Source organism: Bacteroides muris (ex Fokt et al. 2023) (assembly GCF_024704895.1).
Lineage (GTDB): Bacteria > Bacteroidota > Bacteroidia > Bacteroidales > Bacteroidaceae > Bacteroides > Bacteroides muris.
In genome coordinates, this window is the sequence record NZ_JAMZEE010000006.1 from 57,672 (window position 1) to 115,342 (window position 57,671).

52 protein-coding genes, 1 tRNA gene and 4 pseudogenes (2 of these 57 cut by a window edge) are annotated in these 57,671 nt (G+C 45.1%); 31 read left to right on the forward strand and 26 right to left on the reverse strand.

Going from position 1 to position 57,671, the window contains the following annotated elements; genetic code table 11:
• From M1B78_RS03900 to M1B78_RS03950, 11 genes and pseudogenes are all read right to left on the reverse strand, one after another.
• Positions 1–1,000: the 5' end (the start) of a transketolase family protein gene (locus M1B78_RS03900; protein WP_176468156.1), read on the reverse strand. It extends 1,010 nt beyond the left edge of the window; the window shows 1,000 of its 2,010 coding nt (coding positions 1–1,000); it begins with the start codon at positions 998–1,000; its stop codon lies off the left edge, out of view.
• 190 nt (positions 1,001–1,190) lie between these two features.
• A complete protein-coding gene (locus M1B78_RS03905) occupies positions 1,191–2,735 on the reverse strand; it encodes an alpha-N-arabinofuranosidase (RefSeq protein WP_257939948.1) in 1,545 nt (514 codons plus the stop codon).
• A gap of 24 nt (positions 2,736–2,759) precedes the next feature.
• On the reverse strand, positions 2,760–4,358 hold the full coding sequence (locus M1B78_RS03910; RefSeq protein WP_257930809.1) for a xylulokinase: 1,599 nt from the start codon (positions 4,356–4,358) through the stop codon (positions 2,760–2,762).
• Between the two features lie 124 nt (positions 4,359–4,482).
• Entirely contained in the window at positions 4,483–5,991 is a 1,509-nt protein-coding gene (gene araA, locus M1B78_RS03915; RefSeq protein WP_176468153.1) for an L-arabinose isomerase, read from the reverse strand.
• A 38-nt stretch (positions 5,992–6,029) separates the two neighbouring features.
• Positions 6,030–6,716, reverse strand: coding sequence for an L-ribulose-5-phosphate 4-epimerase (locus M1B78_RS03920; protein WP_136009264.1), 687 nt, complete (start codon positions 6,714–6,716; stop codon positions 6,030–6,032).
• Between the two features lie 41 nt (positions 6,717–6,757).
• Positions 6,758–7,435 (reverse strand): NUDIX hydrolase, encoded by a 678-nt coding sequence (locus tag M1B78_RS03925; protein WP_136009263.1) that lies wholly within the window; start codon positions 7,433–7,435, stop codon positions 6,758–6,760.
• 58 nt (positions 7,436–7,493) lie between these two features.
• A pseudogene (locus M1B78_RS03930) lies at positions 7,494–9,187 on the reverse strand (sodium:solute symporter).
• A 27-nt stretch (positions 9,188–9,214) separates the two neighbouring features.
• On the reverse strand, positions 9,215–10,354 hold the full coding sequence (locus M1B78_RS03935; protein ID WP_257939949.1) for an aldose epimerase family protein: 1,140 nt from the start codon (positions 10,352–10,354) through the stop codon (positions 9,215–9,217).
• A 266-nt stretch (positions 10,355–10,620) separates the two neighbouring features.
• Positions 10,621–11,775 carry a galactokinase gene (gene galK, locus M1B78_RS03940; protein WP_176468149.1) on the reverse strand — a complete coding sequence of 385 codons (1,155 nt, stop codon included), beginning with the start codon at positions 11,773–11,775 and terminating at the stop codon, positions 10,621–10,623.
• A 60-nt stretch (positions 11,776–11,835) separates the two neighbouring features.
• Positions 11,836–13,119, reverse strand: coding sequence for an MFS transporter (locus M1B78_RS03945; protein WP_136009260.1), 1,284 nt, complete (start codon positions 13,117–13,119; stop codon positions 11,836–11,838).
• 35 nt (positions 13,120–13,154) lie between these two features.
• Complete coding sequence (locus tag M1B78_RS03950) at positions 13,155–14,252, reverse strand: aldose epimerase family protein (protein ID WP_257939974.1); 1,098 nt, start codon at positions 14,250–14,252, stop codon at positions 13,155–13,157.
• 199 nt (positions 14,253–14,451) lie between these two features.
• On the opposite strand from M1B78_RS03950, the gene M1B78_RS03955 reads away from it, so the two are divergent.
• On the forward strand, positions 14,452–15,423 hold the full coding sequence (locus tag M1B78_RS03955; RefSeq protein WP_016273413.1) for a type I phosphomannose isomerase catalytic subunit: 972 nt from the start codon (positions 14,452–14,454) through the stop codon (positions 15,421–15,423).
• 80 nt (positions 15,424–15,503) lie between these two features.
• On the opposite strand, the gene M1B78_RS03960 is transcribed toward M1B78_RS03955, so the two are convergent.
• The 4 genes from M1B78_RS03960 to M1B78_RS03975 form a co-directional block, all read right to left on the reverse strand.
• Positions 15,504–15,764, reverse strand: a complete 261-nt coding sequence (locus M1B78_RS03960; RefSeq protein ID WP_016273414.1) for a hypothetical protein — start codon at positions 15,762–15,764, stop codon at positions 15,504–15,506.
• Positions 15,765–15,776: 12 nt separating this feature from the next.
• Positions 15,777–16,130, reverse strand: coding sequence for a phage holin family protein (locus M1B78_RS03965; protein WP_257939950.1), 354 nt, complete (start codon positions 16,128–16,130; stop codon positions 15,777–15,779).
• Positions 16,131–16,149: 19 nt separating this feature from the next.
• A complete protein-coding gene (locus M1B78_RS03970) occupies positions 16,150–16,359 on the reverse strand; it encodes a YtxH domain-containing protein (RefSeq protein WP_176468148.1) in 210 nt (69 codons plus the stop codon).
• A gap of 173 nt (positions 16,360–16,532) precedes the next feature.
• Positions 16,533–17,807: a DEAD/DEAH box helicase gene (locus tag M1B78_RS03975; RefSeq protein ID WP_257930812.1), complete on the reverse strand. Its 1,275-nt coding sequence runs from the start codon at positions 17,805–17,807 to the stop codon at positions 16,533–16,535.
• Positions 17,808–17,980: 173 nt separating this feature from the next.
• Between M1B78_RS03975 and M1B78_RS03980 the strand changes: the two genes are divergently transcribed.
• From M1B78_RS03980 to M1B78_RS04020, 9 genes are all read left to right on the forward strand, one after another.
• A complete protein-coding gene (locus M1B78_RS03980) occupies positions 17,981–18,385 on the forward strand; it encodes a lipocalin-like domain-containing protein (protein ID WP_016273418.1) in 405 nt (134 codons plus the stop codon).
• Positions 18,386–18,435: 50 nt separating this feature from the next.
• Positions 18,436–18,936 carry an SPOR domain-containing protein gene (locus tag M1B78_RS03985; RefSeq protein ID WP_016273419.1) on the forward strand — a complete coding sequence of 167 codons (501 nt, stop codon included), beginning with the start codon at positions 18,436–18,438 and terminating at the stop codon, positions 18,934–18,936.
• 299 nt (positions 18,937–19,235) lie between these two features.
• Complete coding sequence (gene cysQ, locus M1B78_RS03990) at positions 19,236–20,060, forward strand: 3'(2'),5'-bisphosphate nucleotidase CysQ (RefSeq protein WP_257939951.1); 825 nt, start codon at positions 19,236–19,238, stop codon at positions 20,058–20,060.
• 7 nt (positions 20,061–20,067) lie between these two features.
• Positions 20,068–21,621 carry an SLC13 family permease gene (locus M1B78_RS03995; RefSeq protein ID WP_016273421.1) on the forward strand — a complete coding sequence of 518 codons (1,554 nt, stop codon included), beginning with the start codon at positions 20,068–20,070 and terminating at the stop codon, positions 21,619–21,621.
• A 22-nt stretch (positions 21,622–21,643) separates the two neighbouring features.
• A complete protein-coding gene (gene cysC / locus M1B78_RS04000; RefSeq protein WP_136009257.1) occupies positions 21,644–22,249 on the forward strand; it encodes an adenylyl-sulfate kinase in 606 nt (201 codons plus the stop codon).
• A gap of 6 nt (positions 22,250–22,255) precedes the next feature.
• Positions 22,256–23,167, forward strand: coding sequence for a sulfate adenylyltransferase subunit CysD (cysD, locus tag M1B78_RS04005; RefSeq protein ID WP_257939952.1), 912 nt, complete (start codon positions 22,256–22,258; stop codon positions 23,165–23,167).
• A gap of 39 nt (positions 23,168–23,206) precedes the next feature.
• Positions 23,207–24,670: a sulfate adenylyltransferase subunit CysN gene (gene cysN / locus M1B78_RS04010; protein ID WP_176468144.1), complete on the forward strand. Its 1,464-nt coding sequence runs from the start codon at positions 23,207–23,209 to the stop codon at positions 24,668–24,670.
• Positions 24,671–24,771: 101 nt separating this feature from the next.
• A complete protein-coding gene (locus M1B78_RS04015) occupies positions 24,772–25,878 on the forward strand; it encodes a sulfotransferase family protein (RefSeq protein ID WP_257939953.1) in 1,107 nt (368 codons plus the stop codon).
• 25 nt (positions 25,879–25,903) lie between these two features.
• Positions 25,904–26,869: a PCMD domain-containing protein gene (locus tag M1B78_RS04020; protein ID WP_016273426.1), complete on the forward strand. Its 966-nt coding sequence runs from the start codon at positions 25,904–25,906 to the stop codon at positions 26,867–26,869.
• A gap of 42 nt (positions 26,870–26,911) precedes the next feature.
• Here the strand turns inward: M1B78_RS04020 and M1B78_RS04025 are convergent, their stop codons facing one another.
• A complete protein-coding gene (locus tag M1B78_RS04025; protein ID WP_257939954.1) occupies positions 26,912–27,250 on the reverse strand; it encodes a hypothetical protein in 339 nt (112 codons plus the stop codon).
• 121 nt (positions 27,251–27,371) lie between these two features.
• Between M1B78_RS04025 and M1B78_RS04030 the strand changes: the two genes are divergently transcribed.
• The 11 genes from M1B78_RS04030 to rplT all read left to right on the forward strand — a co-directional run bounded on the left by M1B78_RS04030 (position 27,372) and on the right by rplT (position 38,379).
• The gene (locus M1B78_RS04030; RefSeq protein WP_257939975.1) at positions 27,372–28,619 is read left to right on the forward strand and encodes a hypothetical protein; all 1,248 of its coding nucleotides are present in this window, start codon (positions 27,372–27,374) and stop codon (positions 28,617–28,619) included.
• Positions 28,620–28,632: 13 nt separating this feature from the next.
• Positions 28,633–29,559: a DUF3869 domain-containing protein gene (locus M1B78_RS04035; RefSeq protein WP_257939955.1), complete on the forward strand. Its 927-nt coding sequence runs from the start codon at positions 28,633–28,635 to the stop codon at positions 29,557–29,559.
• Between the two features lie 41 nt (positions 29,560–29,600).
• Complete coding sequence (locus M1B78_RS04040) at positions 29,601–30,725, forward strand: OmpA family protein (RefSeq protein WP_257939956.1); 1,125 nt, start codon at positions 29,601–29,603, stop codon at positions 30,723–30,725.
• Positions 30,726–30,851: 126 nt separating this feature from the next.
• Positions 30,852–31,604: a YjbH domain-containing protein gene (locus M1B78_RS04045; RefSeq protein ID WP_230469218.1), complete on the forward strand. Its 753-nt coding sequence runs from the start codon at positions 30,852–30,854 to the stop codon at positions 31,602–31,604.
• Between the two features lie 117 nt (positions 31,605–31,721).
• Positions 31,722–32,147, forward strand: a complete 426-nt coding sequence (ruvX, locus tag M1B78_RS04050; protein ID WP_016273432.1) for a Holliday junction resolvase RuvX — start codon at positions 31,722–31,724, stop codon at positions 32,145–32,147.
• A gap of 46 nt (positions 32,148–32,193) precedes the next feature.
• On the forward strand, positions 32,194–32,751 hold the full coding sequence (gene def, locus M1B78_RS04055) for a peptide deformylase (protein WP_257930821.1): 558 nt from the start codon (positions 32,194–32,196) through the stop codon (positions 32,749–32,751).
• Between the two features lie 116 nt (positions 32,752–32,867).
• Positions 32,868–34,922, forward strand: a complete 2,055-nt coding sequence (locus tag M1B78_RS04060) for a tetratricopeptide repeat protein (protein WP_257939957.1) — start codon at positions 32,868–32,870, stop codon at positions 34,920–34,922.
• A 79-nt stretch (positions 34,923–35,001) separates the two neighbouring features.
• Entirely contained in the window at positions 35,002–36,942 is a 1,941-nt protein-coding gene (gene thrS, locus M1B78_RS04065; RefSeq protein ID WP_257939958.1) for a threonine--tRNA ligase, read from the forward strand.
• Between the two features lie 121 nt (positions 36,943–37,063).
• Positions 37,064–37,663, forward strand: a complete 600-nt coding sequence (gene infC, locus M1B78_RS04070) for a translation initiation factor IF-3 (RefSeq protein ID WP_257939959.1) — start codon at positions 37,064–37,066, stop codon at positions 37,661–37,663.
• A gap of 67 nt (positions 37,664–37,730) precedes the next feature.
• Positions 37,731–37,928, forward strand: a complete 198-nt coding sequence (rpmI, locus tag M1B78_RS04075) for a 50S ribosomal protein L35 (RefSeq protein WP_016273436.1) — start codon at positions 37,731–37,733, stop codon at positions 37,926–37,928.
• Positions 37,929–38,028: 100 nt separating this feature from the next.
• Positions 38,029–38,379, forward strand: coding sequence for a 50S ribosomal protein L20 (gene rplT / locus M1B78_RS04080; RefSeq protein ID WP_007214085.1), 351 nt, complete (start codon positions 38,029–38,031; stop codon positions 38,377–38,379).
• 452 nt (positions 38,380–38,831) lie between these two features.
• Here rplT and M1B78_RS04085 read toward each other — a convergent pair whose 3' ends face one another.
• From M1B78_RS04085 to mltG, 4 genes are all read right to left on the reverse strand, one after another.
• Positions 38,832–40,139, reverse strand: a complete 1,308-nt coding sequence (locus tag M1B78_RS04085; RefSeq protein WP_257939960.1) for a phenylacetate--CoA ligase — start codon at positions 40,137–40,139, stop codon at positions 38,832–38,834.
• A gap of 30 nt (positions 40,140–40,169) precedes the next feature.
• Positions 40,170–40,751, reverse strand: coding sequence for an indolepyruvate oxidoreductase subunit beta (locus tag M1B78_RS04090; RefSeq protein ID WP_176468135.1), 582 nt, complete (start codon positions 40,749–40,751; stop codon positions 40,170–40,172).
• A 4-nt stretch (positions 40,752–40,755) separates the two neighbouring features.
• Complete coding sequence (locus M1B78_RS04095; RefSeq protein ID WP_176468134.1) at positions 40,756–42,348, reverse strand: thiamine pyrophosphate-dependent enzyme; 1,593 nt, start codon at positions 42,346–42,348, stop codon at positions 40,756–40,758.
• 75 nt (positions 42,349–42,423) lie between these two features.
• Positions 42,424–43,455: an endolytic transglycosylase MltG gene (mltG, locus tag M1B78_RS04100; RefSeq protein WP_257930826.1), complete on the reverse strand. Its 1,032-nt coding sequence runs from the start codon at positions 43,453–43,455 to the stop codon at positions 42,424–42,426.
• A gap of 566 nt (positions 43,456–44,021) precedes the next feature.
• Here mltG and M1B78_RS04105 point away from each other — a divergent pair.
• The 6 genes and pseudogenes from M1B78_RS04105 to M1B78_RS04125 all read left to right on the forward strand — a co-directional run bounded on the left by M1B78_RS04105 (position 44,022) and on the right by M1B78_RS04125 (position 49,046).
• A tRNA-Thr gene (locus tag M1B78_RS04105) sits at positions 44,022–44,094 on the forward strand.
• Positions 44,095–44,681: 587 nt separating this feature from the next.
• Positions 44,682–44,882, forward strand: a pseudogene (locus tag M1B78_RS18850) (hypothetical protein); the annotation flags it as partial.
• A 204-nt stretch (positions 44,883–45,086) separates the two neighbouring features.
• A pseudogene (locus M1B78_RS04110) lies at positions 45,087–47,150 on the forward strand (SLBB domain-containing protein); the annotation flags it as partial.
• Between the two features lie 8 nt (positions 47,151–47,158).
• On the forward strand, positions 47,159–48,265 hold the full coding sequence (locus tag M1B78_RS04115) for a Wzz/FepE/Etk N-terminal domain-containing protein (protein WP_257930827.1): 1,107 nt from the start codon (positions 47,159–47,161) through the stop codon (positions 48,263–48,265).
• The gene (locus M1B78_RS04120) at positions 48,244–48,591 is read left to right on the forward strand and encodes a UpxY family transcription antiterminator (RefSeq protein ID WP_257930828.1); all 348 of its coding nucleotides are present in this window, start codon (positions 48,244–48,246) and stop codon (positions 48,589–48,591) included. The genes M1B78_RS04115 and M1B78_RS04120 overlap by 22 nt, the downstream gene beginning before the upstream one ends.
• Positions 48,591–49,046: a WbuC family cupin fold metalloprotein gene (locus tag M1B78_RS04125; protein ID WP_255260461.1), complete on the forward strand. Its 456-nt coding sequence runs from the start codon at positions 48,591–48,593 to the stop codon at positions 49,044–49,046. The genes M1B78_RS04120 and M1B78_RS04125 overlap by 1 nt, the downstream gene beginning before the upstream one ends.
• 149 nt (positions 49,047–49,195) lie before the next feature.
• On the opposite strand, the gene dnaJ is transcribed toward M1B78_RS04125, so the two are convergent.
• The gene (gene dnaJ / locus M1B78_RS04130) at positions 49,196–50,368 is read right to left on the reverse strand and encodes a molecular chaperone DnaJ (RefSeq protein ID WP_257939961.1); all 1,173 of its coding nucleotides are present in this window, start codon (positions 50,366–50,368) and stop codon (positions 49,196–49,198) included.
• 11 nt (positions 50,369–50,379) lie between these two features.
• On the reverse strand, positions 50,380–51,012 hold the full coding sequence (locus M1B78_RS04135; RefSeq protein ID WP_257932524.1) for a nucleotide exchange factor GrpE: 633 nt from the start codon (positions 51,010–51,012) through the stop codon (positions 50,380–50,382).
• A gap of 295 nt (positions 51,013–51,307) precedes the next feature.
• Here M1B78_RS04135 and M1B78_RS04140 point away from each other — a divergent pair, with 295 nt between their 5' ends.
• Positions 51,308–52,927 carry an ABC-F family ATP-binding cassette domain-containing protein gene (locus tag M1B78_RS04140; protein ID WP_257932525.1) on the forward strand — a complete coding sequence of 540 codons (1,620 nt, stop codon included), beginning with the start codon at positions 51,308–51,310 and terminating at the stop codon, positions 52,925–52,927.
• A gap of 42 nt (positions 52,928–52,969) precedes the next feature.
• Positions 52,970–53,215 (forward strand): hypothetical protein, encoded by a 246-nt coding sequence (locus tag M1B78_RS04145; protein ID WP_257939962.1) that lies wholly within the window; start codon positions 52,970–52,972, stop codon positions 53,213–53,215.
• Positions 53,216–53,354: 139 nt separating this feature from the next.
• On the opposite strand, the pseudogene M1B78_RS18690 reads toward M1B78_RS04145, so the two are convergent.
• Positions 53,355–53,507, reverse strand: a pseudogene (locus tag M1B78_RS18690) (ATP-binding protein); the annotation flags it as partial.
• A 70-nt stretch (positions 53,508–53,577) separates the two neighbouring features.
• Positions 53,578–54,279: a NigD-like protein gene (locus M1B78_RS04155; RefSeq protein ID WP_257939963.1), complete on the reverse strand. Its 702-nt coding sequence runs from the start codon at positions 54,277–54,279 to the stop codon at positions 53,578–53,580.
• A 181-nt stretch (positions 54,280–54,460) separates the two neighbouring features.
• Between M1B78_RS04155 and M1B78_RS04160 the strand changes: the two genes are divergently transcribed.
• Together M1B78_RS04160 and M1B78_RS04165 are read left to right on the forward strand one after the other, a co-directional pair.
• On the forward strand, positions 54,461–55,009 hold the full coding sequence (locus tag M1B78_RS04160; protein ID WP_136009232.1) for an RNA polymerase sigma factor: 549 nt from the start codon (positions 54,461–54,463) through the stop codon (positions 55,007–55,009).
• Positions 55,010–56,338, forward strand: coding sequence for a porin family protein (locus tag M1B78_RS04165; protein ID WP_257939964.1), 1,329 nt, complete (start codon positions 55,010–55,012; stop codon positions 56,336–56,338).
• 451 nt (positions 56,339–56,789) lie between these two features.
• Here M1B78_RS04165 and pflA read toward each other — a convergent pair whose 3' ends face one another.
• Together pflA and pflB are read right to left on the reverse strand one after the other, a co-directional pair.
• Entirely contained in the window at positions 56,790–57,515 is a 726-nt protein-coding gene (pflA, locus tag M1B78_RS04170; RefSeq protein WP_257939965.1) for a pyruvate formate-lyase-activating protein, read from the reverse strand.
• A gap of 1 nt (position 57,516) precedes the next feature.
• Positions 57,517–57,671 carry the end of a formate C-acetyltransferase gene (gene pflB / locus M1B78_RS04175; RefSeq protein WP_257939966.1) on the reverse strand. 2,074 nt of this gene lie beyond the right edge of the window, so the window shows 155 of its 2,229 coding nt (coding positions 2,075–2,229); its start codon lies off the right edge, out of view; the stop codon is at positions 57,517–57,519.

The window sequence follows — 57,671 nt, forward strand, 5'->3', positions numbered from 1 at the left end:
AGAAAAACATTTCCAGTTTGGCTGCCTTTTCCGGGTTAGCCTTTGTCCATGCGGCTTTGGCTGCATACTTTTCAGCCATGATTTTCTTCAGCTCAGCTGCACGCTTGGCATATAGCTCGGCCACTTCGGGGAAGATGACAAACGGATTTGTCGGGTCACCACCCAAATTCTTGATAGTGTTTACATAAGCGTCGCCGCCCAGAGGAGCACCGTGAGTGGCACAATTGGCCTCGTAGCTGCTGCCGTCTTCCTTGCGGGCACCCTTGCCCATTATGGTATGGCCGATAATCAGCGTCGGACGCTCTTTCTCTGCTTTGGCTTCGTTCAGTGCACCGCGGATGGCATCGGAATCGTTACCATTGATTTTGATGACTTTCCAGCCCCAAGCTTCGTATTTCTTGCCGGTATCTTCGATGGTTACGTCCTTTGTTTCGGTAGAAAGTTGAATGTCGTTGGCATCATAGAACATGATAAGATTGTCCAGCCCCAATGCCCCGGCGATGCGGCCCGAGCCTTGGGAAATCTCTTCCTGAATGCCACCGTCAGAAATATAAGCGTAGATGGTCTGTGGCATTACTTCTTCGAAACGTGCCTTCATGAACTTGGCTGCAATGGCTGCACCGACTGCAAATGTGTGACCTTGCCCCAACGGACCGGAAGTGTTTTCAATACCGCGCATGATGTCACGTTCGGGATGTCCCGGAGTGGGGCTTCCCCATTGGCGGAACTCTTTCAGTTCGTCCAGGGTGAACTTGCCGGCCAGAGCCAATGTAGAGTAAAGCATCGGTGACATGTGTCCCGGATCGAGGAAAAAACGGTCACGACCTTCCCATGCCGGATTTTCAGGATCATATACTAGGAACTCTGAGAAGAGTACATTTACAAAGTCAGCACCACCCATGGCACCGCCTGGGTGTCCGGAGTTGGCCTTCTCAACCATGGATGCAGCAAGGATACGGATATTGTCTGCCGCACGGTTCATAAGTTTGTTGTCGTTCATATTGAATCTAATTAATTTTGAATATTATCAACGGGTTATTTTGTCCTTGTAGGTTTTCCAAGGGCAAAGATAACTCTTTATGCGTAATTCACAACACTCGCAGAGTGCCTTTTTTATCAGTATTACTGCCTTTTTGCAGTTAAAATGATACTAAACGTATTTAGCTGATTTTGTGAAGCGCACGGTAGTTTTACTGTAACTCAATAGTAACGATTGATTTGGCCGGAAGTTTAATCTTGAGAATATCTTTATTGATTTTTACCTCTTTGAACGGAACAGGTTTCACATTGTCGGGATTTTCAAATGAATTGTAGTCCGTCAGGTTGTCGGAAGTCAATATTTCACCAACTGCTTTCTTGGCTTTCGTTCCGGACAAATTGATGGTCACTTCTTGTGCATTGTCCGCATCTACGTTGGATATGGAAATGTGTATCTTGCCGTTTTGGTCTTTGGAGGCGGTAGCGCTGATCATAGGTATTCTGCGGTTGCCGCGTACATCCATCATGTCGCAGTTCAGCTCAAGAGGAATGTAGGTGGCATCTTGGTGTACATTGTACATTTTGAATACATAATAAGTGGGAGTGAGCACCATGTCTTTTCCGCTGGTCAGAATCATGGATTGCAATACATTGACGATTTGGGCTATGTTTGCCATTTTCAGACGGTCGGTATATTTATGGAAAATGTCGAAGCTGAGGGAGGCGACAAAAGCATCACGCAATGTATTCTGCTGGTACAGATGTCCGGGATTGGTACCCGGTTCAGTGTCCCACCAGGTTCCCCATTCGTCAAGCATAAGAGCCACGTTCTTTTGAGGGTCGTATTCATCCATAATGGTGCAATGCTTCTTGATGACATCTTCTATTTCGCGGCATTTACCCAATGTCCAGTAATAGTCGTCTTTGCTGAATTGGGTGGCGGCACCTTTGCTGCCGTTCCATCCGCTGACGGTATAGTAGTGCAAGGAAAGACCGTGCATACGGCCGCCTACGCAGTCCATCAGTACTTTAGTCCAGTTATAGTCGTAGTCGCTGGCACCGCTGGCTATCTTGAAGAGGCTATTGCCGTCATAGTTGCGGCAGTAGGTGGAATAGCGGCGGTAGAGGTCGGCATAATATTCGGGACGCATGCTTCCACCGCAACCCCAGCTTTCGTTTCCTACACCGAGGTATTTCACTTTCCAGGCCTTATCGCGACCGTTTTGGCGGCGCAGGCGTGCCATGGGGGAGTCTCCTTCGGAGGTCATGTATTCTACCCATTTGGCAAGTTCTTCTACGGTACCACTACCTACGTTTCCGCTGATATAGGGCTCACAACCCAGCATTTCGCAGAGATTGAGGAACTCATGGGTTCCGAAACTGTTGTCTTCGATAGTGCCTCCCCAGTTGTTGTTCACCATTTTGGGACGGTTTTCTTTAGGGCCGATACCGTCCATCCAATGGTATTCGTCGGCAAAGCAGCCGCCCGGCCAGCGAAGGACAGGTACGCGGAGCTCTTTCAGTGCATTGAACACGTCGGTGCGATAACCGTTGATATTGGGAATATCGGAATTTTCGCCTACCCAAAGTCCGCCATAGATGCAAGTTCCCAAATGTTCTGCAAACTGGCCGTAGATTTCTTTGGGAATGATTTGCTCGCTCTGGTCTGTGTGTAAAGTGATAGTGGTACTTTTCTGTGCGAAGAGTGACAACGAAGCAGAGAGAAATATGCTACTGATAAATAACTTTGTGTTCATAGGATCTTTAGTGTTATTAAATACTTAGTTCTTGAATCTTACTGATGCTTCTTCGATGGGTAATCCTGCTTTATATCTTTCGATGTAGGTGTTGAATCCGCTTACATCTTCGGCTGTCGGTGAGATTTCTATACCGGCATCTCCAGTGAATACATCCTTATCCAGAAAGTCGGCAAGGGATTGGCATTTTCCATTGTTTACAAGGTAGGAAGCGAGGAGGGCGATTCCCCAGGCACCACCTTCGCCGGCTGTTTCCATAACGGAAATGGGGGAGTTGATGGCAGCTGCCAGTATTCTCTGGCCTACTCCTTTGGTTTTGAATAGTCCTCCATGAGCGGTGATTCTGTCTACTTTAATCTTTTCTTCATTGAAAAGGATGTCGTTGCCGATTTTGAGGACTCCCACTGAAGCATACAGATGGGTGCGTATGAAGTTGGCAAGGTTGAACTTGTCGTTTGCCGAACGTACAAACAGTGGGCGTCCGTCTGCCAGTCCCGTTATAGGTTCGCCTGATATGTAGTTGTAAGAGATGAGCCCTCCGCAGTCTGCATTGCCTGTCAAGGCGTGGTTATAAAGTTTTCCGTAAATCTCGTCCATATCTACGGGAATACCCATCAGTTCCTGATATTCTTTGAAAATATTAATCCAGACATTGAGGTCGGAAGTACAGTTGTTGCAATGTACCATAGCTACGAGGCTTCCATCGGGGGTGGTTACCATGTCAATCATTTCGTAGGGTTTGGACAATTCTTTCTCCAATACAATCATTGAGAAAGAGGAAGTGCCTGCCGATACGTTTCCGGTACGCTGCTTTACAGCGTTGGTGGCAACCATGCCGGTGCCAGCGTCACCTTCGGGCGGACAAATGGGAATTCCTGCTTTCAGATGTCCTGATACGTCAAGACGGCTGGCTCCTTCAGGAGTAAGGAAACCTGCGCTTTCACCGGCCGACAATACCTTCGGAAGAATATCTCGAAGCTTCCAGTCGTATCCTTTCGGAGCAATAAGTTTGTCGAACTTATCCACCATTTCAGAAGAATAGTCTTTGGTGATAGAATCGATGGGAAGCATACCGGAGGCATCGCCTATACCCAGTACCTTTTGGCCGGTTATTTGCCAGTGGACAAACCCTGCAAGGGTGGTCAGGTAATTGATGGATGGAACGTGCTCTTCATTATCCAGAATGGCTTGGTAGAGGTGGGAAATGCTCCAACGCAGAGGGATGTTATAGATGAATAGTTCGGATAGGGCTGCGGCAGCCTGGCCGGTATTAGTATTTCTCCAGGTACGGAAGGGCACAAGGATTTCTTCTTTTTCGTTGAATGCCATATAGCCGTGCATCATGGCACTGACACCGATGGCTGCCAGGGTTTCTATCTCTGTATCGTAAAGGCTCTTTACATTAGTACGGAGGTTTGCGTAGCAATCCTGCAATCCATACCAGACTGCTTCGACGCTATATGTCCACAGTCCGTCGACTAACTGATTCTCCCAAGTGTGGCTTCCTTGGGCGATGGGTTTGTTTTCCTGGTCTATCAAAACCGCCTTGATTCGTGTGGAACCGAGTTCTATGCCAAGGATGGCCTTACCTGTTTCAATGGTTGATTTTGCATCTAATTTCATGGTATTAATGATGAATTATGGATTTATAGTACGATTATAAACTACGAATTACTGATTGCAAATTGCTAGTTACGTTTGTGGTGCGTGTAATTAGGAATTCGCAATCGGTAATCCGTAATGATTATCAGCAAAGTGCCTTGTTCAGCATATAGTAGACTTCATTCATGCGCAGTTCTTTTTTGAATTCGCTGATGGTGGTATTTTCATCAATGACCACCATTTCGATGCCGGCCATTTCGGCAAAGTCTTCCCAATACTCCACCGTCAGGTCGTAGGAGAAGCTGGTATGATGTGTACCTCCGGCCAGAATCCAGGCTGCGGCGCCAACTTCGAGGTTGGGCATCGGAATCCACAGTGCGCTGGCAACGGGCAACTTGGGCAGAGGCTTGCTCTTGACGCATTCTACTTTGTTCACAATGAGGCGGAAACGGTTTCCCAAATCTACAATGGTGGCGGCTACACCTTCACCTTGTTTGCTGGTAAATACCAGGCGGGCTGTTTCGCTGTCGATACCGATGCTCAGACGGTGTACTTCCAGTTTCGGCTTCTGTTCGGCAATCAGTGGGCAGACTTCCAGCATGTGTGCCTGCAGGATGGCGCTCTTTTCTCCGTCAAAGTTCAGCGTATAGTCTTCGAGGAAGGAGCACCCCTTCGGCATGCCTTGACTCATCACCCAAGTGGTACGGTACAGTGCTGCGGTTTTCCAGTCGCCTTCGGCACCGAAGCCGTAACCTTCCGCCATCAGTCGCTGTGAGGCCAGTCCGGGGATTTGGTCAAAGTCACCCAAATCGTTGAAGTTGGTGGTGAAGCCTTTGGCGTCCGTATCTTTCAGCACGCGGCGAATGGCTATTTCAGCCTTGGCTGAGTTCCATACCTTGGCATAGGCTTCCGTACGTGTGTCTTCCAGTTCGGGAGCGTGGTCGTAGAGCTTAAAGTATTCTGTTACGAGCGCCTCCACGTCTTCGTCGCTGACCGCGTTGTAGTATGTCATTACATCATTGATGGGATAGTAGTCCACATGATAGCCCAATACTTGTTCGGCGCTGACCTTATCACCGTCCGTCACAGCCACGTTATTCATCTGGTCGCCGAAGCGGATGATGAGCATATCTTGTGCATCAGCCCATGCGGCAGCTACACGCATCCATGCAGCAATCTGGTTTTGTGCTTTTTCGTCCTGCCAGTGGCCTACTACCACTTTGCGGTTCTTTCGCATACGTGTCACGATGTGTCCGAATTCGCGGTCACCGTGAGCCGATTGGTTCAGGTTCATGAAATCCATGTCCATCGTCTCCCAAGGAATCTCCTTGTTGAACTGTGTATGGAAGTGTAGTAACGGCTTCTTCAGTTCCTGCAAACCGTGAATCCACATTTTTGCAGGAGAGAAAGTGTGCATCCAGGTGATGACTCCGATACACTTTTCGTCGTTGTTGGCAGCCTTGAAGGCAGCGGTTACTTCTTTGGATGAATTGACCGTACCTTTATATACTACCTTTACGGGCAGTTTTCCGGAATCATTCAGGCCTTTCACCATTTCATTACTATGTGCGTCTACTGCGATAACTGCGTCACCTCCGTATAAAAGCTGTGCTCCGGTTACGAACCATACTTCATATTGTTCAAATGCGTTCATATAATTTATTTTTATAGTTTATATTTAAAGAATGATAGTTATTTCTGTCCATAATAAGCGTTAGGACCGTGCTTGCGGCTGAAATGCTTCTCTATCAACACCGAATTCATAGTCAGGCGGGGGTTCACGGCATAGGCTATACTGGCCATTTTTGCCACCTGCTCCATCACTACGGCATTATGTACCGCTTCGTGTGCATCTTTTCCCCACGAGAAGGGACCGTGGTTCTTTACCAATACTCCGGGAGTATGTACCGGGTTTAGCCCCTCAAAGCGTTTTACGATAACATTTCCCGTTTCCAGTTCATACGCTCCTTCCACTTCCTCCTTCGTCATGTCTGCTGTGCAGGGTATGGCGTCGTGGAAGTAATCGGCATGTGTTGTCCCGATATTCGGTATGTCACATCCTGCTTGTGCCCAGGCTGTGGCATAGGTGGAATGTGTATGCACCACTCCACCAATTTTGGGGAATGCTTTGTATAGGACAATATGAGTAGGGGTGTCCGAGGAAGGGTTTAACTTACCCTCTATGACTTTACCGTCGAGGTCTATCACCACCATATCTTCTGCTTTCATTTTATCGTAACTCACTCCACTGGGCTTGATGACTACCAGACCGGACTCGCGGTCAATGCCCGATACGTTGCCCCATGTGAAGATAACCAATCCGTGCTTCACCAGTTCAAGGTTGGCATGGAATACTTTGTCTTTCAGTGCTTCCAGCATGTTGTTTAAATTATTAATTACAATTGTAGAATATTAGGCTCTCAGAGTTTGAATTTCGGAGCTTTGCGGTATGCCTTCTCATTAAACTGATATAAGGCAGCCCCACGTTTAGACCCTGTTTTGTCTATCTTGTCAGTTTTCTCTATATAGTCCATTTCTGCTATGCGTTTTCGGAAGTTCCGTTTGTCAATATTTTCACCGTATATAGCTTCGTATAAGCTTTGCAGTTGTGACAGCGTGAACAGTTTGGGTAGCAGATTAAAGCCGATTGGTTCGGTGGACGCTTTTTGTTGCATCAACTTCCGAGCTTGTTCCACCATTTGCGGATGATCAAAGATTAGCGCTGGAAGTTCATTGATATTTACCCAGAAAGCATTATGTAGTTGTACGGATTCTTTGTCGTATTCGTTGATGTTGATGAGCGCATAGTAAGCAATGGAGACTACGCGTTCTCCCGGGTCACGATCTATAGCTCCGAAAGCTTTGACTTGTTCCATATATACATCTTCCAGTCCGGTAAGTTCATTTAGGACTCGTTTGGCTGCATCATCCACGCTTTCGCCTTCCTGTACGAATCCTCCCATCAGCGACCATTCACCCATTGCCGGTTCGAAATTGCGCTTCAGCAACAGCAGGTTCAGCTCTCCTTCATTGAAACCGAAAATAATGCAGTCGATACCTACATAAAGTTTCGGATTTGAATTATAGTAATTACTCATATCTTGATTTTTATTAAGTGGGATGCTGTATGGATTTATGTCATAGCAACATACCGATTTACCAGAAATACCAATAAAAAGCTGCTGTAATACCGAGGATGATAAGGGTATGAATTATATCCCATTTATTCCAACTCGCATGTGTAGCTGCTTTTTGTTCGGGAGTTGAAGTTCCGAATACCAGTCCTTGAATCTTTTCTTCGCTTGGGGCAGTTGTAAACACGCTGACTGCGATAACCACTATGATGCAGAACAAGAACATCCATCCGCAGAAAAACAGCCAGTTCATATCATAGAACAAATACTTGAAGGTACTACTTGACACATCTCCTGCATTGCTGTAATATACTTTTGCCCCCAAACGGGTTAAACCGATAATCATTCCGGCAATCAGTCCCCACATACCGCCTTGTGCAGAGGTTCGTTTCCAGCAGATTCCCAAAAGGAAGGCTGCGGCAATTCCTGGCGCCAATACAGATTGTACATCTTGTAAGTAGGTGTAAAGAACATCGCCTACACTGCGCATAATAGGAATCCAGAGTATGCCCGATATCACAATCACAACAGTTGCCATCTGTCCAATTCCCACCAGCTTTTTTTCAGAAGTGTTCGGCTTGAAACGTTTGTAGAAGTCAATGGTGAAAAGCATGGCAGATGAGTTGAACAAAGATGCGAGAGAGCTCATCAGTGCTGCAAGAATACCGCATACAACCAAACCTTTAACTCCAGCAGGAAGCAATTTTGCTACTAGAGTCGGGAAAGCAGCATCCGCATTGGCATTTCCGTTTGCCAACATAGGCAGAAAACCTTCTCCTCCTGTACCGAGATATTTTTGGTGTAATGCGAAAGCAATCATGCCCGGGATAAGGAATAAGAATACGGGCAATAATTCAGGTAAGCTCCGAAAATGGTGCCGCGTCGTACTTCCTTTTCATTCTTTCCGGAAAGTACGCGTTGCACGATGAACTGGTCTGTACACCAATACCAGAATCCGATAATGGCTGAACCAATCAGTGCACCCAACCACGGGAAATTAGGGTCGTTGTTATTGCGTATAAGTTCTGTCATTGTGTTACCATAATCGTTCACTGTGATTGCACCGCAGATTCTCATCATCTCATCCCAGCCTCCCAATTCTTTGAAGCCGAGTACAAGGATTATCAGTGAACCTAACAGCAAGATAGGGGTTTGCAAGACGGAGGTGTAAAGCACCGACTTCATTCCTCCGAAGATTGTGTAGAGCGCAGTCAGTATAACCAGGCCGATGGCGGCAATCCAGAAGAAGTCGATTCCCCAAAGTTCTTTTATACCAAATACTTGTTGGAATACCAATCCTCCAGCATAAACCGTCACGGCAACCTTTGTCAGTACATAGCTGATTAAAGATATTACAAACAATATTGTACGTGACTGTGGATTATAACGGCGTTCTAGGAACTCAGGCATTGTGAATACCATGCTTCGCGAATAGAATGGTACAAATACCCAACCTAAGATAAGAATCATCCAGCCTTGTATTTCCCAATGTGCCATAGCCATACCGCTGGAAGCACCGGCGCCGGCTAATCCGATTAAGTGTTCCGAACCGATGTTGGATGCAAAGATAGATGCACCGATAGCGAGCCATGTGGCATCACGGTCACCTAAAAAATAGTCTGCTGAGTCATTCTGTTTCTGTTTGACAACCCAGACAATAATTCCAATCAAAGCCAGGAAAAAGATTCCAATGACTAACCAATCTAATGTCTCCACGATAATAAATGATTTATAAGGTTATCGTTATTTTTCTACGGAAAATTTGAAAATACATTCACTATTGTAAATTTGTCCGGGCTCCAGTACGACAGAAGGCCATTGGGATTTGTTGGGGCTATCCGGATAATGTTGTGTCTCGAGGCATACGGAAGCGCGCTGGTTGTAAGTAATGCCTTTTTTACCTTTTACGGTACCATCCAGGAAATTCCCAGTATATACTTGTATGCCTGGCTCATTGGTATAAACTTCCAGGGTGATGCCGCTTATAGGCGATGTCAGTTTGGCTGCCACTTGGGATAGGTCACCTTTAGTATTCAGTACCCAATTGTGGTCGTAACCGTTTCCGTTCTTCAATTGTATAAAGTCGTAATTGGTAATATCTTGTCCGACAGTTTTCGGAGTTGTGAAGTCCATAGGAGTATCTTTTACAGTAACAATCTCTCCGGTTGTCATGAAAGTACTGTCTACCGGAGTATAGTTGTCCGCATTGATATATAAGATGTGGTCTGTTGCTGCCTTTGAAGGATCACCTGACAAATTGAAATAAGAATGGTTAGTCATATTGATAATCGTCTTTTGGTCTGTTGCAGCACTGTATTTTATATCAATTGCATTGTCATCTGTTAATTTAAAAAGTACTTTTGCCGTAACGTTACCCGGAAAATTCTCGTCTCCATCCGGTGAAATGCGGGTGAGCTCCAGAGTAGTGCTGTCAATGGGATTGGCGCTGTATACTTGGTACTGCCATCCTTTGGGGCCACCGTGCAGGCAATGTCCGAAATTGTTCTGTGGTAACTGTATGGTATCTCCGTCAAGAACTATTTTTCCTTGATTAATCCGGTTGGCGTAGCGTCCGATAGAAGCGCCAAAGTCACTTGGAATGTTGATGTAATCGGCAATGCTGTCAAAGCCCAATACCACATCCTGCATAACTCCGTTTTTGTCGGGTACCATAATGGATACAATACGTCCTCCAAAGTTTGTGATGCATACTTCCATACCCGCTTTATTCTTCAGTGTATAAAGCTGTGTTTGGGCGTTATTGACCGTTGTTCGGAATTTTACTGGATTAAGACCGGACAGCGTAAGCGTTGTTTCTGTCTTTTGATTGCACGCGGTTAGCATCATTGCGGCAATTCCTGCAAGTAGAACATGTCTTTTCATGGTTTTGTATTTAATGTAAATGAGATGATTATCTTTCTTTTGGTGTAAAAGTAACACTTTTCTTTAGTGTAGGCTGTACACTTTTATATGTTATGCAACATAAGTGTCAAGAAACATATCTGTGCCAACTGGCTGTACAGATAGATGTGTTCGGAATAAACTTCTCGGATAATTTTGTTTTTAGAGTGGAAAACGGTGGAATAGGGGGGAAGAAAAAGGCGCTTCCCATTGCCGGGAAACGCCTTTTATTTGAATGCTGATGTCTATTATTCTAATCTGCGGGCACCGTCGCTGATGACTACATCATATACTTTCGGGCTTCTGCCGAACTTCTTCTTGAATTCATCTTTTGCTTTTTCGATGAATGTGCTGTACAATTCATCCTTTACCAGATTGATTGTACATCCACCGAATCCACCGCCCATGACACGTGAACCGGTAACTCCACAATCGAATGCAAGGTCATTCAGAAAATCGAGTTCTTCGCAGCTTACTTCATACAACTTACTCATGCCATGATGTGTTTCATACATCTTTTGACCTACAGTTTCATAGTCGCCTTTTTCCAGGGCATCGCAAACGTCAAGTACGCGTTGAATCTCTTCGATGACATACTCTGCACGCATGTAGTCTTCTGCGCTTATGTCGGCTTTGGCTTCTTCCAGCATTTCCATGGTAACGTCACGCAGGAACTCTACGTGTGGATGTTTCTTCTGGACAGCGGCAACGGCAGCTTCGCAGCTTTGACGACGTTTGTTGTATGCTGAAGATGCAAGCTCGTGTTTCACTACAGAATCTACAAGAACCAGACGATAGCCTTGCGGATTGAATGGGAAATACTGATATTCCAGTGAACGGCAATCCAAGCGGATGAGGCTTCCTTTCTTTCCGAATACGGAAGCAAATTGGTCCATGATACCACAGTTTACACCACAATAGTTGTGTTCTGTAGATTGTCCCACTTTTGCCAGTTCAAATTTGTCTATTTTGTTGTCACCGAACAAGTCGTTCAAAGCATAGGCATAGGTACTTTCCAAAGCTGCTGAAGAGGACATTCCTGCACCCAGAGGCACATCGCCTGCAAAAGCAGTATTGAATCCTTTTACATCTACACCGCGTTTCATCATTTCCCGGCACACGCCGAAAATATATCTTGCCCAGCTTGCGCGGGGTGCGTCTTCTTCATTCAAGCCGAATTCCACATAATCTTTCAGGTCGATGGAATAAGCTTTTACTGTGTTTGTACCGTTGGGCTTTATTTCTGCAATCATTCCTTTGTCGATTGCTCCGGGGAATACAAAACCACCGTTATAGTCTGTATGCTCACCGATAAGGTTGATGCGTCCCGGAGAAGCATAAACTGCTCCCGTTGTTCCGTCAAAGTGCTTGATAAAACGGCTTCTTACGTATTCTATATCCATGATATTTATTTTTTAAGGTGAATAATAGATTTTTATTTTATTCTTTCGCTTTTTCTGAGGTTATTTCTTTCCGTCAGATACTTTGGAACCGACCAAAGCATAGAACAATACATAAGCAGAGCAGAATACCACTACCCAGTAGCTTGACATGTAGTTGCCGGTAATGTCGGCAATCCAGCCTTGCAGAGGCACCATAACAGCGCATCCGAACACCATTGTCATGAAGATACCGCTGGCGATGGCTGTGTATTTGCCCAATCCTTCGACTGCCATATTAAAGATACCACCCCACATTACGCTGGTGCAGAGGCCAACGAGCAGGAAAGCGAAGATGCCCATGGGGACTTCTGCCCAAATCACTGAAATGTTAGCCCAGTCGATACCCGGTACGTTTACTGTGACGTCTGCTGGCGCGAACATGCCGAAGATGACAAGCAGGATGCTGACTGAGGATACGGTGGTAATCATTGTACGGCTGCTTACCTTGCCACCGATACTACCGCCTACAAAACGTCCGACAAGCATCATCAGCCAATAGACAGCCACGATAAGTCCTACGATGTTGGCATCCATTCCACGTCCCGGAGTAGCGGCATCGGGTGCGGAGGTCAGGTATTGAAGGATGTAGGTAGGTGTGCCTACTTCGATACCCATGTAGAGGAAGATGGCTAATGTACCTAGCATGAAATGGCGGTACTTCATAGCGCCTTTTATCAGTGTGATGTCGATAGGAGCCTGTTCCGGTTCTTCTATTTTAGTGAAAAATATAACGATGGCTGCTATTACAAAGATAGCAAGTGCAATCATCAAAGCAGGAGTTGCATCGGCAATATGTGCTTTGGTAGCATCACCAATCAAGGCACCCATGATGATATAAACGGCAACTGCAGCACTGCTGTTGAATACGCCACCAATCTGGATAAGCTGGTTGCCTTTGTTGCCGCCGCCGCCCAGAATATTTAACATCGGGTTGACCACACAGTTCAAAATACACATGGTGAATCCGCTGATGAATGCACCAATCAGATAAACAAGGAATGCACTTTCTTTGCCCACATGTCCGCTAAGCCATTGTATCAAGATGCCGACGATACCGATGGCAAGACCTATGAGGGCGGTTTTCTTATAGCCGAATTTGGAAATAAGCATACCGGCAGGGATACCCATGACCAGATAAGCGATGAAATTCCCGATGTTTCCGATTTGTGCCAATACATTGCTGGCACCGAAATCGTTCTTAACGATAATTGCCATCGGCGAGCATAGATTTGTTACGAAAGCAATCATTGCGAAGAGCGCAATCATAATGATGATGGCTCCCCATTGTTTTTTTGGGTTACTCATGATGAAATTTGTGTTGAATTATTATTAATAATATTTTATTTTTGTATGCCAAACTTATAAATAGTCACTTGCTGGTATTCGTCACCCGGCAGCAATACTGCCGACGGAAAATGAGACTTGTTGGGCGTGTCGGGAAAACACTGGGCTTCAAAGCAGACTGCGCTTCTTGCCGGGAAAGTAGCTCCATGGGCACCTTCAAAGCCTCCAAGCCAGTTTCCGGTGTAGAGCTGTACGCCATTCTCAGTTGTATATACTTCCATGGTTCGTCCGCTGTCGGGCTCTGTGCAGGTAGCTGCAAGGCTCAGTTCTCCACTTTCTGTCTTGTTCAGTACATAGCAATGGTCATATCCTGCACCATTCACAATTTGCGTATGTTTTTCATCAATCCGTTCACCAAGAGTATGGGGAGTACGGAAATCCATTGGAGTACCTTCTACCTTTAATATTTCTCCGGTAGGGATGGATACTTCATCAATGGGTACATAAAAATCTGCGTTGATGGTAACGATATTGTTTAAGACTGTAGGAGAGGGATTGGCTATACCGGCAAGATTGAAGAAACCGTGATTGGTCAGATTGACGATGGTGGCTTTATCGGTAGTAGCCCGGTATTCGATGACCAGAGCATTGGTTTCATCCTCCAAGCGATAAGTCATTTCTACTTCGAGATTTCCGGGGAAGCCTTCTTCACCGTCAGCGGATGTATAGTTGAAGATAACCGTTGATTGCTCTGGCTGGACAGCATCCCATACGCGAGCATGAAAACCGGTCGGACCGCCATGCAGTGAGTTGGGACCATTGTTGATTGCCAATTGGTGCTCTTCGCCGTATAAAGTGAACTTTCCTTTGGCTATCCGGTTGCCGTAGCGTCCGATGGTAGTGTTCAGAAAAGGTTCCGGACTGTTGATTACATGCTCAATACTGTCGTGTCCTAATACAACATTGGCATATTTGCCATTTTTGTCGGGTACCATGATGGAAAGTATTGCACAGCCATAATTAGTAACTGCAACTTCCATTCCCTGGGCATTCTTCAGGATAAACAAATCTGTCTTTTTGTTATTTATATCCTTTTGAAAGTCTCGGGGGTTCAAACCGGACAAATTACTTTCTGTTGGAGTAGTGTTTATCATATCCATGGTATTAATTAAATTTCTTGCAAATAAAAAGAAATTCTTTTGTTCCCCCAAGTAATTGGAAGGAAATGTGAAGAACATTTTAGGAAAGTTTAGCGTTTAGCAAATGGAATACAAATTGATATTTTTTGTATGTTTGTCCCCGGAATCTAGAAAAAATTACATCATTAACAGAAAGTTCTAATAAAAACAACGAATGTATCCTCTAAAATTTGAGCCTATTCTGAAGCAAACGCTTTGGGGAGGCGATAAGATTATTCCATTCAAACATTTGAATGATACCCTTGCCAATGTAGGTGAGAGCTGGGAAGTATCGGCAGTAGAAGGTAGTGAGTCCATTGTGGCCAATGGTGCTGACAAAGGATTAACGTTGCCGGATATGGTCAGGAAATATAAGGAAGACCTGGTAGGAGAAGCTAACTATGCACGTTTCGGAAATAAGTTCCCTTTGTTGATAAAGTTTATTGATGCCAAGTTGGACTTGTCGATTCAGGTACACCCGGGTGATGAGTTGGCTAAGAAACGTCATAGCAGTTTTGGTAAAAATGAAATGTGGTATGTTGTTGCCGCTGACCAAGGTGCCAAGCTGATTTCCGGTTTTGCAGAGCAGATTACTCCGAAAGAATATAAGGAACGGGTGTATAATGGTACGTTTGCGGATGTCCTGCAGACTTGTGCCATCAAACCGGGCGATGTGTTTTATGTGCCTGCAGGCCGCGTACACGGAATTGGTGCGGGAGCTTTTGTAGCAGAAATACAGCAGACGTCGGATATCACTTACCGTATTTTTGATTATAACCGTAAGGATAAGGACGGTAAATCAAGAGAACTGCATACAAGCCAGGCTATTGATGCCATTAATTTTGCAGATGTGCAGGACGATTTTCGTACGGAATACGAACAGGTGCAGAATGAACCGGTAGAAATGGTGGCAAGTCCGTATTTCACGACTTCAATCTATGACATGACGGAAGAAATCACTTGTGACTATTCTGAACTGGATTCCTTTGTTATCTTTATTTGTGTGGAAGGCGCATGTCGCATGATAGACAATGAAAAGAATGAAGTTACTGTACAGGCAGGGGAGACGGTATTGCTTCCGGCTGCAACTCAAGAGGTCACAATTGTGCCTGAGGGCTCGGTAAAACTGCTTGAAACATACGTGTAAGAGTTTTGGAGCATTTAGATAAAAAGATAAGGGTGGCATTTCGTAAAAAATGCCACCCTTATCTTTTTTTATTCGGAGTATTACTTCTTTCTTCCAAAGAATCTTTTGAACTTCTTCATCATTTTTACTCCCAATACTATACCGTCAAAGATTGCCATACCCGTGTTGAATGTCCTCATCATGGCGTTGCCCTTGTTAGTGGCAGGTCGCAGCGGAGCGAAAATCTCGTGTGTAAGTCCGGTCATGATTTCTTTTTGCAACCGTATTTTTTGCTGAAGCTCGGCTTTCTGCCGGGCGATACTTTCTAAAGTGACTGGAATGGTATTGGTGGTATTATTCATAAATATTTCAAATTAATTGTTTAAGAATAATTTAGCGATAAACTTTGTTATCGGATTGATAATAAGTCTTCTGCGGAAAGAGACAAGCAGAACGATGAGTAGTATGTGAAAACATGTGATAAGTGCAAAACTCATCATGAGCCCGCCTACCAATGGAGCTAAAACATAGACCAGCGTAAACGACAGATGAAACAGAACCACTACACCGAGAGTAATAAGCAGTAGCACTAATAAAAGAGTGGAGAGTAGTTGGGATATTTTTTCAATAATCTCCAATTTGGTGTATTCCTTTTGCAGCTCCAGGTATTTCTTGAATTCCGTGAACAACTGCTGCATATTTTCTATACTTTTGTCATCTGCGAACATAGTGGCTCTATTTTTAGTCTTATTCCGTTACTTCACCTTTAATCTCTGCTGCGATTTCATTCACCAAATCCTCCATTTCGTTTCGGGTCAGGCGAATGCCTTTTTTGCGGAGAATCTCTGCGATTTTGTTACGTGTGTCTTCTCCTTTTTCAGGAGCGAACAAGATACCAAGGGCTGCGCCTACAGCGGCACCACCCAGAAAAGCTGCTAGAACATTTAATCCTTTCATAATGATATTCCTTTCTTTTTTTGAAGTTAATACAACAAAGCTAACAAATTCTCTGGAAGTTTGTTCGGAATATCTGCTTTTTTTGAATTTTCTTTGTTTTTCATTTTCGTATCTGCTCCAGGCATATAGATGAGGAGCAGATACGGACTTGATATGGAGTAGAGTAGGCTGAACTATCTGTTTCCCTTTATAGGACTGTTCGGGGTGGCTCGCTTCTTTCTTCTCCGATGGTTTTCGTTTGCGCGGCTTCCGCGATAAGCCTTGCTATCCTTGGTTTTGGTTTTGATTTCTTCGGTTTTGGCTTCTTGGGCCTTCATGCCATCGGCAGTGACAAAAGGGTGTTCCTTTATCACCGGTATGTTTTTTCCTATCAGCTTTTGGATGTCTTTCAGGTAAGGCAGCTCTTCCGATTCGCAAAAAGAAAGTGCAATGCCATCGTGGCCGGCACGTCCGGTGCGTCCGATGCGGTGTACGTATGTTTCCGGGATATTGGGCAGCTCGTAGTTGATGACGTGTGACAGCTGCTCTACGTCAATTCCCCGCGCTGCAATGTCGGTTGCAATCAGTACGCGCAAATCGTGGCTTTTGAAACCGGTCAGTGCGCGCTGTCGGGCGTTCTGTGACTTGTTCCCGTGTATGGCTTCAGCCCTTATTTCTGATTTGTTTAGAATACGCGCAAGTTTGTCTGCTCCATATTTAGTTCTGGTGAAGATTAGTACGGATTCGATAGCCGGATTCTTCAGCAGATGAATCAGTAAGTCTTTTTTCTCCTTTTTCTCAACGAAATAGACTGATTGGGAGATTGTGTCAACTGTAGACGATGCGGGGGTGACTTCCACTTTCTCGGGGGACGTCAGCATGGTGTTTGCCAAGGTTTCTATTTCGGGAGGCATTGTGGCCGAAAAGAAGAGAGTCTGTCGTTTTGCGGGCAATAGCTTTAATATGCGTCGGATATCATGTATGAATCCCATGTCCAACATACGGTCCGCTTCGTCCAAAACGAAGAATTCGAGTGCTTTTAGGTTGATGAAACCTTGGTTGACCAGGTCTTGCAGTCGTCCGGGAGTTGCAACCAGTATTTGTACTCCACGTCTCAGTTCGTCTGTCTGTGGCTTTTGTCCTACGCCGCCGAAGATGACGGCGTGCCTCAATCCGGTATACTTGCCGTACGCACTGAAGCATTCTCCTATCTGTATGGCTAGCTCGCGGGTCGGTGTCAGAATGAGTGCTTTGATACTTTTGCGGTTATCTGTTTTATACAGTTTTTGCAAGATAGGGATGGAAAATGCGGCGGTTTTGCCTGTTCCGGTCTGGGCACATCCTAATAAGTCTTTTCCTTGAAGTAATATAGGGATTGATTTTTCTTGGATTGGGGTAGGGGCGGAATACCCCTCTTCTTGAAGAGCCTTCAATATAGGTTCTATCAAATTCAAATTTTCAAATGTCATGCAATCAATTAAGTGAGCCTCATGCTCTGTTTATATTTGGCAAATATACGTCAAGTATTTCGGGAAATCTCTTTTTATGGTAGGGTTTAATTATATTTAACTAAGGAAGCTGAGGTATAATCGCATGTTATGGTGTACTTTTGTTCCATATTTAGAAATGGGATGGAAAAAAGATGGAATCGCATTTAAAATATCTTTGGATCGTATCACTGGCTTGTACTCTGACTGCTTGCATGAATGGTGGAGGAGACTTGGCCGGTAAGTGGCAGTTGCGTCAGTACCAATATGCCGACGGTACATCGGAAAAGGTGGACAGTGTATTCTATAATTTTCAAAAAGGAAGTTTTTCTGCCATATGTTTGTTGAAAGATGGCGGATTGACTACGTTTTTTGGAAATTATTCTTTGAAAGGTGCTGAAATTTCCATTATTTTGTTGCCCGAAAGTGTTAACGATGAAAATTATGATACTTATTTCGGATGGCCGGAAGGAAAACGCACCTTTAAAGTAGAAGAATTGTCCTACTCTTCATTGCGTTTGGAATATGGGAGCACGAAATCAGTTTTTCGGAAATTTTGAGATAAAGATAAGAATAGACATAGATTTTACTAATAAAAACAATAGAAAAGATGAAAAGATTAGCCGTATTGGGAATGGGAGTGTGCATAGCTCTGGCATTCTCTTCTTGTAAATCAAGTGAAAGTGCTTATAAGAAAGCATACGAAAAGGCAAAACAGCAGGAATTGGCCGAGCCGCAAACAACTGCCCCTGCTGAAGAGGTGGCTCCGGTGGTTACCGCTCCGGTAGAAGTGAAAGTGGTGGAAAGCGCACCTGTCGGCATGCGTCAGGAAAAGGTGACTGTGGTATCAGGTGGTACCAGCTTGAAAACCTTCAGTGTGGTTTGCGGAGCTTATAGCGTGAAAGCTAATGCAGAAGGTGTGAAGCAGACATTGGTGAATGAAGGTTATGCTGCAATGGTGGTTTACAATGCAGAAAGAAATCTGTATCGTGTAGTTATCGGTACATTCGATGACAGAGCATCCGCCGAGAATCTGCGCGACTCTTTCAAGGCCAAGCATCCTTCGAATGATGACTTCCAGAAAGCATGGCTGCTGTATAGCGTCAATTAATAGAATTCTTTTTGGTAATTCATAACATAACAGAACAGAAAGGAATATATGTTTCCTTTCATGATGAGGCAGTAACTGCGAAGTTACTGCCTTTTTGATGATATGCCGAAAGAATTTTATTCCCTCTTCCTTCGTGAATACTTCCCTCTGTTTCTTTGCTCCGGCTTTATTTTCCTGATTGTGAAAAGTGCTTATAATATTCTCTCTTTCGTTTAAAAGAAGTTATAAAACAAGGGGTGGAAACTTTCGGGCCTGAAAAAGTTTTTAATTTTGCGCTTTATCTTTGAGAAGAATATAGTATGGAACATCGATATATACTGAATGCGATTGATGCCGCCTTGCAGGCTGGCGAGAAAATTCTTTCCATTTACGATGATCCGGCATCGGATTTTCAGGTAGAAAAAAAAGCGGATAATTCTCCTCTTACTATTGCCGACCGTAAGGCTCATGAAACTATCTGCCGTTTTTTGGCTGATACACCTTTCCCTCTGCTGAGCGAGGAAGGTAAGCATTTGCCTTTTCCGGAGCGACGGAGTTGGGAGACTTTATGGATTGTAGACCCTTTGGACGGTACGAAGGAGTTCATAAAGAGGAACGGTGAGTTTACAGTGAATATAGCTTTGGTACATCAGTCGGTACCGGTGATGGGAGTCATTTATTTGCCGGTAAAAAAAGAACTTTATTTTGGCGTGCATGGTTCGGGTGCCTATAAGCTGTCCGGTATTGTTGCACGTGATGGAATGCCTTGGGATGAACTGATTGCGAAAGCTGTCCGGTTGCCGGAGACAAGCGCGCATGAGCGGTTTGTAATTGTGGCTTCCCGCTCACATCTGACGCCCGAGACGGAAGATTATATAGAACAGATGAAACGCAGCCATGCGGAAGTCGACCTGATATCAAGCGGGAGTTCCCTCAAGATTTGTCTGGTGGCTGAAGGCAAGGCTGATGTATATCCTCGTTTTGCTCCTACGATGGAATGGGATACGGCGGCAGGGCATGCTATTGCACGTGCTGCCGGAATGGAGATTTATCAGGCGGGGAAGGAGGAACCTTTGCAATATAATAAGGAGAATTTGTTGAATCCGTGGTTCATCGTAGAGCCTGAACGTACCGAAATAAAATAACGATTTTATGACATTTGAGATTTTGTTTGTGCTGTTGGGATTGTTGGGCATGGTGATTGCCTTGGTTCTGGATAAAATGCGTCCGGGCATGGTACTCTTTTCCGTCGTAGTATTGTTCCTGTGTGCAGGTATCCTCACTCCTAAGGAGATGTTGGAAGGGTTCAGTAATAAGGGGATGATGACCGTCGCCATGCTGTTTCTGGTCAGTGAAGGTATCAGGCAGTCGGGTGCCTTGGGGCAAATAATCAAGAAGCTGCTTCCCCAAGGTAAGACTACGGTCTTTAAAGCACAATTCCGTATGTTACCCACCATCGCCTTTATTTCAGCTTTTCTAAACAATACTCCGGTGGTTGTTATCTTTGCTCCCATTATCAAGCGTTGGGCGGAATCGGTGAAGTTGCCTGCTACCAAGTTCCTTATACCTCTTTCATACGTTACGATACTTGGTGGTATCTGTACGTTGATAGGTACATCGACCAATCTGGTGGTGCATGGTATGATATTGGAAGCCGGATATGAGGGTTTCGCAATGTTCGAGTTGGGCAAAGTGGGGATTTTCATTGCGATTGTGGGAGTTATTTATCTGTTTGCTTTTTCCTCAAGGCTTTTGCCGGATGTTCGTACGGATGCGGTGAAGCTTGATGAGGAGCCGGAGGAGCATGGAGATTTGCATCGGGTGGAGGCTGTACTCGGTGCCCGTTTTCCCGGTATCAACAAGAAACTGGGTGATTTTAATTTCAAACGGCATTATGGGGCCGAAGTGAAAGAGATTAAGCGTAGCGGTCAGAGCATTGCCGGAAATTTGGAAAATGAATATCTCCGCGAAGGGGATACGCTGGTGGTGATGGCCGATGACTCTTTTGTAAAGACCTGGGGGGAATCTTCGGTATTCGTGTTGCTGGCCAATGGCAAGGATACGGAACCGGTGCCCGGAAAGGGAAAGCGCTGGTTTGCCTTGGCTTTGCTGATATTGATGATAGTGGGTGCGACGGTCGGTGAACTTCCGGCTGTCAAGGAAGCTTTCCCGAAAATCAAGCTGGACATGTTTTTCTTCGTTTCCATTACTACCATCATTATGGCCTGGACAAAGATATTCCCGGCCCGCAAGTATACCAAGTATATATCTTGGGATATTCTGATTACGATTGCTTGTGCTTTTGCCATCAGCAAGGCGATGGTGAATTCCGGTGTGGCGGATGTTGTGGCGCGTTTCATTATAGGCATGAGCCATCATTATGGCCCCCACGTGTTACTGGCTGCTATGTTTATCATAACGAACTTGTTTACGGAACTGATTACGAACAATGCGGCTGCGGCACTTGCTTTCCCGTTGGCACTTTCCATTTCTTCACAGATGGGAGTCAGCCCAATGCCTTTCTTTGTGGTGATTTGTATGGCGGCTTCTGCCAGTTTCTCCACTCCTATAGGATATCAGACTAATTTGATTGTACAAGGTATCGGTAACTATAAGTTTACGGATTTTGTACGTATCGGATTGCCTTTGAATATCATCACTTTCTTGATATCCGTTTTCTTGATTCCTTTAATTTGGCCATTTTAAAAAAAAGAAGAAATAATAACATATGGAAGAAAACAATCACATATATCCGATATTTGACAGAATGCTGATGCGGAAGGACAAAGAAGATTTGTTGAAGCAGCGCAGCGTGATGATTTGGTTTACCGGTTTGAGCGGATCCGGCAAAAGCACGATAGCCATTGCCTTGGAGCGTGAGCTTCATAAGAGGGGATTGCTTTGCCGTATTTTGGATGGTGACAATATTCGTAGTGGCATCAACAATAACCTCGGTTTTACGGAGGCCGACCGTGTGGAGAATATCCGGCGTATAGCCGAAGTATCAAAACTCTTTCTTGATACGGGTATCATAACAATTGCGGCTTTTATCAGTCCCAATAACGATATTCGTGAGATGGCGGCTGATATTATCGGACAAGACGATTTTCTGGAAGTTTATGTCAGTACCCCGCTTGAAGAGTGTGAACGCCGTGACGTGAAGGGGCTTTATGCCAAGGCACGCAAGGGAGAAATCAAGAATTTTACGGGTATTTCCGCGCCTTTTGAGGAACCTGTCCATCCGGCTCTGACGTTGGACACCTCTGTTCTCAGCCTGGAAGAATCAGTCAACAAGCTGCTGGAACTTATTTTACCAAGAACTCAGAAGAAATAAAATATAATGAAAGAAGAATATAAATTGAGCCATTTGAAGGAACTCGAAGCAGAGTCCATTCATATTATCCGTGAAGTGGCGGCGGAGTTTGAGAATCCGGTGATGCTGTATAGCATCGGCAAGGATTCTTCGGTTATGGTGCGCTTGGCCGAGAAAGCGTTTGCTCCCGGCAAAGTGCCGTTCCCGTTGATGCACATCGATTCCAAGTGGAAGTTTAAGGAGATGATAGAGTTTCGTGACGAGTATGCCGGGAAGTACGGTTGGAACCTGATAGTGGAAAGCAATATGGAAGCTTTCAATGCGGGGGTCGGACCCTTTACGCATGGCAGCAAGGTACATACGGACCTGATGAAAACGCAAGCTTTGCTCCACGCATTGGATAAGCATAAGTTTGATGCTGCATTCGGTGGCGCTCGCCGCGACGAGGAGAAGTCACGCGCTAAAGAGCGTATTTTCTCCTTCCGCGACAAGTTCCATCAATGGGACCCCAAAAATCAGCGTCCCGAGTTGTGGGATATTTATAATGCCCGCGTACATAAGGGAGAGAGCATCCGCGTATTTCCGTTAAGTAATTGGACGGAGCTGGACATCTGGCAATATATACGTCTGGAAAGCATTCCTATTGTGCCGTTGTATTTTGCCAAGGAACGTCCTTGTGTGGAGATTGACGGAAATCTGATAATGGCAGATGACGACCGTTTGCCGGAACAGTACCGCGACCAGATAAAGATGCGTATGGTGCGTTTCCGTACGTTGGGCTGTTGGCCCTTGACCGGTGCTGTGGAAAGCGATGCCGATACCATCGAGAAGATTGTCGAAGAAATGATGACCACTACCAAGAGTGAACGGACGACCCGGGTCATTGACTTCGACCAGGACGCAAGCATGGAGCAGAAGAAGCGTGAGGGATACTTCTAAAGGAATTAGAAATTAAGAATTAAAAACAGAAAGATTAGGATGAACGATTCTACACTTGATATAAAGGCTTTCCTTGACAAAGATGAGCAAAAGGATTTGCTGAGGCTGTTGACTGCCGGTTCTGTGGATGACGGAAAATCCACATTGATAGGCCGTTTGTTGTTCGACAGCAAGAAATTGTACGAAGACCAGCTGGACGCACTGGAGCGTGACAGCAAACGCATGGGAAATGCCGGTGACCATATAGACTATGCCCTTTTGCTGGACGGCTTGAAGGCAGAGCGCGAACAAGGCATCACCATCGACGTGGCATACCGCTACTTCTCGACCAATAACCGTAAGTTTATCATTGCCGACACTCCGGGACACGAGCAATACACGCGCAACATGATTACCGGAGGCTCTACGGCCAACCTGGCAATTATTCTGGTGGATGCACGTATGGGTGTCATTACGCAGACGCGCCGGCATACTTTCCTGGTGTCGTTGCTGGGCATCAAGCATGTGGTGCTTGCTGTCAATAAGATGGACCTGGTGGATTTCTCCGAAAAACGTTTTAATGAGATAGTCGATGAGTATCGGAAGTTTATAGCTCCGTTGGGCATTCCTGATGTGAACTGCATTCCGCTGTCAGCCTTGGACGGAGACAATGTGGTGGAGAAGTCGGAACGTACTCCTTGGTATGAGGGCATTTCACTTCTTGACTTCCTGGAGACGGTACATATTGACAATGACCATAATCTGAAGGATTTTCGTTTCCCGGTTCAATACGTCTTGCGCCCCAATCTCGATTTCCGTGGTTTTTGCGGCAAGGTGGCTTCGGGCATTGTCCGTAAGGGAGATGAAGTGATGGCATTGCCTTCCGGCAAGAAGTCGCATGTCAAGAGTATAGTTACATACGACGGCGAATTGGATTACGCCTTTCCGCCCCAGTCCGTCACTTTGACGCTGGAAGACGAGATAGATGTGTCGAGAGGGGAAATGCTGGTACATCCGGATAACCTGCCTGTCATGGACCGCAATTTTGAGACGATGCTGGTTTGGATGGATGAAGAGCCGATGGATATAAACAAATCATTCTTCATCAAGCAGACCACCAATATAAGCCGCACCCGTATCGACAGCATTAAGTATAAGGTGGATGTCAATACGATGGAGCATCTTTCCCTTGACAACGGAAAACTGAGCAAGGAAACATTGCCGATGCAGCTCAATCAAATTGCGCGCGTGGTGCTGACTACTGCCAAAGAGCTTTTCTTTGACCCTTATCAGCAGAATAAGGCTACCGGTTCGTTTATCCTGATAGACCCGATAACCAACAATACCAGTGCTGTAGGTATGATTATCGATAGGGTGGAGGATAAGGATATGCACTTGTCCGAGGACATGCCTGTGCTGAACCTGCCTAAGTTGGGTATTGCTCCCGAACATTATGAGGCTATCGAAAAGGCTGTGAAGGAACTTAAACGCCAGGGCATTGCAGTGATTATAGAGAAGGAATAGACGTTACTTGTGCGGAGTATGACCGTTTCCTGCAGAGGAAACGGCTTTTGCCGTGAGAGGTATATGTGTGCTAAATGTAATATATTAATATATAGACTATAATGGGATTATTAGAATTCAACAAGCTTCCTATAAACACATTGGTAGGTGCGGATTGGAAGACATTCAAGGATATAACAGGCGGTCGTGATATCGGTGCCGCCTACAAAGGTAAGTACCGGCTGACAAAAGCCGTCTGCCGTCTGCTGTCCACTTTGGCTCCTCTGCAGGACAGGCGCTATGAAAAGCTTCTGGCTGCTAAGCCTCTGGAGCACGACCCGGTATTCATTTTGGGACACTGGCGTAGCGGGACTACGTTTGTGCATAATGTCTTCTCCTGCGACAGGCATTTCGGCTACAACACGACATACCAGACTGTATTTCCGCATCTTATGATGTGGGGGCAGCCTTTCTTTAAGAAGAACATGAGTTGGCTGATGCCGGACAAACGTCCCACGGACAATATGGAGCTTGCTGTTGACCTTCCACAGGAAGAGGAGTTTGCTTTGGCAAATATGATGCCCTACACCTATTATAATTTCTGGTTTCTGCCCAAGTATCAGCAAGAGTATGCCGATAAATACCTGCTGTTTGATGATATCACGGAGCAAGAACTGAAAGTGTTTGAGGAGACTTTCGTCAAACTGATAAAGATTTCTCTTTGGAATACGGACGGAACCCAGTTCCTTAGTAAGAATCCGCCTCATACGGGACGTGTGAAAGAGCTTGTCAAGATGTTCCCCAATGCTAAGTTCATCTATCTGATGCGCAATCCTTATACTGTTTTCGAAAGCACACGTAGTTTCTTTACTAACACCATTCAGCCGTTGAAACTGCAGGACATCAGTAATGAGGAACTTGAAAAGAACATATTGTCCATTTATGCCAGACTGTATCATAAGTACGAAGCGGACAAGGCATGTATTCCTGAAGGAAATCTGATAGAGGTGAAGTTTGAGGACTTCGAAGCGGATGCGATGGGAATGACTGAGCATATCTACAAGGCCTTGTCCATACCGGGTTTTGCAGAAGCGCGTGCCGATATTGAGAAGTATGTAGGCGGAAAGAAAGGGTATAAGAAGAATAGATACAAGTATGATGAGCGTACGGTGCAGTTGGTTCAGGATAACTGGAATTTTGCGCTGCAACAGTGGAATTACGATTTATAATGACTGCCGATTATCAATGAAAAAAATGATTCAAAAGAAAGTTCGTATATGGGGAGTGCTGTCCGCCATGCTCTGTTGCGGATTTGTTTCTGCGCAGCAGCACGAGGTAGAGTTGATTCCTTTCGGAAATATGGATCAGTGGATTGACCGTCAAATCAAGGAGTCCGGTATTATTGGCGGTGCTACGAAGAATGTGTATGCCATCGGGCCCGCTGCCACTGTCACCGAAACCAAGGCATATAAGAATATGGGAGGTTCGCCATGGGCGACATCCAATGTGATGGCACGGGTAGCCGGTATTACGAAAACCAATACTTCTGTTTTTCCGGAAAAAAGGGGAGATGGTTTCTGCGCCCGCATGGACACCCGTATGGAGAGTGTAAAGGTTTTTGGACTCGTGGATATCACAGTGCTGGCTGCCGGATCCATGTTTCTGGGTGAGGTGCACGAACCTATCAAGGGAACCAAGAATCCGCAGAAAATGCTGAATTCCGGCATACCTTTTACAAAGAAACCTATCGCCATACAGTTTGATTATAAAGTAAAGATGTCCGACCGCGAGAAGCGTATCCGTGCAACGGGCTTTAGCCGTATCACAGATGTGGAAGGAAAGGACTTTCCGGAAGTGAATCTGTTCTTGCAAAAGCGCTGGGAGGATGAGAAGGGGAATATCTATGCCAAGCGCGTAGGAACGATGGTCGTAAGATATTATACTACTACCGGTTGGCATAATAATGCCACTTATTCCATCATGTACGGTGATATTACCGGTGATCCTGCATACAAGGCCCACATGATGCGCCTTCAGGTTGAAGAACGCTATGCAGTTAATAGTAAAGGAGAAAGTGTACCGGTTAAGGAGGTTGCCTGGGGCACGGAGGACGATGTGCCCACTCATTTGCTGTTGCAATTCACCTCTAGTCATGGTGGGGCTTATATAGGGTCTCCCGGCAACTCGCTATGGATTGACAATGTAAAATTGGTTTATTAGACATTGGTACACTTGGTACAGAGGTTCATCCGTCCTCTTGCCTCACACACACGTACGCGCGGGAAAGAGAGGGGGGAATCCGAAAAGGGCAGAAAAATCAGGACCGGCATTCTGTAACACCTGACGGAATTCTACGGCATCGGTCGCAAATACCGGAAGGTTAAGAGGGCCTGTCTTTCCGTACTTCGCTTGGCCTATCGCGCATACGCGCGTGTGTGAGGCAAGAAGACGGATGAACCTCTGTACCAAGTGTACCAATGTCAGCTTTGCATCGCCTGAGTTGACCTCTGCACCACTCAAGTTGACCTTTACGTCGCCAGACCTCAGGTTTATGGTTTTTCCGGTGCAGCCGCTATTTTTGCAAATAATTTTTCTATTCATTCTTTTTGAAGAAAAAACGATATTATTTCATCTTTTCAGATAAAAATCTTTGGTATTATTAAAAATGTATCTATTTTTGCACCGCATTTTGTGTTATACGGACACAAAAAAGGTTGAAAAAATGAGGTATAAAAACTCTAACATAAAAAAGTGCCTAGATACTAAAACAATAGCACGGTGTGCGGCGTTCTTTTTATTCTGTTTGCTTCCTTTAAAAGGAATTTGTCAAACGGGAGAAAGTACTGTAGATGCTTTAGTGGAAATGGGATTTGAAAATGTTGGATGGACGGAAAATGACGATGAACGTGTTTATGTTCTGCAGAATTCTGCATATCGTTTGCAAGGCGTAGGCATAGGCAAAGCGGTGGATGTTATCCAGAAGACGGGTTTGTCGGAAGAAAAACCGTGCCGGATAATAGTTCTGGATAATAATGTGCCTCAGATTTCTCTTTATTATCATCCTCTAAAGGGTGATTCGGTGCCTCAGGCAGAGCGTAAAGACTGGCATGTAAGCTATGAGCTGGGTGACGCTTGGGAGAGTGCACGGAAAATAAAGTTGAAGAATAGTTCTTTGTTTAAGGTTGATGTACTGGTGTATCCGGAGTTGGCTTTCAAGAATCTGATTATTACACAGATTTACCAGGTTTTATTTGATTTGAGCCCGGCCGTGGAAGTTTCGCTGTGGAAAGGCATGAAGCTTACGGCGCAAATGAAAATACCGGTATATAATGATGGTTATGGAAAGCGGGAAGGAAAAGTTCATCCGGGTTTTTTAACGGTTTCGCAGCGCTTTCGTTTGCCATATAATGTTTTCGGCAAAACAACGATTGGCATTTTTAACGGTAGTCGTTATGGTTTTGATGCGGAATTTTCCCGGCCTTTCAAGGATGAACGTTTTTCAGTGTTTGCCCGAATGGGGTATACGGGAGCCGGAAGGTGGGATGGGTTTAAATTCCAGTATGATCCTTCGCAATGGTTGCTTTCATGGTCTTTGGGAGGTAGCTTCTATTGGCCGCGTTACAATATGCAGTTTACGCTGCAAACAGAACGGTATATGCTGAAAGAAAAAGGAGTGCGGTTTGATATGATACGCCATTTCCGATATTGTTCGATTGGATTTTATGCGGTAAAGGCAAAAAATATAAAGGCAAACGGAGGATTCCGTTTCCAAGTGGCATTGCCCGCTTATAAATATAGAAGAAAAGGATATGTGCCGCGTGTTAATGCTTCAAACAATATGGGTATTACTTATAATGCCGGTAATGAAAGGTATTATTATAAGCAATATCGGTCGGAAGCAAGCGATAATATAATGGAGAAGAATAGTTTTAACCCATATTTTATTAAGTCGGAATTGTTAAATTTTTAATTAATTAATTGAAATGAGAAAAAGAAGTTTTTTAAGCGGCGTAAGTGCTAAATTGGCATTGGCTGCAGTAGCTTTGACAAGCATGATGTTCACAAGCTGCGAAAAAGAGGAATTTAATTTTGCACCCGTAGAAGTAGAACCTGCAAGTGCTACCATCCTTGTTACTGTATACGATTTGAAAGATGGCTCTGTTATCACAGATGCTACGATTACAGAAAATGGTGCTGCTGTTTCTGGTTCAATCAAAGTAGAAGCAGGTGAAGATGGTACAATTGCTGCAGCAACAAGAACTTTTGCTGCTACAAAAACTGGTTATGTAGCCGGAGAAGGACAAGCTACTATTCCTGCTCTTGCAAAAGGTAAGTCTGCTGTTGTTCCGGTAAGCATTTTCTTGCAGCGAGTAGATGCAGCTTTTGATAATCCTACTGAGAAAGATGAAGAGGATGCTAAATATTCTGGTGATAAAACTGTTATAACTGATCTTGGCGATAATACTGAAGCAGGTGAGGAACCTATTGTAAAGTCAATCTCATATATTGCTGAGTATGGTCAGAAAGTTCAAAATCTGAGTGATGTAGAAAAGTGGATTGACGCTATGCCTACTACGAAAGCAATGTCTGCTGCTGATGTAAAGAATGTATTGAAAGCTTTGGTTGCGTCATACAATCCGGGTATAGAGAAAAAAGAAATGGTTAAGGATATTACCATTATGCCTTTCACTAAGTTGATTCGTGTAGATGTTATCAACAATTACGAAACAACAAAGAAGAGCATTACTGCCACTATTGACGGTGTTCCTTATACTGTTCCTGGTGTAGAAATCAAGAAAGTTATAAATACAGTAGTTAGTCCTGAATTTATTTCTGTAGCACACGGTCACGATCATGGTCACGGCCACGGCAATGGTAACAATGCCGGTGGTGGTATTGGTGAAAACTAATTGATTTTTTAGTTGTTGTTTATCTTTAAACCAAAGAAAAGATGAAAAGTAAATTAATGATAGCCTCCTTATTGTTGGCAGGCGCTTGTGCAGCAAACCTGAATGCACAAGAAAAAAAGAGCTACTACACTCCGAAATGGAGCGACAATATTTTTGTCAGTGTAGGTGGCGGTATTCATTCCATCAACAATGATGGTTTCAACAAGATTGCTCCGCATTTCAGCGTATCATTGGGTAAGCTGATTACTCCGACTTGGGGTGTACGTGCTCAGGTGAACGGTGTTACACAACACTTGTGCCTGGATGACGCATATTGGGAACATAACAAGACTTACATTGGCGGTAACATTGATGCAATGGTCAACTTGTCTACATTGTTTGCCGGTGTAAATCCTAACCGTTTCTTCGAGGTTTACGGTTTTGCCGGTCCTCAGTTGTCAGTAGCAAAATCTACCAACGTAATGGTTCAAAACGACGGAACAATGATTCCTGATGGCGAGGCTAAGGCTAGAGCCCGTGTAGGTGCTTCTGCCGGTTTGGGCTTGAAGTTCAATATCAACACCAAGTGGGCTATTGACGTAGAAGCCCGTGGTGCTATCGCTCCGTCCGTTTTCGGTAACATCAGTAGCCATCGCAAGGCTGAAGGTACAGGTATGCTGACCGCAGGTGTAAGCTACATCTTCGGTGGCAAGAAGTTCCTGCCTGCTTCCAATGTAGACGAAGATGCTGTCAATGCAGAAATCAACAGATACAGAAGCGAGCTGGCTCAGGCTCAGGCTGACCTGGCTAACTGCAAGAACGCACTGGCCAATGCTAAACCGGAAGTGAAGGAAGTGACCAAGGAAGTTGAAGTTGCCGGTCCGCGTGCTATCTTCTTCAAGATTGGTAGCGCCCGTCTGGATGACTATGGTAAAGTTAACATCGAATTGGCTGCCAAGATTCTGAAGGCTAATCCGGACAAGAAGTACAAGGTTGCAGGTTATGCAGACAAGGCTACCGGTAGCGCTTCTTGGAACCAAAAGCTGTCTGAAAAGCGTGCTCAGGTTGTTTACGATGCCTTGATTGCTCAGGGTGTTGACAAAGACCAGCTCGAACTCGTAGGATTCGGTGGTACTGCCAATATGTTCGGCAAGAACTTCTTGAACCGCGTAGTTATCTTGGAATAATATACTCCAAGTGACAAATAGACTCTAAAAATGAAGGCGTCTGGGACTCAGACGCCTTTTTTTGGTACTATGTCCGATGCATGTTATAAAGCAACCTATTTTTATCAGCGACTGAATTTATATGTGATGATGAAGTTCAAGCTATTTCTTATCGTTCTGTCTTGCAGCCTTTCCCTATCGGCCTTTTCTCAGCTGACGTATGGTACGACGGGGCTGTTGCACGCACCCTCTGCGGAGATGCAGCGCGACAAGACTTTCATGGTCGGCGGCAACTTCCTGAACAAGGAGCTCACACCCCCCACCTGGTACTATCATACCTACAACTACTTTCTGAATGTCACCATCTTTCCCTTTCTGGAAGTGGCCTACACATGTACGCTTTTCAAGGCGGAGGCTTTGGGCCTGAAACCATACGGGTACAGCGGATTCACGAACCAGGACCGTTACTTTTCAGCCCGTCTGCGTGTGTTGAAGGAGGGACAGTTCTGGAAATACATGCCGGCTGTCGTGCTGGGGACGTCCGACCCGTTCACTTCCTCCGGAGGGGGACAAGTCGGCACCACGGAAGGTAACGGCTATTATAGCCGTTTCTATATTGCCGCTTCCAAGCATATACCCGTCATGGGCAAGGAGGAAGTGGGCGTTCACCTTTCCTACCTTTATAACAACCGCAAGGAGTACAAGCTGAACGGGCTGGCATTGGGAGTCACCTACAATCCCTCCTTTCATCCGCAGTTGAGGGTGATAGCGGAATATGACTCCAAGGACTTTGCCCTGGGAGCCACCTATCTGCTGTTCAAGCATCTGCATGTGCAGCTGGAAATGCAGAGGATGAAGTATTTCAGTGGAGGGCTGACATACAAAATTCATCTGAAATAATTAGTGGAAAAATCAGAGGAGGGGATGTTTGATATTACCAGACATCCCCTTTTTCTGTATTATATATGTAAGATTAACGGCAAAATCCAAATTTTAATCGTAATTTTGTAGCCCATTATGAGTAGAATAATAGCCATAGACTACGGTCGGAAACGTACGGGAATAGCCGTGAGCGATACATTGCAGATGATTGCCAATGGACTGACAACTGTGCCTACACACCAACTGTTGCAGTTCCTTCTTGATTATGTGACTAAGGAACCGGTGGAGCGGATTTTGGTAGGTCTGCCTAAGCAGATGAACAATGAGGCTTCGGAAAACATGAGGAATATCGAGCCTTTTGTCCGTTCGTTGAAGAAGAAACTGCCTGACATGCCGGTTGAATATGTAGACGAACGTTTTACTTCTGTTCTGGCTCATCGGACGATGCTTGAGGCCGGCTTGAAGAAGAAAGCTCGCCAGAACAAAGCGTTGGTGGACGAAATCAGTGCGACTATTATTCTGCAAACTTATTTGGAGAACAAGCGCTTCTCCTTCTTATAATGTATAGGGAAGTAATGTGTAATTAAGTAATATTGTAATTAAGGAAATGATTTTACCCATTTATGTGTACGGCCAGCCCGTATTGAGAAAGGTGGCAGAGGATATTGCTCCGGACTATCCGAACTTGAAGGAACTTATTGAGAATATGTTTGAAACCATGGACCATGCCGAAGGCGTGGGGCTTGCAGCTCCGCAAATAGGTCTTCCTATTCGTGTAGTGGTGGTCAATTTGGATGTTTTGTCCGAGGATTTGCCGGAATACAAAGGATTTCGTAAGGTGTATATCAATGCCCATATTTTGGAAGTGGGAGGTGAAACCGTGTCTATGGATGAGGGGTGCTTGAGCCTCCCGGGAATTCATGAAGGGGTGAAGCGTGGCGATAAGATACGTGTGAAGTATCTGGACGAGAATCTGGAAGAACACGAGGAGGTTGTCGAAGGTTATCTGGCACGCGTAATGCAGCATGAATTCGACCATCTGGAAGGAAAGATGTTCATAGACCATTTGTCTCCGCTTCGCAAGCAGATGATTAAAGGAAAACTGAACGCTATGTTGAAAGGCAAGGCACACTGTACTTATAAGGTGAAAACCGTCAAGAAGTAAGTCAATCATATAATATGGTATAAAAGGCTCAAAAAATATAAAAAGTGTTCCGCTAATCCCGACAAGTAAATGAAAAACGTTACTTTTGTTTCGTTTACAAGCATTTATAGAACAAGATGATAAAAAAAATACTGACGGCTATTTTGCTGTTACCTACATTGTTGTATGCACAAATCAATACGGAACGGGTGATGACCATTGCTCGGAATGCGTTGTATTTTGAGGATTACGTGCTTTCTATCCAATATTTTAATCAGGTAATCAACGCGAAACCTTATTTGTATGAGCCTTATTTTTTCCGTGGACTGGCAAAAATCAATCTGGATGGCTATCAGGGGGCGGAGAGTGATTGCGATGCTGCGATTCAAAGAAATCCTTTCGTAGTAGGTGCTTACCAGATCAGGGGACTGGCACGTATCCGGCAGAACAAGTTTGACGGGGCGATTGAAGATTATAAAACTGCCCTCAAATACGACCCCGAGAATCTGGTGCTTTGGCATAACCTTTCCCTTTGCCATATTCAAAAAGAAGATTATGAGTCGGCTAAGGAAGATTTGGGTACGCTCCTGACAATTGCCCCCAGGTACACACGTGCTTATCTTATGCGTGGTGAAGTTTCTCTGAAACAGAACGATACGATACAGGCTTTGCATGATTTTGACAAAGCTATCGGTATGGACTGCTATGACCCGGACGGATGGGGAGCAAGAGCCATTGTACGTCTTCAGCAGGGGAAGTATAAAGAGGCCGAAGCTGATTTGGACCACTCCATCCATCTGAGTGCAAAGAATGCCGGCAACTATATCAACCGTGCCTTGGCGCGTTTCCATCAGAATAATTTGAGAGGTGCCATGAGCGACTATGACTTGGCTCTGGATATTGATCCGAATAATTTTCTCGGGCACTACAACCGGGGGTTGCTGCGTGCCCAGGTAGGCGATGACAACCGGGCGATAGAAGATTTTGATTTTGTGTTGAAGATAGAGCCGGACAACATGATGGCTACCTTCAATCGTGGTTTGTTGCGTGCTCAAACGGGGGATTACCGGGGAGCAGTCAGCGACTATTCCAAAGTGATTGCAGAATATCCTAACTTTATGGCAGGCTATTATCGGCGTGCCGAAGCCCGTAAAAAGATTGGCGACCATAAGGGGGCTGAACAGGATGAGTTCGAAATCATGAAGATGCAGATAGACAAGCGCAACGGTGTTTCTTCCGGTGAGAAAAAAGAAGATAGCGACAGTAAGGATGTTGCGGATAATTCTTCGGAAAACTCCAATGGCGGGAAGACACGTAAGAAATCGGACAAGAACATGGAAAACTATCGGAAAATTGTAATAGCGGACGATTCGGAAGCTGACCAGCGTTATAAGAGCGATTATCGCGGACGCGTACAAGACCGGAATGTGACCATCAAGCTTGAGCCGATGTATGCTTTGACTTATTATGAGAAACTGAGCGATGTGAAGCGTATCGTACATTATCATAAGTATATCGAGGAACTGAACCATTCGAAACAGTTCCCGAAGCTACTGCGCATTACCAATATGGAAGCTCCGTTGACGGAGGAACAAGTACGCTTCCACTTTGCTTTGATAGACGCTCATACGTCTGATGTGGTGGCTGACGAGAAGAACGCCAAGAAACGTTTCATGAGAGGTCTGGATTTCTATCTGGTTCAGGATTTTGCCAGTTCCATAGATGACTTTACAAAGAGTATCTTGTTGGACGACACTTTCTTCCCGGCATACTTTATGCGTGCTTTGGTGCGTTATAAGCAACTGGAATATAAAAAGGCCGAAGCCACAATGAGTGAAGGTGCCACTCTGGGTGCAACGGAAATGAAAAAGCCTGAAGTGACGGCCATCGACTATGAAGTTGTGAAGAATGACCTGGATCATGTTGTCCAATTGGCTCCTGATTTTGTCTATGGCTATTACAACCGTGGCAATGTGTCTTCGTTGCTGAAGGATTACCGTGCCGCCTTGGTGGATTATGACAAGGCGATTGAGTTGAGTCCCGATTTTGCAGAAGCATACTTTAACCGTGGATTGACGCACATCTTCCTGGGGAATAACAAACAAGGTATTGCCGATTTGAGTAAAGCTGGAGAGTTGGGCATTGTGTCGGCCTATAACATTATAAAGAGGTTTACAGATACACGTGAATAACATTTTTTTGCTAAAAAATAGAATATCAAAAAGAATTAGTTATTTTTGCGTTCTGAAAAATGAAATATACATATAAACTATGATAAAGATAACATTTCCAGACGGCTCTGTTCGTGAATATAACGAAGGAGTAACGGGACTGCAGATTGCAGAAAGCATCAGTTCTCGACTGGCACAGGATGTGCTGGCTTGTGGCGTGAACGGAGAAACTTATGATTTGGGGCGTCCTATCATGCAAGACGCTGAAGTGGTTCTTTATAAATGGGAGGATGAGCAGGGCAAGCATGCCTTTTGGCATACCAGTGCCCACTTGCTGGCCGAAGCTTTGCAAGAGCTCTATCCGGGCATCCAGTTCGGTATAGGTCCTGCTATCGAAAACGGTTTCTACTATGATGTGGATTCGGGTGAAACGACTATCAAGGAAGCCGACCTTCCGGTCATTGAGAAAAAAATGGCTGAATTGGTGGCTAAGAAAGAAGCGGTTGTCAGACAAGACATTGCCAAGGCAGATGCTTTGAAGATGTTCGGCGACCGTGGAGAAACTTATAAATGCGAGCTGATTTCCGAATTGGAAGACGGTCACATCACTACTTATACGCAAGGTGCGTTTACTGATTTGTGCCGTGGCCCTCACTTGATGACCACAGCTCCTATCAAGGCTATTAAGCTGACTTCCGTTGCCGGTGCTTACTGGCGTGGACAAGAAGACCGTAAAATGATGACCCGTATCTATGGTATCACCTTCCCTAAGAAGAAGATGCTGGATGAGTATCTCGTTCTGCTGGAAGAGGCAAAGAAGCGCGATCACCGCAAAATCGGTAAGGAGATGGACTTGTTCATGTTCTCCGACACGGTAGGTAAGGGACTTCCGATGTGGTTGCCGAAAGGTACTGCACTGCGTATCCGCTTGCAGGACTTCTTACGCCGCATCCAGGCTCGTTACGATTATCAAGAGGTAATGTGTCCGCCTATCGGCAACAAATTGCTTTACATCACTTCCGGTCACTATGCAAAATATGGTAAGGACTCATTCCAGCCTATCCATACACCGGAAGAAGGGGAAGAGTACTTCTTGAAACCGATGAACTGCCCTCACCACTGTATGATTTATAAAAACTCACCCCGTTCTTACAAAGATTTGCCTTTGCGTCTGGCAGAGTTCGGTACGGTTTGCCGTTATGAGCAGAGCGGTGAGTTGCACGGATTGACACGTGTGCGTAGCTTCACGCAGGATGATGCGCATATCTTCTGCCGTCCGGACCAGGTAAAGGATGAATTCCTCCGTGTAATGGATATTATCTCCATCGTGTTCGAATCTATGGACTTCGAAAACTTCGAAGCGCAGATTTCTTTGCGCGACAAAGTGAACCGTGAGAAGTATATCGGTAGCGACGAAAACTGGGAAAAGGCAGAACGAGCCATCATCGAAGCTTGTGAAGAAAAGGGCTTGAAGGCGAAAATAGAGTATGGCGAAGCCGCTTTCTATGGTCCGAAACTGGACTTCATGGTGAAGGATGCCATCGGTCGCCGTTGGCAGCTGGGTACCATCCAGGTGGACTACAATCTGCCGGAACGTTTCCAGCTGGAATATACCGGTGCCGACAATCAGAAGCACCGTCCCGTAATGGTTCACCGTGCTCCGTTCGGTTCTATGGAACGCTTTGTGGCTGTTCTTATTGAGCATACGGCCGGCAAGTTCCCGTTGTGGCTGACTCCTGACCAGGTCGCTATTCTGCCTATCAGCGAGAAGTTCAACGACTATGCGCATGAAGTGAAACAATGCTTGAAGAGATATGACATCCGTGCCATTGTGGACGAACGCAATGAAAAGATTGGTCGTAAGATTCGTGACAATGAGATGAAGCGTATTCCGTACATGCTGGTTGTAGGTGAAAAGGAGGCTGAAAATAAGGAAGTTGCTGTCCGCAAGCAGGGAGAAGGTGATAAAGGAACCATGAAATTTGAAGAATTTGCCAAAAAAATGAACGAAGAAGTTCAGAATATGATAAATAAATGGTAACTTTGCGCCCAATTGTAGAAGCATAGCATATATTGGATGTTCTAAAGATTGCTTTTACTTAACATAAAACATTAATTTGGGAATAGTAAATAAGAAACAAACTGGAAGTAAACGTTATTTAATGAAGAATGACAGCTTAAAAGGGCAACATCGGATTAACGAACAAATCCGGGCCAAAGAAGTCCGCATAGTGGGCGATGAAGTAGAACCAAAAGTGTATCCGATAGGGCAGGCTTTAAGACTTGCTGAAGAACATGAAGCGGATCTCGTGGAGATTTCTCCGAATGCACAACCCCCTGTTTGTCGTATTATTGATTATTCTAAATTTCTTTACCAGTTAAAGAAGCGTCAGAAAGAGCAAAAGGCAAAGCAGGTGAAGGTAAACGTGAAGGAAATACGTTTTGGACCTCAGACTGATGACCATGACTATAACTTCAAGTTGAAGCATGCCAAAGGCTTTTTGGAAGATGGCGATAAGGTGAAAGCCTACGTGTTTTTTAAAGGCCGTTCCATCTTGTTCAAAGAGCAGGGAGAAGTGTTGCTGCTCCGTTTTGCCAATGACTTGGAAGACTATGCGAAAGTAGACCAGATGCCGGTTCTGGAAGGAAAGAGAATGACTATTCAGCTTTCTCCGAAGAAGATGACGGCACCGAAGAAGAACGTAGCTCCCAAGCCTGCAGAAGATGCGCCAAAGGCTGTGTCGGCTGAAACAGAAGAATAAAGAAGTGAGTAACGCCATAGGTATAGTGCGTTGCCATATAATTTAATAATTAAAAAGTTTAAAAAAGATGCCAAAGATGAAGACTAACTCCGGTGCTAAAAAGAGATTTACTCTTACCGGAACAGGTAAAATCAAAAGAAAGCACGCTTTTCATAGTCACATTTTGACTAAGAAAACTAAGAAGCAGAAAAGAAATTTGTGCTACTCTACACTTGTCAGTACAACAGATGTAAGCCAAGTGAAAGAGCTTTTAGCAATGAAGTAATTGAAAAGCGTACAAAAGTATTAAAGTTATTAACCGAATGCATTAGCTTTAAGTCCGCTGCGTGAAGTAACGGCGCTAACATTCAAAAACAAGTAAAACTATGCCAAGATCAGTAAATCATGTTGCTTCTAGAGCAAGAAGAAAGAAAATTTTGAAATTGACCAGAGGTTACTTTGGTGCAAGAAAGAACGTTTGGACTGTTGCCAAGAATACTTGGGAGAAAGGTTTGACCTATGCGTTCCGTGACCGTAAGAACAAGAAGAGAAACTTCCGTGCTTTGTGGATTCAGCGTATCAATGCTGCCGCTCGTCTGGAAGGTATGTCTTACTCTAAGCTGATGGGCGCTTTGCACAAAGCCGGTATCGAAATCAACCGCAAAGTATTGGCTGATTTAGCGATGAACCATCCGGAAGCTTTCAAGGCTATCGTTGCTAAAGCAAAGGCTGCGTAAAAACACAGTTAGCAAATAAATCGCAAGGTGCTGATTACTATTTTGGTAGTCAGCACTTTTTGTCTTCTGATAGTCCTGGAAGGGAGGAAAACTTTAAAAGGACTTGAAACAATTTGCTGCTTTTTCTTGTTTCTTTCATAGAAACTCATTACCTTTGTTATAGAAAAAATAGCCGCATTGATTGAATCGGGAAACTCATCAATTTTTATGAAATACCGAGACAAGCTTCGCTTCTCAATGGCGGGCCACGCCCTTCGGGGTAACTCTTGAGTCGGTGGATTACAAAGAGGAGGAGCACTCAAATCATGTCATACGGAGTTTCATCACATCATCGGTGCGGCTTTCTATAAAAGAGGAACGGTAATCTGTTTGGATAACTGTTCCTCTTTCTTTTTATGCGGATGCGGGTGATTGTGAAACAGATGGTCTGTTTTGAAAAGAGGTTTTACGGTTTATTTGTTGTTCCTCAAATCTTTTACCCTCACAGCTTTTCCTTCACTCTGTGGTAGGGAGCCTTTCTTTACCAACCGTAATTTCGGGGTGACCAGAATCTCATCTTTCAACTGACGGGTGATTGCTTTGCGAATCTTCTCCAGCTCGATATAGTTGTCGGTAGAGAGGTCGCTGAGCTCAACTTCTACAATCATTTCATCCTGATTGTTGACCGTTTCGAGCGTGATGAGGTAATTGCTGCCCAATTCGGGGAATTGTACCAGCACCTTTTCCACCTGCATGGGGAAGATGTTGACTCCCTTGATGATGAACATGTCGTCACTACGGCCTTTGATGCGGTCTATACGGATGGGGGTACGTCCGCAAGGGCACTTGCCGGGCAGAATGCGGGTAAGGTCGCGTGTACGATAACGGATGAGCGGCATCATTTCTCTGTCTAAGGTTGTCAGTACCAGTTCGCCGATTTCACCTTCCGGTACGGGGGCGCCGGTTTCGGGATTGATGATTTCGACCAGGTAACAATCTTCCCAAAAATGCATGCCGTCTTGTTCGGTACATTCGAAAGCTACGCCGGGACCATTCATTTCCGTCATACCGAAGCTGTTGTAGGCTTTGACACCAAGCATGCGCTCAATCTTTCTGCGTTGCTCGTCTGTGTGGGGCTCGGCGCCGATTACAAGCGTTTTCAGACTTGTACCGGCCGGGTCTATACCTTCTTCCTGGAATACTTCGGCCAGACGGATGGCATAGCTGGGAATAGCATGCAGGGCAGTGGTTTTGAAATCGGTGATGAACTTAATCTGGCGCTTGCTGTTGCCGGCAGCGGCCGGAACAGTCAGTGCACCCAGACGCTCTGCTCCATACTGAAAACCCAGTCCTCCGGTGAACATGCCGTAGCCGGAGCTGTTTTGGAAAACATCCGTCTTACGGATGCCTACCATATAGAGGCAGCGGGCTACTAAGTTAGCCCAAGAGTCCAAATCGTGTTGAGAGTGTACGATGACTGTCGGTGTGCCCGTAGTGCCACTGGAAGAATGGATACGTACTCCGTCCTCACGCATATTTCCTGCGACTAATCCGAAAGGATAATTGGCGCGCATATCGGCCTTAGTGGTAAAGGGTATCTTGCGTATGTCTTCTACAGACCGGATGCTGTCGGCGGTGATGCCATGCTCTTGGAATACCTTTTTGTAATAGGGCGAGTTGGCGGCAATGCTGACAGTTTTCTTTAACCGTTGCAGTTGCAGTTCGCGCAACTGCTCACGGGGCATTGTTTCAATCTCTTCTTCCCAGTATTTGTTATTCATGGTATGGTGAAATTTAGGGTCAATTATAGTTTATATCAGTTTTTCTGCAATCTCTTTGCCTGCTGCCAGTGCTTTGAGGTTCAGCTCAACAATAGCATCGCCTTTGCGCTGAAAGATTTCGCGGATACTGTCTTGTACTTTTGCATAGTCGATGCCGAGGAAGGGGATGGTGGCGCCCAGAAGTACGATGTTCGCTACGCGGGGAGAACCTGCTTCTTTTGCCACTTCGTTCACATTCAGCATGATTTTATGCGGCAACTTGTTGATTTCAGCCTTGATGTCTTTTTCTGCAGGATAGTTGGGGATGTTGATGAAGGGAGCTTCATTGGTCACCAACCAACCTTCGGGGCTGAGGTAGGGGAGGTAGCGCAGTGCCTCCATCGGTTCCAGGGAGATGATGAGGTCGCATTTTCCTGTGGGAATGAGGTCTGAAGCGATGGGTTGGTTGCTAATACGCAGATTGGACTGCACGTCACCGCCTCGCTGGCTCATGCCGTGTACTTCTGCCTGCTTCATATAGAGTCCGTCCTTAAGGGCTGCTTTGCCGATTACGGTGGCGATGGAGAGGATACCTTGTCCTCCTACGCCGGAAAGTATGATGTCTTTTTTCATGGTTTTACTTGTTTCTTTTTTTGCGTGCTAATGTCTGGATACATTCTCTGCGGGGTATGATGACGGATACGCCGTGGTATTCGATTTCTTCCCGGATTATTTGCTTCATTTCCTCGTAGTTTTTCTTCAAGGGGACTACGACGCGGATATGTTCGGGGGCTACACCGATGCCGGCGCAGATGGCTTCCAGACGTCCGGTGCCGGCAGAGTCTTGTCCTCCGGTCATGGCAGTGGTTTCATTATCGGAGATGACGATGGTGACGTCGGCGTTTTCGTTGACGCAATCCAGCAATCCCGTCATGCCCGAGTGGGTGAAGGTGGAGTCACCGATGACGGCTACGGCAGGATGCAGACCGGCATCCGAAGCGCCCTTCGCCATGGTGATGGATGCGCCCATATCCACGCAAGAGTTGATGGCGTTGAATGGGGCATTGGCTCCAAGCGTATAGCAACCAATGTCGCTGAATACCTTGTATGTGGGATATTCTTCTTTCAATACTTGGGTCAGCACCGTGTACATGTCGCGATGGCCGCACCCTTCGCACAAGGCGGGCGGGCGCATCTCTACCAGAGAAGGAACACTGAACTCAGCCTTGTTCTCCTTGCCTATGGCACGCGCCACGCTGTCCGGGTTCAGTTCTCCGTCTTGCGCCAAGGTACCGTCCAGGCGGCCTTTTACGTTGATGCCGATGCCCAGATAACCTTTCAGTTGTTTTTCTACGAAGGGTTGCCCGTCTTCCAGTACCAGAATCTCGTCACACGCCTCTACCAGCTGCATCAGCTGTTTCTTGGGCAACGGATATTGTCCGATTTTCAGTACCGGATATTCGCAACCTTCGGGATAGTTCTCCATCAGGTAGTTGTAGCCGATGCCGCATGCCACGATGCCCAGTTTTTTGTTGGGACCGTCGGTGTATTTGTTGTAAGCGGAGTTTTCAGAAGCTTTGATAAATTCGTCCTGGCGCTGCAGCAATGCTTTGTAGCGTTTACGTGCATTACCCGGCAGAAGGATGAACTGACGCGGGTCGTCGCTGAAGGAAATCTCATTCTGCGGTTGTCGTTCCTTGCGCTCTACGCCGGAGCGGGAGTGGGCCAGGCGCGTAACCATGCGCATCAGGATGGGCTCGCCGGTCTGTTCGGAGAAGCTGAATCCGTTGTACGCCATGTCGTAGGCTTCCTGCTGGTTGCTTGGCTCGTACATCGGGATGAGGGAGAAGTCGCCATAGAAACGGCTGTCCTGCTCGTTCTGTGAGGAGTGCATGCTGGGGTCGTCGGCAGCAATGACTATCAGACCGCCTTTTACTCCTGTAATGGCAGAATTGATGAAACAGTCGGCGGCCACGTTCATACCCACGTGCTTCATGCACACCAGTGAACGCTTGCCTGCAAAGGACATGCCCAAGGCGGCCTCCATCGCAGTTTTCTCGTTAGAGCACCAACGGTTATGTATGTTCTTTTCGGCAGTAACCGGTGCCATTTGAATATATTCGGTGATTTCCGTAGAAGGAGTGCCGGGATAGGCATATACGCCCGAAAGTCCGGCATCTAATGCAGCTTGTGCAATGGCTTCATCGCCAAGTAAGAGTTGCTTGCTCATATCTGAATATTTAAGTGTTAGTCATGGATTATTATAGACGCAAATATAGGATTTTGCTTTTATTTTATCAGCAGATTACTTGAAAATCTTTCTTTCGTTTAATGCATTCCAATATTTTCTTGCATTTTTCATATGCTCGGCATAGTTGGATGCGAAGTTATGGGTACCCGAGAAGTCCTCTTTGGCACACATGTAGAGGTAGTTGTGTTTCGTATAATTCAGCACCGCATCCAGTCCGATGGGTGAAGGGATACGTATGGGGCCGGGAGGCAGTCCGGCATTGAGGTAGGTATTGTAGGGTGATTCTACCGCCAGATGTGCATTTGTAATTCTCCGCAAACCGAAGTCCTGCAAGGCAAATTTGATGGTAGGGTCGGCCTGCAGGGGCATGCCGGTGTGCAGGCGGTTGATGTAGAGTCCTGCTACCATCGGTTTCTCGGAATTATTGTTTGTTTCTTCCTCGACGATGGACGCGAGGGTACAGACTTCCGTCGGGGTCATTCCGATGGCATTGGCTTTATCTAAGCGTTCCTGGTTCCAGAACTTCTGGTGCTCTTTCTGCATTCTTTCGAAAAATTCTTCTGCGTTCATGTCCCAATAGACTTGGTAGGTTTCGGGAATGAAGAGGCAAGGCATAGTCTCTTTGGTGTATCCCAGTTTTTGTTGAAATGCGGAGTCGTTCATCAGTCCGGCTATTTCGGTGGAGTCTATCATGAGCTGTTTGCCTACGCTGCGTGCCAAGCGGTCTAGCGTGCGTACGCTGCCGACGGTGAGGTTCATCGGTTCTTGATATCCGCGGTACAGACGGCTGAATACGTGATATACATTTTCTCCCGGTCGGATGGCGTAGCGTCCGGTGTGTATGTTTGTGGGATATTTCTTGTATTGGGCCATCCAGCGGAAGCCGTTGAAGCTCCGGGGATGGCCTTGTCGTTTCACCTTATTATATATGGAATCGGTGGTGTCGTCGCGGTCTATATAGATATAGACTGTTTTTTGCGGATGGAATTGCGGGGCAAACAGATAGTAGTATGCTGTTCCTGCACAAGCTGCTCCGATGAGAGTCAGTGCGATGAATGTTCCGATAATGATTTTCTTCTTTTCCATTTTATTTTACAATGTCTTTAGTTGGGCAAAGTTAGTAAAAAATGGAGTGAAAACCATCAAGTCATATCAGTTAATTCGATAGCTGACATCTCTACCATCTTCCTCCTTTCTGCCTCTGCCGAATGACAACCCTTACCCGAATTGCTATTAAGAAGACAGAGAGTGTAACGGACGTGACAAAGGTAAATTCTATTGTTGAAGGTGTCAGCTTTTCGGACGTGCTTAATTCCTATGGCGATTTCCGTGCCGGGGATACCTCAAAAACGGCAGTGACTAACTACGAGAGAAGAAGTTAGGAATGCTTTGGAACTGTGTTTTTTCATGATGGATATTTCGGCTTCTCAGCATGTCAGCTCGATGAGGAACGTGTCAATGCTGGCAGCAAGACCGGAACAGTAGGAAACGTAACGCTTTTCGGGCAGATAGCCCATTTGGTTGACACGCTTCATCTGAGTTATACCGAGGAAAATTTGAACAGGCTCTAAAATATTTCCAAAAAAAACAGAAATTCTTTTTGCCTTTTCAAATAAAGGTGTACCTTTGCATCCCGTAAACAAAAGCTTATTGCCGCTATAGCTCAGTTGGTAGAGCAACGCATTCGTAACGCGTAGGTCGCCAGTTCAAGTCTGGCTAGCGGCTCAAAAGCAGAAGCCCATTAATTGTCTTATATTTGAAACAATTAGGCTTCTGCTTTTGTTTTATAATTCTTCGATTTTTTTTAAGAAGGATTCATAGTCCACTGGTGGACTAAATAACTTATCCAAAACTTATCCTTCAAATTTTAATCTATTATGGTAACCCTTAATTAGCTATTTTCAAGGCAAAAGTTCTAAAGGACAGCAGACATAAAATAAGAGTGGCTAAAGGTCTGATGCTCCTATTATAAACACCAAGCTAAGAAGCATGATGAATGAATCCTTATTGTATGATGGCCTTGTTCGAAGCTTGTATGCTCACCCTGGAAGTGGGAGCTACGGGGATGGGGAAAAGTTATACTGGCCTTGGGGCAACATGGTTATATTGAAAAAAAGGGCTTTGATTGGACAAATAAAAAAATAGTGTCAATTTCCCCGCTTTCTTCTACCAAATGAAAAGGCGTGAAAAGAACAGCTTTTTAATGCTTTTTCTGAAACTTAGAGGTGGAATAAATGTATATTATAAAAATAATATATTACCTTTGCGCCCGATTTATATTTATTACAAGAACTCAAAAGGTTAATCATCTTATGCGTAAATTAATAGCACTATTCTTTTTGGTATTTACTTTGTCAGGGGTAGCTTTCGCTCAGCAGATGTCAGATGATCAGGTTGTTCAGTATGTAAAAAACGCTCAGCAGATGGGCAAAAATCAAAAGCAGATTACTACTGAATTAATGCGGCGTGGAGTGACAAAGGAACAAGTTGAAAGAATTCAGAAAAAGTATGAAAACTCCAAATCTGGAAATTCGCAGCGCAATACGCAAGATGAGAAACGTTCTCGTCAACGTGGTGAAATGAGTGGTGTGGTCAAAGGGTTGCGGACAACTTCGGAAACGTATTCTGCCGGACAAACAGTGGCTGCAGGAGATTCTTTACAAATGATGGATAATCGTTCCTTGCCTCAAGAGAAAGAGACGGAGTATCTGGCTTCGCAAATTTATGGTCATAATATTTTTACTAACGATAATTTGACTTTCGAGCCCAATGTAAATGTCGCTACTCCCGAGAACTATCGTTTGGGACCTGGTGACGAGGTGATTATTGATGTGTGGGGGGCTTCTGAAACAACGATTCGGCAAACGATATCTCCGGAAGGGAGCATCCTTGTGAATAATCTGGGACCGGTTTATCTCAATGGTAAAACTGTAAAGGAAGCCAATAATTATTTGAAACAAGAGTTTGCCAGAATATATTCCGGAGTAACTGGAAATGTGCCTTCTACCCAAGTTAAATTGACATTAGGGGAAATACGTTCTATTCAAGTAAACGTTATGGGTGAAGTTATGGTGCCCGGAACTTATACCCTTTCATCATTTGCTTCCGTATTCCATGCACTATATCGTGCAGGTGGTGTAAACCCGATTGGTAGTTTACGCAGTATTAAAGTGATTCGCAATGGAAATACAATAGCGGATTTGGATGTTTACGATTTGCTTATGGAAGGAAAAATGAAGGATGACATCCGTTTGCAGGATGGTGATGTGATTCTTGTGGATCCTTACCAGTCATTGGTACAGATATTGGGTAAGGTAAAACGTCCGATGTTTTATGAAATGAAACCCACTGAAACCGTAGGTACATTATTGAAGTATTCAGGTGGTTTTACGGGTGATGCTTATAAGAAAGCATTACGTATAATTCGTAAAAGTGGACGTGAACATCAAATTTATAATGTGGATGAAATGGATTATTCCGTATTCCGCATAGATGATGGTGATAAGATTACGGTTGACTCCGTTTTACAGCGTTTTGAGAATCGTGTGGAAGTCCGCGGTGCCGTATATCGTGAAGGCTTATATCAGTTGGACGGTACAATGAATACAGTGAAGCAGTTGATTAAGAAAGCGGAAGGACTTCGCGGAGATGCATTCTTGAATCGTGCTATAATCGACCGTGAGCTTGAAGACTTGTCGCATGAGATTATACAAGTAGATGTAAAAGGTTTGCTGAACGGGACAACGGCAGATATTCCTTTGCAGAAGAATGACATTTTATATATTCCAAGTATTCATGACTTGAAAGAAGAAGCTACACTTACCATCCATGGTGAAATAGCCAATCCGGGTACGTATCTTTATTCTGATAAGATGACTGTAGAGGATTTGGTGTTGCAGGCTGGTGGTCTGTTGGAGGCAGCGGCTACAACAAAGGTTGAAGTGGCACGGCGTATGAAAGATTCCAAGAGTACGTCTTTCTGTACTACGGTAGGCCAGAATTTCTCTTTTGATTTGAAGGATGGCCTATTGTTGGGAGAAGGAAGTCAGGATTTTCATCTTGAACCTTTTGATGAAGTTTATGTTCGTAAGAGTCCGTCTTATTTTAAACAACAGAATGTTATGGTGGGTGGAGAAGTTCTTTTTGGCGGTAATTATGCACTATCGAAAAAGAATGAACGTTTGAGTGACTTGATAGCTAAGGCTGGTGGGGTAACTCCCGATGCTTATATAAAAGGAGCACGTCTTATGCGTAGAATGACTGAAGAAGAATTCCGTCGTAAGGAAGATGCACTGCGTATGGCACAAGCCGGAGGCGGAGATTCCATATCTGTGAAAAGATTGGATTTGTCCAATACCTATTCTGTAGGTATAAATCTGGGAGAGGCCTTGAAAAATCCTGGTTCAGATGCTGATATGGTACTTCGTGAGGGAGATGTGTTGTTTGTTCCGGAGTATGTAAGTACAGTGAAAATCAACGGTGCTGTAATGTATCCGAATACAGTTTTATATAAAAAGGGTGAAAGCTTGAAATATTACATCAATCAGGCTGGTGGCTTTGGCAACGATGCCAAGAAACGCAAGGCCTATGTAATATACATGAATGGTACAGTTTCTCGTTTAAGAGCTGGAAACAAGAAAGCAATTGAACCTGGTTGTGAAATAATTGTTCCAAGTAAAGAACAGAAAAAGAAGATGACTACTACTGAAATTTTGGGAATGGGAAGTACGACAGCTTCTATTGCAGCGATGATTGCGACTATGGTTAATCTCTTTAAGTAATTTGAATTATGAGCGAAGAAAGAATACAAAACATGCCTTCTCCACAACCTGAGGAACAAGAGATAGATTTGATAGAACTGGCCCAGAAGGTATGGGCTAGTCGCAAATTGGTTTTTAAGGCGTGTGGCATCGCTGCCTTTGTAGGACTGGTTGTTGCATTTAGTATTCCTAAGGAGTACTCTACAAGTGTGACTTTGGCTCCGGAGAGCGGTGGCAAGTCTGCCGGTGGAAGTATGGGAGCTCTTGCAGCCATGGCGGGTATCAATTTGGGTGCTTCTTCCGGTGAAGATGCTTTGTCCCCCGAACTCTATCCTGATATTGTAAGTTCTACTCCTTTTCTGATTGAACTGTTCGATGTTAGAGTCAAGGATCAGAAAGCAAAAGTAGACACAACTTTATATGCTTATTTGAAAGAGGAACAACGTTCTCCTTGGTGGAGTGCAATTATTTCCGCTCCTTTTAAGGTATTGGGATGGACATTGTCCTTGTTTATGGATGAACCGGAAGGGGGGGATGCAAAGCTGGATCCTTTTCGTCTTACTAAAGATGAGGCTGCCATTGCAGATGCTTTAAGTAAACGTATCTCTGTTTCTGTAGACAAAAAGACAGGTGTGACAACCTTGTCTGTTACTATGCAGGATCCTTTGATATCTGCTTCACTGACAGATACTGTGATGCATTGCCTGCAGAACTACATCACAGATTATCGGACTAATAAGGCTCGTCATGATTTGGCATTTACCGAAAAACTTTACGGAGAAGCAAAGGCCAGTTATGAGGATGCCCAGAAGAAATATGCTAATTTTGTAGATGCAAACCAGAATATAATATTGCTGAGTTATCGTGCAGAGCAAGAGCGTTTACAGAATGAAATGAATTTAGCCTATCAAGTATATACGCAAGTTTCTCAACAATTGCAGATGGCAAGAGCTAAGGTGCAGGAGATTACACCGGTATATACGGTTGTTCAGCCGGCTACGGTACCTTTAAAGCCTGCAAAGCCCAATAAATTGATGATTTTGATTGGCTTCATGTTCTTAGCAGGTGTCGGCAGTGTGGGATGGATATTATTTGTAAAAGATTTATTAAAGGAATGGAAAAAGCAAACAATATGATGACGGATAATGAGATGATGTGCTGGCATACATTGTACACAGCACCCAAGTCTGAGCATAAGTTGATGCAGTGTTTGAACGCTGCGGGATATACTACATATTGCCCGATGCAGGCTGTGTTTGTAAAATGGAAGGGGCGTACCCGGAAGGTGATTGCTCCTCTTTTCTCCGGATGTTTGTTTGTTGCTGGTAATGTGGCGGAAGTTACTTCATTGGCTTCCTCGCAGAAGGCTGCTATATTAGTAGATAAAGAAGGAAAAAGTTTGTCTATTGAAGCAGGAAAAGCAGAACTTCCTGCCAAGTTTGCTCAATTACTGAAGTTATGATGAAGCTGATAACAGAAGAACTGCTGGATACCGTTACTTCACAAGCTAAGGAGAACTCCCGCTTACGTATGAATTATAATTTTCATGCGTCTATGGATGCCCCTATTCATCGGTTGCTGAATGCTTTGGAACCTGGAACTTATCTTCCTCCTCACCGTCATACGGATAAGGAAGAAACTTATCTGGTTTTGCGTGGAAGTCTGCTGGCGTTTTTTTATGATGATGCCGGCAATGTAACAGATAGGGTATGTCTTAATCCTTCGGAAGGTAAATATGGTCTGGAGATTCCTTCTAATACATGGCATAGTATTATTGCCTTGGAGTCAGGTACTGTTATTTTTGAAATTAAAAAAGGCCCATATCAGCCTCTGCCTTCAGAGGATTTGGCTTCGTGGGCTCCTCAGGCTTCTGATGTGGAGGGAATAGAGGCTTTTATGAAGAGGATGTTGGAGTAGCTTTAACATTTCCCCGATAGAACATAAAGAAGGGGATGTGTCAAAACACCAAAAATATGAAAATCACCCCTGTCACAGATATCTGTAGCAAGGGTGATTTTGTTAAAAAGAGGGTTTTGACACATCCTCTTCTTTTATGTTCCATGTTATCAGTCAAACAGACTTCTGAACTTCTTGAATATCTTTTCTTTAATCGAAGTATTCGGCTTGAAGTTATCCGATGTCTCCATCTCTTCCAATGCTTTTTTCTCATCCTTACTCAGCGTTTCGGGTATATATACGCTGATGTTTACCAATAAATCTCCCGTACCGTATCCGTTCACGTTGGGTAAACCTTTGCCGCGCAGGCGGAGTACTTTTCCCGGTTGCGTACCTGAGTCAATTTTTACTTTCACCTTTCCGTCAATAGTAGGAATTTCGACCGCACCACCTAAGGCGGCTGTCGGGAAGCTGAGGAGTAGATTGTAAATCAAGTCGTTTTCGTCACGTATCAGGTTCGGATCTTGCTCTTCCTCTATAAGGATCAGCAGGTCGCCCGGCACACCGTTGTGCTTGCCTGCATTTCCTTTTCCTCCCATAGAGAGTTGCATGCCTTCTGCGACACCTTTCGGGATTTTTACGGTTACTACTTCTTCACCGTATACAATACCCTCACCGGCACACTCCTTACACTTGTTTTTGATGATTTTACCTTCACCGCCACAAGTCGGGCAAGTCGTTCTTGTTTGCATGGTGCCGAGTATGGTTTGCTGGTTACGGATTACCGTGCCGCTGCCGTTACAAGTCGGACATGTTTCAGCACCGCCGTCGCCTTCGGCTCCCGTACCATGACAGTGGGTACAAGATACGTATTTCTTCAGCTTGAATTTCTTTTCCACACCGGTAGAGATTTCCTTGAGGTTCAGTTTTACCTTGACGCGCAAGTCCGAACCATGGTAGCGGCGTTGTTGTGTACCGCCACCTCCGCCGAAACCTCCGAAACCTCCAAAACCTCCTCCACTGTGTCCGCCGAAGATATCACCGAACATGGAGAAGATGTCGTCCATGGACATACCTCCGCTGAAGCCGCCAAACGGACCGCCATTACCGGCGGCACCACCCAGTCCGGCATGACCAAACTGATCGTAGCGGGCACGTTTGTCCGGATTGCTTAGTACGTCATATGCCTCTGCCGCTTCCTTGAATTTTTCTTCGGCTGTTTTGTCGCCCGGATTCTTGTCCGGATGATATTGGATGGCTTTTTTGCGATAGGCTTTCTTTATTTCTTCTGCCGTTGCTGTCTTTTCGACTTCCAATACTTCGTAGTAATCTCTTTTTTCCATACAGTTTTATGTTATTCTCCGACTACCACTTTGGCATGACGGATCACTTTGTCGTTTAGGATGTAACCGGTTTGTACACAGTCCAGAATTTTGCCTTTCAGTTCTTCATTGGGTGCCGGAATCACGGCGATGGCTTCGTGATAGTCTGTGTCGAGCGGTTGTTCTTTTGTCTCTACCACTTTAACACCGTTTTGTCCCAGTACAGACATGAATTTGTTGTAGATAAGTTCAACACCTTCTTTTACGGCAGCTACGTCGGTGGCTGTTTCCATGTTTTTTAGGGCGCGTTCAAAGTCGTCCACAATGGGCAGGATGCTGCTGATACTTTTTTCACCACCGTTCAGGATAAGTTCTGCTTTCTCCTTCATGGTGCGTTTGCGGTAATTGTCGAACTCGGCAGATAAGCGCAGATATTTGTCCTTCTGCTCTTCAATCTGTTCATTTGCCTTTTCCAGTTCCTGGGCGAGCTTTTCTTCTTCTGTCAGGGGAGCCTCGTTTTCTTGTGAAGCTTCTTGTCCTACGGTTTCTTCGTCACATTCGTTAGGAGTAGCTTGAGTTTTCAACTCCTCTTCCTGGTTGTTTTCTTTTTCTTTCGGATTCATATTGTTATGCTTGTTATTCTTGTAAAATGATTTTGCTTTCATTGCTGTCAAGGGTTTAAGTTAATATGATACCAGTGCCCCAGCAAAAACTTTGCCAAAACGGATATTTTTGCCGAAAATGCTGCAAAGGTAATACTTTTATGCCAGATTGACAGCGCTTCCCAGTGTTTGTTCATGGAAAAAATAACTATCTTTGAATAAGATAGGCGGTATCTCAGCAAAACTTTTTCATGCGAGCATGAAAGTTTTACGTTCAATTTGCACTATCTTTGCATTCGCAATTCGCAGACTAATTAGGTATTATATAGTAAATTGTAAATAAATCGTAAATATAAAGATGATTACAGTCTCTAATGTCTCAGTACAGTTTGGTAAAAGAGTGTTGTTCAATGACGTAAACCTGAAGTTTACAAGTGGTAACTGTTATGGTATCATCGGTGCCAACGGCGCCGGAAAATCTACATTTCTGAAAACGATTTCCGGGGAGCTGGACCCTACGACGGGCTCCATCATGCTGGCTCCGGGAGAGCGTCTTTCCGTTTTAAGCCAGGACCACTTCAAGTGGGATGCTTTTACAGTGATGGACACAGTGATGATGGGACACACGGTGTTGTGGGACATCATGAAGCAGCGCGAAGTGCTGTATGCCAAAGAGGATTTCACGGACGAGGATGGATTGAAGGTTTCCGAATTGGAAGAGAAGTTTGCCGAGCTGGACGGATGGAATGCCGAAAGTGATGCCGCCGCCTTGCTGAGTGGCTTGGGTATCAAGGAAGACAAGCATTATCTGTTGATGGGTGAGTTGAACAATAAGGAAAAGGTGCGTGTCATGCTGGCGCAGGCTCTTTATGGAAATCCGGACAACTTGCTGCTGGACGAGCCGACCAATGACTTGGACATGGAGACTGTGACCTGGCTGGAAGATTATTTGTCGAACTTTGAACACACTGTACTGGTTGTGAGTCATGACCGCCACTTCCTCGACTCCGTTTGTACGCATACGGTAGACATTGACTACGGAAAGATTAATCTTTTTGCCGGTAACTATAGCTTCTGGTACGAATCCAGCCAGCTGGCGCTTCGTCAGCAGCAGAACCAGAAGGCAAAAGCCGAGGAGAAGAAAAAGGAATTGGAAGAGTTTATCCGCCGTTTCAGTGCCAATGTGGCAAAGAGCAAGCAGACTACCAGTCGCAAGAAGATGCTGGAGAAACTGAATGTGGAAGAAATCAAGCCATCGTCCCGTAAGTATCCGGGCATCATCTTTACGCCTGAGCGCGAACCGGGTAATCAGATACTGGAGGTTTCCGGTTTGACAAAGACGCTGGAAGATGGTACAGTGCTGTTCCGCGATGTCAACTTCAATGTAGAGAAGGGAGACAAGATTGTATTCCTTTCCCATGACCCGCGTGCCATGACTGCTCTGTTCGAGATTATCAACGGGAATATGAAACCGGATGCGGGTACCTTCAACTGGGGGGTGACTATTACTACCGCCTACCTGCCGCTAGACAATACTGCATTCTTTAATACAGACCTGAATCTGGTAGATTGGTTGAGTCAGTTCGGTGAGGGCAATGAAGTTTACATGAAGAGCTTTTTGGGACGTATGCTTTTCTCCGGAGAAGAAGTTTTGAAGAAGGCGAGCGTATTGTCGGGAGGGGAGAAAATGCGTTGTATGATTGCGCGCATGCAGCTTCGTAATGCCAACTGCCTGATTTTGGATACACCGACCAATCACCTCGACTTGGAATCCATTCAGGCATTCAACAATAACTTGAAGACCTATAGGGGCAATATTTTGTTCTCATCCCATGACCATGAGTTCATTCAGACGGTTGCCAACCGTATCATCGAGCTGACTCCGAACGGTATCATCGACAAGATGATGGAGTATGATGAATATATCACTTCGGACCACATTAAAGAGTTACGTGCACGTATGTACGCAGCTAAGTGATAACGCTAAGAACTAAATAAGCATATTTTAAATCGTTCCATCATGAGGAAAAATCGTTCCACCATGGTGGAACGATTTTTTCGCCACGGTGGAACAATATTTCCGTTATGGAAGAACGATTCTTTCTCCGTATCTATTTTGCTACTGAACCATTATAAGCTGAATATCCGTATCTTTGTAGCAAAGAAAAAGACACTCCTTGATGGAATGGGACACCTTTCTAAAAGAATGATAGAATTAGGCGAAAAGGTCTATTCCACAGCCCTGATAAATCGTGGCTGTCATTAATTAGGGAGCATGCCTTTGTTTTTGTAACTTTCCGTACTTGGCGATGATACTCCTCGACAGTATTGGTGGCATAGAGTTATGAAATCTGCTTTACTTTTGCTGCCGACATGATGCGGAAAGAGAATAGGGAGCTTGTATTGCCTCCCATGTGCTGTACCAACATCTGACAGATGGGCAATCCTAGTCCGGTGCCTTGGGCAAAATTGTTGAGCTTGACAAAGTGGCCGAATATGCTCTCTTGCTTGTCTTGGGGAATACCGAGTCCCGTATCGGATACGTAGAAATAAAGCGGAGTAACATATTTAAATTGAAATGTTACTCCACTTCTCATTGAGATGTTGAAAGATGTGTTTTCAGGAGATTTAGTTATTTTCTTTTTTAATGTCTATGGACATGAACCGTTCACCGTCATATAGACTTTTGACACGGATGTTCACTCCTTTTTTATCTTTCAGCTGTTCTGCTATATTGGCCAGCTTGAAGGAGGCCAGTCCGGTGCCCAGTGTGAGCTGGCTGTCATTGTAGGCATTGTGGCGGAATTCGAGATTGACGTAATCCGGTTTGTTGTTTTCGCCGGCGGCTGCTTCGTTGATGACCAGGTTCAGCATGTGCTTCTTGTCCTTGTTATTGCTGTGGTAGAATTGGTATTTGATGTTCAGATACTCGCCCGTAATCCATAAATCCGTAGCGTTGATGTTGTCGTCGCCGATACTGTCCGCCTTTTCGGCAGGCATGGAGTAGATGTCTTTGGTCAGAATGTTCTCTATGTGCTTTATTTGGGCATTGTATTCGTAGCCCGGAAGTTTCTCCTCCAGTTCGTGGAAGTAGATGAAAGTTCTCTGTCCGTCTATTACGGCATAGTTGTGAACATAGGTTGTGTCACTGGGATATAGTTTACTTCCTTCGTCCAGTGAGAAATAGTAGTCCTTTCCTTCAATGACCTTCACCGTGCCTACGGCGAACAAAGCATATTTGTCATCCCAATCGTCCAAACATGACTGCAATACAGCGGCAGTAAGAAATAAAAGCACGGATGTTGCCAATGTCATTCTCAGTTTCTTCATAAGTGGTAGGTTTTAGCTCTTTTCTGTTTAAAACTTATTTTTGTACTCAGAAAATGCGGTGAAAAACTAAATACTGCGTAGTATATTGTTAAAGAAATGAAAGTATGATTTTCTTCTCTGTCTGATGCAGTAATTTTGTATCAGTTGCATTTTTAAGGTAAAACACGTGTTAAAAGAAAGAATGGAAGAACAGGAATTGGCAGAACACTGTAGACAAGGAGACAATCTTGCCCGCAAAGAACTGTATGAGCGCTATGCGGGACGCATGTTCAGCGTATGCCTCCGTTATGCAGGTAGCCAGGAGACTGCTCAAGACCTGATGCATGACGGTTTTCTGAAACTTTTTGATTCTTTCGATAAGTTCACTTGGCGGGGAGAGGGTTCTCTGCGGGCATGGATGGAACGCGTAATGGTGAATACGGTATTGCAATATTTGCGGAAAAATGATGTGATGAATCAGTCATCGCCCTTGGAGAATGCACCCGAAGCTTATGAGGAACCGGAAGGTTCGTCAATAGATGCCGTTCCTCAAAAGGTATTGATGCAGTTTATCAGTGAATTGCCTGCCGGCTACCGTACCGTATTCAACTTATATATTTTTGAAGAGAAATCTCATAAGGAGATTGCTCGACTATTGGGAATTAATGAAAAATCCTCTGCCTCGCAGTTGACGCGTGCTAAAGCGACTTTAGCGGCAAAAGTACGTGAGTGGATAAAAAGAAATGATTAAATGAAGGAACGTATGGAAGATGAATTGTGGTTGGAAAAGATAAAAGACAAGCTGAAAGACTATTCCGAACCGTTGCCGGTTGCCGGATGGGAGCGGTTGGAGAAGGAATTGTCCGTTTCCGGAACTCCGATAGCCAGACCGCATAAGATGATACCTTTCCACCGCTGGGCGGTGGCTACGGCAGCAGTGTTGTTGGCGGCAGTATCGTCTGTCAGTCTGTGGCTGTTGCAGAGCCCGATAGGTAATGAGATGCGGCATACGTCAGTGCCTGCCTGGGCTGTGGTTCCAGACGTCTTGCCGGAACAGATGTTACCTGCTGTACGGACTAATTCCGTAGAACCTGCTTATCGGACATATGGAAATGTATCGGCATCCGAGAAGGAGGCAAGTCGCCCTTTGGTTGCACGACATGTCGGAATATGGGTTAACGAAGAACAGAGGGAGGAAATGTTTCCGGATGAAACGGCAGATGAGACTGCCGGTATCGGACAGCAGACAGAGGAGCTGCTAGTGGAAGATGCGGGCCATGAAACCACAATGCCGACAGAGGAACCGGAGAGGACAAGGGAAGACCGCTACCGTCCGTCCGGGCGAGACAAACTGCATCTTCCGGAAAGAAACAGTTCTGGCAGGGGGGCTAAAGGATGGGCAGTGGGTTTGTGCGTAGGAAACACGGGAGGCTTTTCGTTGGTTAATGAAGGGGAGGCGAATGTCATGTCGAATAGCATGCCTGAAAGTCCTATTTATGGCGGTAATGTGGATTTGTCCTCTACGGCCAATGGTATTGTTACCATCCCCGATGGGCAGGAACTGGTTTTCAAGGACGGTATGCCCTATCTTCAAAGGCATAAGAAAAAGATTGCGGACATTGACCACAAGCAGCCGCTCAACTTCGGAATTTCGGTACGTAAAAATTTGGCGAAAGGCTTCTCTGTGGAAAGTGGGCTGACGTATACTTATCTTGCTTCTGACGTAAGATATGAGGGCAGCTCGGAAAAGATAAGCCAAAAGCTGCATTATATTGGCATCCCGGTACGGGCCAATTGGAACTTTGTAAATACGAAGAACTTTGCGATGTATGTTTCAGCGGGTGGTGCCATTGAAAAATGTGTGTATGGCAAGATTGGTACTGAGAGTGAAACAGTGAAACCGGTACAGCTTTCTGTCATGGGTGCTGTCGGTGCTCAGTATAACATAAACGATAGGGTGGGCTTGTATGTGGAGCCGGGAGTATCCTATTTCTTTGATGACGGTTCGTCTATACAGACCATACGCAAGGAGAACCCGTGTAACTTTACGCTGCAGGCCGGCATACGTCTTACTTATTGATGGCAAGCGGATGGGCAGGACAGACATGTTTTTGTCTACTTTCCTGCCGATTCAGAATCTTCTTAATAACTTTCGGCCGTGTTTCTCTTCGTTGGTGGATGAAGGGACACGGCTTTTTACTGAGAATCCGTGCTTCCGTTAACGGTACAGACGAGTAAGATAACCTTGATAGGAGGACTATCAACATCCCAGTACGATATGGCAGGTGCTTTGCTGCCACTACAGACCGGAACAAAGTGGTGACCTTGTATGTAGGCTGCTGAGGCTTCGGATGTCATTATCGTGACAGTGGGCGAGAGATTCGGTCAAGACGGTGATTTCGTCTTTATGGTAGGCGGCAGTAGTGACGATGTGCGGCAGATTACCTATGACTTGAAAGAATAGGATTCTTGTCCTATAGAGGAAAGGCTGTTCGGAACCATATCCGGACAGCCTTGTTTTGGGGGACTTTTCAGTTGGTTACAACATTCGTGAAATATTCTTTGAACACTTTTTCTGCTCGTGCCAACTGTTCCGGGCTGTTTTCTTTCACTTCTTTCAGTTTATACTCCCATCCCATGGCTTCGTATTTATGAACGCCCAGACGGTGGTAAGGAAGAATTTCTACCCGCTGTATCTGCTGGTATTTGCCAAGACTTTCGCCCAGCAGGCGTATGTCTTCTTCCGAGTCGCTGTAACCGGGAACCAGTACATAGCGCAACCAGAAGGGACGCTCATGCTCTTCTAGCCAGGCAGCGGTGCGGAGTGTCTGTTCGTTGCTCCGTCCCGTCAGCATGCGGTGGCGTTCGGGATTGAATTGCTTGATGTCCAGCAACACGAGGTCGGTCAGGCTGAAGAGTTCTTCCACTTTTTCATTCCAGATACCTCCGTTACTGTCCAGGCAGATATGGATGCCGTTCGCCTTCAGCTCCTTGAAAAGAGGAATCAGCGCTTCTGCTTGCAGGGTAGGCTCACCGCCAGAGAAAGTAATACCTCCTTTCTTCCCGAAGAATGCCTTTTGGCTGACTGCCATTTGCAGAATCTCTTCCGGAGTGGTAGGGGTACCGCCTTTCACGTCGATAGTGTCCGGATTGGCGCAATACAGACAACGGAACAAACATCCTTGCAGGAAAACGACGAGCCGGAGACCCGGCCCGTCGAATGTTCCCATACTTTCGTAGGAGTGTACATTTATCATATTACATTCTTTCGTGGAATGAACGGCTGATGACTTCCAACTGATGCTCGCGGCTCAATTTCACGAAGTTCACGGCGTAGCCGGAAACACGGATTGTGAGTTGCGGGTACTTTTCGGGATGCTCCATGGCATCTTCCAGCATCTCGCGGTTCAGTA

Coding starts and splice junctions, on each gene's coding strand:
- M1B78_RS03905 (WP_257939948.1), bottom strand. CDS start 2,735: ATGAACACAAAGTTATTTATCAGTAGCATATTTCTCTCTGCTTCGTTG.
- M1B78_RS03910 (WP_257930809.1), bottom strand. CDS start 4,358: ATGAAATTAGATGCAAAATCAACCATTGAAACAGGTAAGGCCATCCTT.
- araA (WP_176468153.1), bottom strand. CDS start 5,991: ATGAACGCATTTGAACAATATGAAGTATGGTTCGTAACCGGAGCACAG.
- M1B78_RS03920 (WP_136009264.1), bottom strand. CDS start 6,716: ATGCTGGAAGCACTGAAAGACAAAGTATTCCATGCCAACCTTGAACTG.
- M1B78_RS03925 (WP_136009263.1), bottom strand. CDS start 7,435: ATGAGTAATTACTATAATTCAAATCCGAAACTTTATGTAGGTATCGAC.
- M1B78_RS03935 (WP_257939949.1), bottom strand. CDS start 10,354: ATGAAAAGACATGTTCTACTTGCAGGAATTGCCGCAATGATGCTAACC.
- galK (WP_176468149.1), bottom strand. CDS start 11,775: ATGGATATAGAATACGTAAGAAGCCGTTTTATCAAGCACTTTGACGGA.
- M1B78_RS03945 (WP_136009260.1), bottom strand. CDS start 13,119: ATGAGTAACCCAAAAAAACAATGGGGAGCCATCATCATTATGATTGCG.
- M1B78_RS03950 (WP_257939974.1), bottom strand. CDS start 14,252: ATGATAAACACTACTCCAACAGAAAGTAATTTGTCCGGTTTGAACCCC.
- M1B78_RS03955 (WP_016273413.1), top strand. CDS start 14,452: ATGTATCCTCTAAAATTTGAGCCTATTCTGAAGCAAACGCTTTGGGGA.
- M1B78_RS03960 (WP_016273414.1), bottom strand. CDS start 15,764: ATGAATAATACCACCAATACCATTCCAGTCACTTTAGAAAGTATCGCC.
- M1B78_RS03965 (WP_257939950.1), bottom strand. CDS start 16,130: ATGTTCGCAGATGACAAAAGTATAGAAAATATGCAGCAGTTGTTCACG.
- M1B78_RS03970 (WP_176468148.1), bottom strand. CDS start 16,359: ATGAAAGGATTAAATGTTCTAGCAGCTTTTCTGGGTGGTGCCGCTGTA.
- M1B78_RS03975 (WP_257930812.1), bottom strand. CDS start 17,807: ATGACATTTGAAAATTTGAATTTGATAGAACCTATATTGAAGGCTCTT.
- M1B78_RS03980 (WP_016273418.1), top strand. CDS start 17,981: ATGGAATCGCATTTAAAATATCTTTGGATCGTATCACTGGCTTGTACT.
- M1B78_RS03985 (WP_016273419.1), top strand. CDS start 18,436: ATGAAAAGATTAGCCGTATTGGGAATGGGAGTGTGCATAGCTCTGGCA.
- cysQ (WP_257939951.1), top strand. CDS start 19,236: ATGGAACATCGATATATACTGAATGCGATTGATGCCGCCTTGCAGGCT.
- M1B78_RS03995 (WP_016273421.1), top strand. CDS start 20,068: ATGACATTTGAGATTTTGTTTGTGCTGTTGGGATTGTTGGGCATGGTG.
- cysC (WP_136009257.1), top strand. CDS start 21,644: ATGGAAGAAAACAATCACATATATCCGATATTTGACAGAATGCTGATG.
- cysD (WP_257939952.1), top strand. CDS start 22,256: ATGAAAGAAGAATATAAATTGAGCCATTTGAAGGAACTCGAAGCAGAG.
- cysN (WP_176468144.1), top strand. CDS start 23,207: ATGAACGATTCTACACTTGATATAAAGGCTTTCCTTGACAAAGATGAG.
- M1B78_RS04015 (WP_257939953.1), top strand. CDS start 24,772: ATGGGATTATTAGAATTCAACAAGCTTCCTATAAACACATTGGTAGGT.
- M1B78_RS04020 (WP_016273426.1), top strand. CDS start 25,904: ATGATTCAAAAGAAAGTTCGTATATGGGGAGTGCTGTCCGCCATGCTC.
- M1B78_RS04025 (WP_257939954.1), bottom strand. CDS start 27,250: ATGAATAGAAAAATTATTTGCAAAAATAGCGGCTGCACCGGAAAAACC.
- M1B78_RS04030 (WP_257939975.1), top strand. CDS start 27,372: ATGAGGTATAAAAACTCTAACATAAAAAAGTGCCTAGATACTAAAACA.
- M1B78_RS04035 (WP_257939955.1), top strand. CDS start 28,633: ATGAGAAAAAGAAGTTTTTTAAGCGGCGTAAGTGCTAAATTGGCATTG.
- M1B78_RS04040 (WP_257939956.1), top strand. CDS start 29,601: ATGAAAAGTAAATTAATGATAGCCTCCTTATTGTTGGCAGGCGCTTGT.
- M1B78_RS04045 (WP_230469218.1), top strand. CDS start 30,852: ATGATGAAGTTCAAGCTATTTCTTATCGTTCTGTCTTGCAGCCTTTCC.
- ruvX (WP_016273432.1), top strand. CDS start 31,722: ATGAGTAGAATAATAGCCATAGACTACGGTCGGAAACGTACGGGAATA.
- def (WP_257930821.1), top strand. CDS start 32,194: ATGATTTTACCCATTTATGTGTACGGCCAGCCCGTATTGAGAAAGGTG.
- M1B78_RS04060 (WP_257939957.1), top strand. CDS start 32,868: ATGATAAAAAAAATACTGACGGCTATTTTGCTGTTACCTACATTGTTG.
- thrS (WP_257939958.1), top strand. CDS start 35,002: ATGATAAAGATAACATTTCCAGACGGCTCTGTTCGTGAATATAACGAA.
- infC (WP_257939959.1), top strand. CDS start 37,064: ATGAAGAATGACAGCTTAAAAGGGCAACATCGGATTAACGAACAAATC.
- rpmI (WP_016273436.1), top strand. CDS start 37,731: ATGCCAAAGATGAAGACTAACTCCGGTGCTAAAAAGAGATTTACTCTT.
- rplT (WP_007214085.1), top strand. CDS start 38,029: ATGCCAAGATCAGTAAATCATGTTGCTTCTAGAGCAAGAAGAAAGAAA.
- M1B78_RS04085 (WP_257939960.1), bottom strand. CDS start 40,139: ATGAATAACAAATACTGGGAAGAAGAGATTGAAACAATGCCCCGTGAG.
- M1B78_RS04090 (WP_176468135.1), bottom strand. CDS start 40,751: ATGAAAAAAGACATCATACTTTCCGGCGTAGGAGGACAAGGTATCCTC.
- M1B78_RS04095 (WP_176468134.1), bottom strand. CDS start 42,348: ATGAGCAAGCAACTCTTACTTGGCGATGAAGCCATTGCACAAGCTGCA.
- mltG (WP_257930826.1), bottom strand. CDS start 43,455: ATGGAAAAGAAGAAAATCATTATCGGAACATTCATCGCACTGACTCTC.
- M1B78_RS04115 (WP_257930827.1), top strand. CDS start 47,159: ATGAGCGAAGAAAGAATACAAAACATGCCTTCTCCACAACCTGAGGAA.
- M1B78_RS04120 (WP_257930828.1), top strand. CDS start 48,244: ATGGAAAAAGCAAACAATATGATGACGGATAATGAGATGATGTGCTGG.
- M1B78_RS04125 (WP_255260461.1), top strand. CDS start 48,591: ATGAAGCTGATAACAGAAGAACTGCTGGATACCGTTACTTCACAAGCT.
- dnaJ (WP_257939961.1), bottom strand. CDS start 50,368: ATGGAAAAAAGAGATTACTACGAAGTATTGGAAGTCGAAAAGACAGCA.
- M1B78_RS04135 (WP_257932524.1), bottom strand. CDS start 51,012: ATGAAAGCAAAATCATTTTACAAGAATAACAAGCATAACAATATGAAT.
- M1B78_RS04140 (WP_257932525.1), top strand. CDS start 51,308: ATGATTACAGTCTCTAATGTCTCAGTACAGTTTGGTAAAAGAGTGTTG.
- M1B78_RS04145 (WP_257939962.1), top strand. CDS start 52,970: ATGAGGAAAAATCGTTCCACCATGGTGGAACGATTTTTTCGCCACGGT.
- M1B78_RS04155 (WP_257939963.1), bottom strand. CDS start 54,279: ATGAAGAAACTGAGAATGACATTGGCAACATCCGTGCTTTTATTTCTT.
- M1B78_RS04160 (WP_136009232.1), top strand. CDS start 54,461: ATGGAAGAACAGGAATTGGCAGAACACTGTAGACAAGGAGACAATCTT.
- M1B78_RS04165 (WP_257939964.1), top strand. CDS start 55,010: ATGAAGGAACGTATGGAAGATGAATTGTGGTTGGAAAAGATAAAAGAC.
- pflA (WP_257939965.1), bottom strand. CDS start 57,515: ATGATAAATGTACACTCCTACGAAAGTATGGGAACATTCGACGGGCCG.